58 protein-coding genes, 1 tRNA gene and 3 pseudogenes (2 of these 62 running past the window's edge) are annotated in these 54,071 nt (G+C 67.4%); 19 read left to right on the top strand and 43 right to left on the bottom strand.

Going from position 1 to position 54,071, the window contains the following annotated elements; translation table 11 throughout:
• The 23 genes from MARPU_RS17515 to MARPU_RS05685 all read right to left on the bottom strand — a co-directional run.
• On the bottom strand, positions 1-252 hold the 5' portion of the coding sequence (locus MARPU_RS17515; protein ID WP_005220750.1) for a hypothetical protein. 132 nt of this gene lie to the left of the window's left edge; only the first 252 of its 384 coding nucleotides appear in the window; the start codon lies at positions 250-252; its stop codon lies beyond the left edge, outside the window.
• Positions 253-356: 104 nt separating this feature from the next.
• Entirely contained in the window at positions 357-3,941 is a 3,585-nt protein-coding gene (locus tag MARPU_RS17955; RefSeq protein ID WP_005220748.1) for a formylglycine-generating enzyme family protein, read from the bottom strand.
• On the bottom strand, positions 3,941-4,891 hold the full coding sequence (locus MARPU_RS05785; RefSeq protein WP_005220746.1) for an AAA family ATPase: 951 nt from the start codon (positions 4,889-4,891) through the stop codon (positions 3,941-3,943). Before MARPU_RS05785 ends, MARPU_RS17955 begins: the two co-directional genes overlap by 1 nt.
• On the bottom strand, positions 4,888-6,477 hold the full coding sequence (locus tag MARPU_RS05780; RefSeq protein WP_005220744.1) for a trypsin-like serine peptidase: 1,590 nt from the start codon (positions 6,475-6,477) through the stop codon (positions 4,888-4,890). Before MARPU_RS05780 ends, MARPU_RS05785 begins: the two co-directional genes overlap by 4 nt.
• 24 nt (positions 6,478-6,501) lie before the next feature.
• Positions 6,502-6,843: a trypco2 family protein gene (locus MARPU_RS05775; RefSeq protein WP_005220742.1), complete on the bottom strand. Its 342-nt coding sequence runs from the start codon at positions 6,841-6,843 to the stop codon at positions 6,502-6,504.
• A gap of 390 nt (positions 6,844-7,233) precedes the next feature.
• A complete protein-coding gene (darG, locus tag MARPU_RS05770; RefSeq protein ID WP_005220741.1) occupies positions 7,234-8,295 on the bottom strand; it encodes a type II toxin-antitoxin system antitoxin DNA ADP-ribosyl glycohydrolase DarG in 1,062 nt (353 codons plus the stop codon).
• Between the two features lie 672 nt (positions 8,296-8,967).
• Positions 8,968-9,195 carry a hypothetical protein gene (locus tag MARPU_RS05765; RefSeq protein ID WP_005220733.1) on the bottom strand — a complete coding sequence of 76 codons (228 nt, stop codon included), beginning with the start codon at positions 9,193-9,195 and terminating at the stop codon, positions 8,968-8,970.
• Positions 9,192-11,354, bottom strand: a complete 2,163-nt coding sequence (locus tag MARPU_RS16565; RefSeq protein ID WP_005220732.1) for a hypothetical protein — start codon at positions 11,352-11,354, stop codon at positions 9,192-9,194. Before MARPU_RS16565 ends, MARPU_RS05765 begins: the two co-directional genes overlap by 4 nt.
• A gap of 3 nt (positions 11,355-11,357) precedes the next feature.
• Positions 11,358-11,798 (bottom strand): hypothetical protein, encoded by a 441-nt coding sequence (locus MARPU_RS05755; RefSeq protein ID WP_005220730.1) that lies wholly within the window; start codon positions 11,796-11,798, stop codon positions 11,358-11,360.
• On the bottom strand, positions 11,798-13,225 hold the full coding sequence (locus MARPU_RS17510) for a WD40 repeat domain-containing protein (RefSeq protein ID WP_005220728.1): 1,428 nt from the start codon (positions 13,223-13,225) through the stop codon (positions 11,798-11,800). The genes MARPU_RS05755 and MARPU_RS17510 overlap by 1 nt, the downstream gene beginning before the upstream one ends.
• A gap of 8 nt (positions 13,226-13,233) precedes the next feature.
• On the bottom strand, positions 13,234-16,581 hold the full coding sequence (locus MARPU_RS05745) for an RHS repeat domain-containing protein (protein WP_025275142.1): 3,348 nt from the start codon (positions 16,579-16,581) through the stop codon (positions 13,234-13,236).
• An 18-nt stretch (positions 16,582-16,599) separates the two neighbouring features.
• Positions 16,600-20,211 carry a phage tail tape measure protein gene (locus tag MARPU_RS05740; RefSeq protein WP_005220716.1) on the bottom strand — a complete coding sequence of 1,204 codons (3,612 nt, stop codon included), beginning with the start codon at positions 20,209-20,211 and terminating at the stop codon, positions 16,600-16,602.
• Complete coding sequence (locus MARPU_RS16560) at positions 20,212-20,640, bottom strand: hypothetical protein (protein WP_005220715.1); 429 nt, start codon at positions 20,638-20,640, stop codon at positions 20,212-20,214.
• A gap of 19 nt (positions 20,641-20,659) precedes the next feature.
• Positions 20,660-21,415, bottom strand: a complete 756-nt coding sequence (locus MARPU_RS05730; protein WP_005220714.1) for a phage tail tube protein — start codon at positions 21,413-21,415, stop codon at positions 20,660-20,662.
• 31 nt (positions 21,416-21,446) lie between these two features.
• Positions 21,447-21,785, bottom strand: a complete 339-nt coding sequence (locus tag MARPU_RS05725) for a hypothetical protein (RefSeq protein ID WP_005220713.1) — start codon at positions 21,783-21,785, stop codon at positions 21,447-21,449.
• Positions 21,782-22,171 (bottom strand): M15 family metallopeptidase, encoded by a 390-nt coding sequence (locus MARPU_RS05720; protein ID WP_005220711.1) that lies wholly within the window; start codon positions 22,169-22,171, stop codon positions 21,782-21,784. The genes MARPU_RS05725 and MARPU_RS05720 overlap by 4 nt, the downstream gene beginning before the upstream one ends.
• Complete coding sequence (locus MARPU_RS05715) at positions 22,171-22,404, bottom strand: hypothetical protein (protein WP_005220710.1); 234 nt, start codon at positions 22,402-22,404, stop codon at positions 22,171-22,173. Before MARPU_RS05715 ends, MARPU_RS05720 begins: the two co-directional genes overlap by 1 nt.
• Positions 22,385-22,579 (bottom strand): anaerobic ribonucleoside-triphosphate reductase, encoded by a 195-nt coding sequence (gene nrdD / locus MARPU_RS05710; RefSeq protein ID WP_051415192.1) that lies wholly within the window; start codon positions 22,577-22,579, stop codon positions 22,385-22,387. The genes MARPU_RS05715 and nrdD overlap by 20 nt, the downstream gene beginning before the upstream one ends.
• A 68-nt stretch (positions 22,580-22,647) precedes the next feature.
• A complete protein-coding gene (locus tag MARPU_RS05705; protein WP_005220707.1) occupies positions 22,648-23,073 on the bottom strand; it encodes a hypothetical protein in 426 nt (141 codons plus the stop codon).
• A complete protein-coding gene (locus tag MARPU_RS05700) occupies positions 23,066-23,368 on the bottom strand; it encodes a head-tail joining protein (protein WP_005220706.1) in 303 nt (100 codons plus the stop codon). The genes MARPU_RS05705 and MARPU_RS05700 overlap by 8 nt, the downstream gene beginning before the upstream one ends.
• 7 nt (positions 23,369-23,375) lie before the next feature.
• Positions 23,376-24,326, bottom strand: coding sequence for a major capsid protein (locus MARPU_RS16555; RefSeq protein WP_005220705.1), 951 nt, complete (start codon positions 24,324-24,326; stop codon positions 23,376-23,378).
• Between the two features lie 5 nt (positions 24,327-24,331).
• Positions 24,332-24,706 carry a head decoration protein gene (locus MARPU_RS05690; RefSeq protein ID WP_005220704.1) on the bottom strand — a complete coding sequence of 125 codons (375 nt, stop codon included), beginning with the start codon at positions 24,704-24,706 and terminating at the stop codon, positions 24,332-24,334.
• A 3-nt stretch (positions 24,707-24,709) separates the two neighbouring features.
• Positions 24,710-25,786: a head maturation protease, ClpP-related gene (locus MARPU_RS05685; RefSeq protein WP_005220702.1), complete on the bottom strand. Its 1,077-nt coding sequence runs from the start codon at positions 25,784-25,786 to the stop codon at positions 24,710-24,712.
• Between the two features lie 1,151 nt (positions 25,787-26,937).
• Between MARPU_RS05685 and MARPU_RS17865 the strand changes: the two genes are divergently transcribed.
• The 5 genes from MARPU_RS17865 (at position 26,938) to MARPU_RS16550 (ending at position 30,347) form a co-directional block, all read left to right on the top strand.
• Positions 26,938-27,603, top strand: a complete 666-nt coding sequence (locus MARPU_RS17865; RefSeq protein ID WP_198015498.1) for a superinfection immunity protein — start codon at positions 26,938-26,940, stop codon at positions 27,601-27,603.
• Between the two features lie 10 nt (positions 27,604-27,613).
• Positions 27,614-28,048, top strand: a complete 435-nt coding sequence (locus MARPU_RS05670) for a DUF4124 domain-containing protein (RefSeq protein ID WP_005220691.1) — start codon at positions 27,614-27,616, stop codon at positions 28,046-28,048.
• A 171-nt stretch (positions 28,049-28,219) separates the two neighbouring features.
• Positions 28,220-28,507: a hypothetical protein gene (locus tag MARPU_RS05665; protein WP_005220689.1), complete on the top strand. Its 288-nt coding sequence runs from the start codon at positions 28,220-28,222 to the stop codon at positions 28,505-28,507.
• A 28-nt stretch (positions 28,508-28,535) separates the two neighbouring features.
• On the top strand, positions 28,536-29,021 hold the full coding sequence (locus MARPU_RS17505; RefSeq protein ID WP_322786272.1) for a KilA-N domain-containing protein: 486 nt from the start codon (positions 28,536-28,538) through the stop codon (positions 29,019-29,021).
• Positions 29,022-29,270: 249 nt separating this feature from the next.
• Positions 29,271-30,347, top strand: coding sequence for an ORF6N domain-containing protein (locus tag MARPU_RS16550; RefSeq protein ID WP_005220688.1), 1,077 nt, complete (start codon positions 29,271-29,273; stop codon positions 30,345-30,347).
• Between the two features lie 48 nt (positions 30,348-30,395).
• Here the strand turns inward: MARPU_RS16550 and MARPU_RS05650 are convergent, their stop codons facing one another.
• The 14 genes from MARPU_RS05650 to MARPU_RS05580 form a co-directional block, all read right to left on the bottom strand.
• Positions 30,396-31,277 (bottom strand): hypothetical protein, encoded by an 882-nt coding sequence (locus MARPU_RS05650; RefSeq protein ID WP_198015496.1) that lies wholly within the window; start codon positions 31,275-31,277, stop codon positions 30,396-30,398.
• Between the two features lie 84 nt (positions 31,278-31,361).
• Positions 31,362-32,021, bottom strand: coding sequence for a helix-turn-helix domain-containing protein (locus MARPU_RS05645; RefSeq protein ID WP_005220671.1), 660 nt, complete (start codon positions 32,019-32,021; stop codon positions 31,362-31,364).
• A 17-nt stretch (positions 32,022-32,038) separates the two neighbouring features.
• A complete protein-coding gene (locus MARPU_RS05640; protein ID WP_232229503.1) occupies positions 32,039-32,839 on the bottom strand; it encodes a TIGR04255 family protein in 801 nt (266 codons plus the stop codon).
• A 249-nt stretch (positions 32,840-33,088) separates the two neighbouring features.
• Positions 33,089-34,471 carry a phage portal protein gene (locus MARPU_RS05635; RefSeq protein ID WP_005220666.1) on the bottom strand — a complete coding sequence of 461 codons (1,383 nt, stop codon included), beginning with the start codon at positions 34,469-34,471 and terminating at the stop codon, positions 33,089-33,091.
• Positions 34,464-34,673 (bottom strand): phage head-tail joining protein, encoded by a 210-nt coding sequence (locus MARPU_RS05630; RefSeq protein ID WP_005220664.1) that lies wholly within the window; start codon positions 34,671-34,673, stop codon positions 34,464-34,466. The genes MARPU_RS05635 and MARPU_RS05630 overlap by 8 nt, the downstream gene beginning before the upstream one ends.
• Before the next feature lie 76 nt (positions 34,674-34,749).
• Positions 34,750-35,010, bottom strand: a complete 261-nt coding sequence (locus MARPU_RS05625; protein WP_005220662.1) for a hypothetical protein — start codon at positions 35,008-35,010, stop codon at positions 34,750-34,752.
• A 3-nt stretch (positions 35,011-35,013) separates the two neighbouring features.
• Positions 35,014-37,038 (bottom strand): phage terminase large subunit family protein, encoded by a 2,025-nt coding sequence (locus MARPU_RS05620; protein WP_005220660.1) that lies wholly within the window; start codon positions 37,036-37,038, stop codon positions 35,014-35,016.
• Positions 37,028-37,573, bottom strand: coding sequence for a DUF1441 family protein (locus MARPU_RS16545; protein ID WP_005220658.1), 546 nt, complete (start codon positions 37,571-37,573; stop codon positions 37,028-37,030). Before MARPU_RS16545 ends, MARPU_RS05620 begins: the two co-directional genes overlap by 11 nt.
• A 51-nt stretch (positions 37,574-37,624) precedes the next feature.
• A complete protein-coding gene (locus tag MARPU_RS05610; protein ID WP_156929235.1) occupies positions 37,625-38,365 on the bottom strand; it encodes a hypothetical protein in 741 nt (246 codons plus the stop codon).
• 22 nt (positions 38,366-38,387) lie between these two features.
• Positions 38,388-38,750: a RusA family crossover junction endodeoxyribonuclease gene (locus MARPU_RS17040; protein ID WP_005220655.1), complete on the bottom strand. Its 363-nt coding sequence runs from the start codon at positions 38,748-38,750 to the stop codon at positions 38,388-38,390.
• A gap of 212 nt (positions 38,751-38,962) precedes the next feature.
• Complete coding sequence (gene ssb / locus MARPU_RS05600) at positions 38,963-39,442, bottom strand: single-stranded DNA-binding protein (RefSeq protein WP_005220651.1); 480 nt, start codon at positions 39,440-39,442, stop codon at positions 38,963-38,965.
• On the bottom strand, positions 39,442-40,263 hold the full coding sequence (locus tag MARPU_RS05595; protein WP_005220650.1) for a hypothetical protein: 822 nt from the start codon (positions 40,261-40,263) through the stop codon (positions 39,442-39,444). Before MARPU_RS05595 ends, ssb begins: the two co-directional genes overlap by 1 nt.
• Positions 40,253-41,221 (bottom strand): hypothetical protein, encoded by a 969-nt coding sequence (locus MARPU_RS17500; RefSeq protein WP_005220648.1) that lies wholly within the window; start codon positions 41,219-41,221, stop codon positions 40,253-40,255. The genes MARPU_RS05595 and MARPU_RS17500 overlap by 11 nt, the downstream gene beginning before the upstream one ends.
• A gap of 192 nt (positions 41,222-41,413) precedes the next feature.
• Entirely contained in the window at positions 41,414-41,911 is a 498-nt protein-coding gene (locus tag MARPU_RS05580; protein ID WP_005220645.1) for a phage regulatory CII family protein, read from the bottom strand.
• 141 nt (positions 41,912-42,052) lie between these two features.
• On the opposite strand from MARPU_RS05580, the gene MARPU_RS05575 reads away from it, so the two are divergent.
• The gene (locus tag MARPU_RS05575; protein WP_005220643.1) at positions 42,053-42,247 is read left to right on the top strand and encodes a hypothetical protein; all 195 of its coding nucleotides are present in this window, start codon (positions 42,053-42,055) and stop codon (positions 42,245-42,247) included.
• Here MARPU_RS05575 and MARPU_RS05570 read toward each other — a convergent pair.
• Positions 42,220-42,429, bottom strand: coding sequence for a hypothetical protein (locus tag MARPU_RS05570; RefSeq protein ID WP_005220641.1), 210 nt, complete (start codon positions 42,427-42,429; stop codon positions 42,220-42,222). The genes MARPU_RS05575 and MARPU_RS05570 overlap by 28 nt on opposite strands.
• Positions 42,430-42,904: 475 nt before the next feature.
• Here MARPU_RS05570 and MARPU_RS17035 point away from each other — a divergent pair, with 475 nt between their 5' ends.
• The 13 genes and pseudogenes from MARPU_RS17035 (at position 42,905) to MARPU_RS05505 (ending at position 50,433) form a co-directional block, all read left to right on the top strand.
• A complete protein-coding gene (locus MARPU_RS17035; protein ID WP_005220635.1) occupies positions 42,905-43,342 on the top strand; it encodes a helix-turn-helix domain-containing protein in 438 nt (145 codons plus the stop codon).
• A 126-nt stretch (positions 43,343-43,468) separates the two neighbouring features.
• Complete coding sequence (locus tag MARPU_RS05555; RefSeq protein WP_005220633.1) at positions 43,469-43,882, top strand: hypothetical protein; 414 nt, start codon at positions 43,469-43,471, stop codon at positions 43,880-43,882.
• Positions 43,879-44,283 carry an ArsR/SmtB family transcription factor gene (locus MARPU_RS05550; RefSeq protein WP_005220631.1) on the top strand — a complete coding sequence of 135 codons (405 nt, stop codon included), beginning with the start codon at positions 43,879-43,881 and terminating at the stop codon, positions 44,281-44,283. Before MARPU_RS05555 ends, MARPU_RS05550 begins: the two co-directional genes overlap by 4 nt.
• A gap of 2 nt (positions 44,284-44,285) precedes the next feature.
• Positions 44,286-44,555, top strand: coding sequence for a hypothetical protein (locus MARPU_RS05545; protein ID WP_005220629.1), 270 nt, complete (start codon positions 44,286-44,288; stop codon positions 44,553-44,555).
• A 94-nt stretch (positions 44,556-44,649) separates the two neighbouring features.
• On the top strand, positions 44,650-44,856 hold the full coding sequence (locus MARPU_RS05540) for a hypothetical protein (protein WP_005220627.1): 207 nt from the start codon (positions 44,650-44,652) through the stop codon (positions 44,854-44,856).
• Between the two features lies 1 nt (position 44,857).
• Positions 44,858-45,187 (top strand): hypothetical protein, encoded by a 330-nt coding sequence (locus MARPU_RS05535; RefSeq protein WP_005220625.1) that lies wholly within the window; start codon positions 44,858-44,860, stop codon positions 45,185-45,187.
• Positions 45,188-45,292: 105 nt separating this feature from the next.
• Complete coding sequence (locus MARPU_RS05530; protein ID WP_005220624.1) at positions 45,293-46,129, top strand: PD-(D/E)XK nuclease-like domain-containing protein; 837 nt, start codon at positions 45,293-45,295, stop codon at positions 46,127-46,129.
• A gap of 12 nt (positions 46,130-46,141) precedes the next feature.
• Entirely contained in the window at positions 46,142-47,491 is a 1,350-nt protein-coding gene (recT, locus tag MARPU_RS17030) for a recombination protein RecT (RefSeq protein WP_005220619.1), read from the top strand.
• Between the two features lie 45 nt (positions 47,492-47,536).
• Positions 47,537-48,364: pseudogene (locus MARPU_RS05520) on the top strand (recombination-associated protein RdgC); the annotation flags it as partial.
• Positions 48,365-48,439: 75 nt separating this feature from the next.
• Positions 48,440-48,691, top strand: a pseudogene (locus MARPU_RS18145) (DNA translocase FtsK); the annotation flags it as partial.
• Entirely contained in the window at positions 48,688-48,948 is a 261-nt protein-coding gene (locus MARPU_RS05515; RefSeq protein WP_005220614.1) for a hypothetical protein, read from the top strand. The pseudogene MARPU_RS18145 and the gene MARPU_RS05515, both read left to right, overlap by 4 nt.
• A 205-nt stretch (positions 48,949-49,153) precedes the next feature.
• Positions 49,154-49,297, top strand: a pseudogene (locus tag MARPU_RS18140) (helix-turn-helix domain-containing protein); the annotation flags it as partial.
• Between the two features lie 56 nt (positions 49,298-49,353).
• Positions 49,354-50,433, top strand: coding sequence for a tyrosine-type recombinase/integrase (locus MARPU_RS05505; protein ID WP_005220612.1), 1,080 nt, complete (start codon positions 49,354-49,356; stop codon positions 50,431-50,433).
• A gap of 34 nt (positions 50,434-50,467) precedes the next feature.
• Here MARPU_RS05505 and MARPU_RS05500 read toward each other — a convergent pair.
• From MARPU_RS05500 to pheS, 5 genes are all read right to left on the bottom strand, one after another.
• A tRNA-Pro gene (locus MARPU_RS05500) sits at positions 50,468-50,544 on the bottom strand.
• A gap of 38 nt (positions 50,545-50,582) precedes the next feature.
• Positions 50,583-50,957 (bottom strand): MerR family transcriptional regulator, encoded by a 375-nt coding sequence (locus MARPU_RS05495; protein WP_005220610.1) that lies wholly within the window; start codon positions 50,955-50,957, stop codon positions 50,583-50,585.
• Entirely contained in the window at positions 50,938-51,237 is a 300-nt protein-coding gene (gene ihfA, locus MARPU_RS05490; RefSeq protein ID WP_005220608.1) for an integration host factor subunit alpha, read from the bottom strand. Before ihfA ends, MARPU_RS05495 begins: the two co-directional genes overlap by 20 nt.
• Positions 51,238-51,241: 4 nt before the next feature.
• A complete protein-coding gene (pheT, locus tag MARPU_RS05485) occupies positions 51,242-53,620 on the bottom strand; it encodes a phenylalanine--tRNA ligase subunit beta (protein WP_005220606.1) in 2,379 nt (792 codons plus the stop codon).
• Positions 53,621-53,789: 169 nt separating this feature from the next.
• A protein-coding gene (pheS, locus tag MARPU_RS05480) for a phenylalanine--tRNA ligase subunit alpha (RefSeq protein WP_005220604.1) crosses the window boundary here: on the bottom strand, positions 53,790-54,071 show its final stretch. The gene runs 750 nt beyond the window's last position; 282 of the gene's 1,032 nt are visible here — the last part of the coding sequence; its start codon lies off the right edge, out of view; the stop codon is at positions 53,790-53,792.

Raw genomic sequence — 54,071 nt, 5'->3', positions numbered from 1 at the left:
CGTCAACCGAGGTCGGTGCCGGGGCTCACGCAAGACCCCGCAATCATCAACCTTGCCGCACCGTGTGGTCGGTGGTCGACCGCCCTCGCCGGCCGGTTCGTAGGCAATGCAGAGGGCCCAGGCGCTCGCGCCGCCGTCCTCGATCAGATGACGCTCGACGGACAGGATCCGCTGGGCGGCCAGAAAGCGGTTCAACGCCTCGACGGTCGCCTCACCCCCGTGGATCGGGATGGTGAAGAAGCGCAGTTGCATACAAAAGGTCTCCGGTTAGCGAGCGGGCGCGCACGCCGGGCGGCTGTTGTCGGAACAGGCTATCCCTGGCCATCGCGTTCCGCTCTTCCTAATCCTCGCCTGGCTCACAAGACCTGAACTCGGGCGCACCGGAAGCCAAGGTCGTCGTCGCGGAGGACGGACTCGAACCTGTTGCGGTAGGCGGAACGACAGCCCCGCGCAAGGTTGACCCAGGAGCCCCCGCGGATCACCCGCAACGCGCCGGATTCAGCGGACTCCCAAGCCGAACCGTCGAGTGGCGCGCCCTCGTAGGAGTCATGCCAGGCATCCTGCGTCCATTCCCAAACGTTGCCGAACATGTCGTACAGCCCCCAGGGATTGGGGAGCTTCCCTTTGACCTGACGCGTACCAGCCCGCTCATGGGGGTATTGCTTCTGCTTACCCGACCACCACGCGCCGCTCGTCGTGTCCTCACCGTCAGCCAGATCATAATTCACCCCACTGTTGCCGCCGTACCAGCCGATCGGGTCCAGGTCGGGGGCATCCATGTCGCCCCGGATCTCGATCGGCCCGGAGTAGAGTGCCGTCTGCGTCCCCGCCCGACAGGCATACTCCCATTGCGCCTCGCTCGGCAAGATGAAGCCCGGAATGCGCTCGTTCAGCGCCGGTAAAAACTGCTGCTGGATGTCGTCCCAAGTCACCTGCTCCACCGGCCGTGCCGGGTCCTGAAAGCGACTCGGATTCTCCAAACCCAGGGCGATCCACAGCGCCTGAGTACAGGGCGTGTCGAACAGCCAGAAGCCCTGACCGACGGTAACTACATGTTGTGGCCCCTCAGAGTCCCGACGCCCCGGTTCGTCCTCCGGCGAGCCCATCAGGAAGCGACCGGGCGGAATCCAGCGCAGACGCTGGATGAAGGGCTCCGACACGTTCTCGGGAACTGCTTGCGGTGCTTTCTTGCGAAACCACCGTCGCCGCTGCTTCTCTTTCTTGGTTACAGGTTCGATATGGATCTCGGCCCAGAGACCAAAGCGATCGCGCCCCATGGCCTTGGCCCAGTCGGGCATTGCACAGCGCTGCAAGCGCAGGACCTCGCGATCGGAGCGGATCTCCAGCCCTGGCGCGTCCGGCAGTTCAACCGAGGCCGAGGCGGTGGTGTCGAGTCGCAACAATTGCGGTTTGACGTGCCCCTGCCCGGCTGCGCGAGACGGAGCCGTCTCGCCCCGGCCTGATCCGCTCCGCGGGCCGGGGCGCGCCAGCTCCACTCGCTCCGCCTCCGGCGTGCCTGACTCACGGACCTGAACTCGGGCGCACCGGAAGCCAAGGTTGAAGTTGCGGTTGACGGGCACGAACCAGTAGCGGTGGGCGGAACGACAGTAGCGCGCAACGTCGAGCCAGGAGCCCCCGCGGATCACCCGCCCCGCGCCGGACTCGGCGGACTCCCAGGCCGAGCCGTCAATGGGCGCCCCTTTGTAAGTATCGTGCCAAGCATCCTGAACCCATTCCCAGACATTGCCGTGCATCTGGTAGAGCCCCCAGCCATTTGGAGGCAATGCCTTGACCGGGACGGTCTCCTGACGATCCAGCCCTTTCGCCCCTCCAGCGTAGGGATAATTGCCGTCGTAGTTGACCTGCTCCGGGGTGATGGTCTCGCCGAAGCTGAAAGCCGTATCGCTCCCCACCCGACAGGCATATTCCCATTGCGCCTCGCTCGGCAGGCTCAACGCCAGTCCCGGCAGGCGCGCATTGATCGTCTCGACAAGGCCTTGAACGTCATCCCAGCTCACCTGCTCCACCGGACGATCCAGACCTTTGAAAAAGCTCGGATTCTCACCCGTCACCGCCTCCCACAGGGCTTGGGTACAGGCGGTCTCGAACAGCCAGAAGCCCTCCTGAATCGTCACCTCATGCCGAGGTCCTTCGTCGCTATCTCGCCCCGGCTCATCGTCGGGCGACCCCATCCAAAAGCACCCCGGCTCGATCCAGCGCATGCGCTGGGTGACCGGCTGACCGTCCTTATCCTCGATCGCGAATTCGACCCAGGCACCGTAGGCGTCCCAGCCCCAGTCGGTGGCCCAGGGCGGTGCCTTGCCCGACTCCCAGAACGCATCTTCGACCACCCGCACCTGAATGTTTTGGTCGCGGGTATGGAGCCGCGCAAGCGGGCTTGCGCCGGGGGGCATTCCCGAGTGGACACGATCACCAAGTTGGCACAGATCGAGGGGCAAGGGCTGTTCGGACGGAGGGGGCAAGGGCTGACGATCTGTATCGGCCAAGGCGCAGGCCAGTCCCCAACATGCGTCCTTGGTGAAAGGGTTCTCCTTGACCGACGCGTCGAGTCGTTCGAAGAAACCGCTGAGCCAGTCCCATGCACGAGGGCTGAGGGACATTGCCCCCGATGAGGATGCCCGGTCGGCCAGGTACTGGAGCAGCTCACGGGCATGGTTTCGTTCCTCGTCGCTGATCGCGTGCGGGGCTCTTTCCGCGACGTTGAGCACGGTTTCCAGCCAGACCTCGTAGGGCAGATGACGCATGGCATCCCGTGCCGTGTCCACGAGTCTACCGAGACAGGTGGAGTCGTCCCCTTCCCCGAGCTTGGCGCGCCAGGCTTCGGCATCCGCGTCCGGCAATGCGGCCGCGATCATCGCGGCCCCCTTGCCGCTGGCCTCTTGCCAGACCCAGGCCTCCAACCGCGCCGGAAAGTGCTCAACGTCGCCTAGACCGAGACGCAGCTCACGCAGCAAGCCTGGCTCGATGCGCGAGGCGATGGACATGCGGGCAAGGAGTCGCTCGCCACGCGTTTGTAGGGCCTCGGTCGCGAGCATGGATGGGGCCGGATGCTCCCAGCAAAGTCGCTGGAAATGAGGGGATGCCACTTTTTCAGCGTCGGCCGGAGCGCAGGGCAGCAGGACCAGGGCGGACACGCCGAGCAGTTCCAGCTCATCGCCGAAGTCGCGCCAGAAGCGGGCGGCGCGCCCGCCATCGCGGGCAAGACAGCCGAGATCCCCCAACACCAGAACCTGGTCGCCCGGCTGGGGGGCGATGGGCGTGACCTCACCGTCCGGCCAATGGACCTGGGGCCGATCACAGTGCTCGCTATAGAGAGCCGTGCGAAAGCCGGCGGTCGGAAAGAGCCGCTGCAGATGGGTCTGAACCATGGCCTGATCGCGCACGTAAGGCGCCAGATGATCGCAGCGGTCCTCGATGACATAAAGGCTCGGTCCCCAGCCGGCGCGATGGCGACGCGGCAGCCGGCGCAGCCACTCACCGCGCCCCATGCAGTGGACGATACGGTCCAGGTCATAGGCCCGCGATGGGCGGGTTGCAGTCAAGACACGGCGCAACCTGGGCACCAGCTGGGCGAAGTCAGTCAGATAGCGATAGGGGGAAGGGTCAGCCGCCGGCCTGCTGGGCAGCGCTGGCGCACTGAGGCGCGGCTGGTCGCCCGGCAACAAGATTTCGTCCGACGCCAGGTGAAAGGGCACCCAAAAGGTAGCGGGACGCAGGGGCGCGCGGGCGGGCGCCGGCGGCTCCGTGCCAACCTCGGCGTGATCGGTAGCACTCTCCGAGGCGTCGCCGGCCTTCTTCTTCGGCTTCGGTTCCGGTTCGTCATAACCCAAGGCATGCAGCGCGGCAGGCGTAAGAGGCTCACAGCCTTCGGCGCACAAGGCGCGCAGCAGATCGCCGCGGCTGACCAAACCTTGAGCCATCAAACGGCCTCGGTCTTGCGCAGGAGGTAAGGCTCGATGCGGTTGAGCAGCTCCTCGGCGCTGGGGCCGCTGGCGGTCACGGTCAGCTGTTCTTCGACCGCACGCAAGAGATCCAGGTATTCGGCCTGACCCGGACGCGGCAGCTTGGTGCTGGCCTTACGATCCTTGATGAGCAGATCCGCGGCCTGTCCCAGCACCTCGGGCGACAGTTTGGAATGGGCCTGACCACGCTCCACCAAGCGCTTGCGCAGCTCGGTGTCGTCCTTGGGCAGCGCCATGCGCATGACTACGCAGCGACGCACGAAGGCGTCCGGTAGACCACGCTCGCGGTTGGATGTGATGACGATGAACGGCGCGATACCATCGGCGCGAACCGGATTGTCCAAGCCCTCTGGCTGGAAGCTGCCGTCGCCCAATACCTCGAGGAGACCGTTGGGCACGTCGATCTCGGCCTTGTCGATCTCGTCAATCAGGACGACGACACCCTGCTCGTGATTGCCGCCATCGAGCTGCGGGGGCGCGACGGCCTTGGGTCGCTTCTCGGCAGAGCCCCAGTTCAGCCCCCACCAGAGAGGACCCGGGATCAGATAATTGGCGGGGGCCAACTTTTTCTCACAGGTCGAGGCATCCCAATCGCAAACGGAAGCCAGTTGGGCGTCTGCCAGACGGGCCACCGCATCGAACTGCCAGAGCAGGTCTCGTGACTCGGTCTTGGCGTCCACGGTGCAGCGCACGTAGGCACGTCCGAGCGCCTTGGCCGCGGCCCTGGCGAGCTGAGTCTTACCCACCCCCGGCTCGCCGGTGAGCAACAGGGGACGGTTGCAAGCCAGCGCGGTGTTGATGGCGTCCAGATGCGACTGTTCGAACAGATGCGTAAAGGATCGACCTCCAACCTGTTCCAGGGTGATGGGCGGATGTGGAAGGCGCCGGATGAATCGACTAAGGGTCATGAGTTCCCCTCGGAATCGTCTTGGGACAGGGCTTTCTGGCAGCGCATGATGACGCTATGGAGCGCCGCCAGGTATCCGGTTCGCGCCTGGTCTTTCGTCCGCTCTAGGTCGACCACCAGGAGTTCAGGTGCCCAACGGCCCAAGGCGCGCAAGACGTTGGCCTCCTCACAATGCCAGGTCGCCGGGACACGAACGTAGTAGCTCCGGCTCTTGCCCTCCTGATACAGCAGGTCGGAGAGAAAGTGCCCGCACTCGTCGTCATCGACCGGTAGGTCGGACGAGGTGATACCGGTATCGGCGTGTGGACCGGTCACATGCTTCTTGACCTGAGCCTTGGCATCCTCAGCTCTGAACCACTCCATGCCTGGAACATTCTTGACGGCGTAGGCGTCTTTCGCGTCTTGTTGCGCCCGGCGTCCGTCCGGGTCAAGGCCGGTGTTGTGCTCGGGCGTGAGATCCAAGGGAGAACGCAGATGGTTGCCGGCCACGCACAACTGGGGGGCATTGTCCGATGCCTCGGCGAGCTTAGACTCGAGATCCAGTAACATCGGTGGAGATGCGGCGACTGACACCGGCGAGCCGTCATAGGTTTTTGCCGCGCCAACTAGCGGCGGTACCGCGCCCTGATCAGCCGCCAACAGGCGCAGACAAACCAGTGCCAAGTATTCCACTGACTGGATGCCAGCTCTATCCTGCGTCGGCTGCATCTGGTCGAGCGCCAATCCTAAGGCGCGAGCAATCTCACGCTGAGGCAAACTGAAGAGAGTATCAGCTAGAGCATCAGCACCGAGGATCTCGGTTCCCGGGGCAAGATGACTGCGACAGCAGTCCGCGAGGTGCTTGCGCAGCCCGTCATGGGCATCCAGCTGATCGATGACATAGGAGCGCAGCCCTTTCCAGCAGGCATCTTTGCCAGGGCAGACGAGAAAGTCTTCGACCTCTCTCAGTCGTCCCATTTGCGGCTCGTCGCCGTCTGCCAGCAACGCGGGGGCGATGAACGAGAGGGTCAGGCCTTTACCGCTCTCCCCCGTATTCACCCTCCGGACAATTCCGACCAGCCGATTGGCGGAGAACACAGCGGAGCCGCTGAACCCGCCCCAGTACTTGTCCTGCTGTAACTGGACGTTGAGTCCATCAAGATCGGCGGTGAGGGCATCCGAGCGACCAAGGATGCCTTGCGGGGCTTTGCGTCTGGGGCAATGCGCTTCGTCCTGCAGCCCAGCGAGATAGCCACAGCAGTCACATCTGGCCCTCGCTGCGGGTCGTCTCTGGTCGATCAGGTACCAGGGGCTGACCAGATCGCTCGCGCGTGGTTCGCAGCGGATCAGGGCGATGTCGTGTTCTTTGTTGTACCAGAGGATATCGGTCCTGGTGATGCTCTGTTCCGGCTCGATGGGATGCCCCCGCGAATCCCGCCAGACGATCTCAAAGGTCTGCGAATTCAGATCCCGATCCGCATCGAAGAGGACGTGGTACGCCGTCAGGACCCAGTGTGGGGCCAAGGCGTAGCCGGAGCCGAAACAGAACTCTCCTCCCCCGGCTGGAACACGGATCTCGACGCAGTGTTCCGTGCGTAAACCGACCATCCCTGAAGTCCTCTCGTATCGGCCTCAACCAGAGAGCCTTCCGCTGATCTTGGCCGGGACGGTCGATGGCTCACCGGTAGCCGGGTCCTCGACCTCCTGCACGGCCTTGAGCTTGAGCTTGAGCGTTTGTGTCGCAACCGACGTGTCCTTGCCCTTCAAGTTCGCATTCAGGACCCAGAACTTGATCCCGGTGCCGCCGCCCCTTTCTTGAGTCGTCGCCAGCTGAAGCTCCAGCTCGATGTCGTCGACCATGAACTTGAGATCCTTGCGTTCCCCTTCGGCCTTGGCATCGATCAACTCTTGCCGAAGCTGGCTCAGCATTGCCTTAAGCGGGATTCGTTCGATCTCGTCGGTCGTGTCGCTCATACCTGACTTCTCGGAATATCAAGGGACGCGATCGATGATATCAGGATACGGATGATGCGCCACCGCCCTCTGTGTACGGCCCCATCAAACGGCCGAGGCGCTGACACAGCAGCGAGCGTGGGACAGATCGTCTCGGCGCTCTCGCTCGTCGATACCTTATCCGCGCAACAGACAAGCACGGGGAGGAAGGAAGAAAGGGAAAATCATGGCCGGCTTCCTTTGCTCTCGCCCACCATCCGGAGCGATGCATCAGCGTCACCGAACGGGCCAGAGCACAAGCAAGTGGCGAGAGGCACGCTGCATTGTCGCGTTTCCCCTCCGGGCCAAGGACGGCCCAGCATGTTCATGCGCCGAAGCGACTGAACACCGGGCGACTCGCAAGCCGCGGTTTCAACTCGCGAGCCGATCGAGGGCGAGGCGGATCAAGCGATCATCGAAGAGGCGGCGCTTGCGTTCACCTGCATCCTTGCCGCCGGGCCAAGTAGCCAGAGCAGCGATCACGCCCTGAACCGACGGCTCACAGCCCTCGCGGCTCAGAAGCCAGTCGACCGTTGCCAAAAGCTCCATTCCAAGCGGCGACTGAAAGCCATCGATCAAGGCGACGGTCTCATCGAACGCCTCGCGATAGGGTGCCATCTCGGGACCGGCAAGATAGGTGCTCAGGTATTCCTTCCGGGCCTCCTCGAACCAGATCACGTCGAGGGGGCCGGCATCGGCCAAGCGCTTGTCGCAGTGCAGATAGCTGCCATCGAGGCCATCGAGCAGGTGGTGCAGCCGATGGGCATAGGGTCCGTAACGGTTGGCCTCGAAACGCAGGTCGAGCGGGTTATCCAGCTCATGACGCTCGATCGCACGCTCCAGCAGCCAGGCCAGCTTCTGGATCTCCAGAAGCGAGCACTCGAAACCGAGGATCCAATAACGCCGGACCAGCTCCGCAATCATCGCGCGGGCAGGGGTGAGCGCCTGGACCCCTGTGCGTTTGGCGACGTTCTGGTACTTGGCCGTCGGCTCGAACACGACGACGCGAACGGATTCGAGATCCCCGAGTGCGCGCTCGATGCAGGGTCTCACCGCTGACCAATCCAGCTTGCCGTTGCCAGCGCCCAGGGGCGGCACGGCGATCGACCGCACCTGGTTGTCCTCGATGAACTCTCGCAACTCGCGGAGGCCGGACTCGATCCATTCCATCTTGCTCGGATGGCGCCAGTGCTGCTTGGTCGCAAAATTCACGATCCAGAGCGGCCCCAACAGATCGCTCTGCCTGGTGACGAACAGGGAGCCGGGCTCGAAAGCTCCAGCCTTGCAGTAGGCCATGTAAGCCCGGTTGTTCTCGGGATACTTCTCCTTGAACATCAAGGCGATACCCTTACCCATCACGCCGACGGTGTTGACCGTGTTCACGATCGCATCGACGTCCGCATCCAGCAGGTTACCTTGGGTGAATTCGATCATCAGAAGTACCAGTTCGGGCGGCAGATCACTTTCAGATCCAGCCCCAGTGCGCTCACATCCGCGGCCACGCAATCCGTCAGCGCCTCCGCGTGACAGACGACCCTGAGGTTCGACTGTCTTGTCATTTGTTCAGCGCCCAGCCAGAGCCAGCATCAGGTGGTCAGACAGCTCCGATGGATGTCCCCACACAAAGGTTTGAATTCACCTCTTTTGTGAAGATTTACGCCGCTACTGCAATCGGCGCGGCATCTGTCCGATGATCCCTCAGCGCAAGGGCGTGTGTAAGCCGTTTGCTTGCCCTCAGACGCTCAACAAGCCCGGCAGCCAGAGCCGTCATCAGACCATCGCATGAAAGCCCCGCCTTGAGGGGCCAAAAACCGAGGAAATCTCATTTCTACAGACACAAAAAAAGCGGCCCTGCCAAAGCAGAGCCGCTTTTTTCGATGTTGGTCGGGGCGAGAGGATTTGAACCTCCGACCACCTGAACCCCATTCAGAAAACGGGCAGCAAGGATTTTATAAATCAACAGGTTACGCGCTCGCGCTGTGCGATTTCCTGCCCTGCCCTGCGGTGGTCGGTTCTGCTCCGCGTCACGCCCGCACAGTTTACGGCACACGCCACATAAGCGCCAACTGACGCGGTGGCTGCCGCGCAGCGCAGCGATACCTTCCCCTACACCTCAATCTCCACCGTCTGCAACACCGGCGCCGGACCCTGGATCACCCCATCCTTGATGTAGACCGGATCGCCGATGCTGCCGCGCCCCCGTACCTGGGTCTGCTCGCCGCTGAGCAGGGTGACGGTGCAGCCGTCGCTGCTGGTGGCGGTGATGGTGCCGACGTCGGTGGGCGGCTCGGGGAGGAGTTGAAGGAGGCGGCGGTAGGCGTTCCAGGTGTTCATGTCGGGTGGCTCTCGATGCGGATGGATTGCCACACCTCGGGCAGGCGGCAGTCGAGTTCGACCGCGCGCGAGAGCCCGAGGCGGGTGGTGCCGCCCTCGGTGTAGGCGATGAGCTGGCCGGGGTGGATGATGCCGGTCTCGGGGTGGACCGGGGCGCGCAGGGTGATGTGGGCCTGGCGGCCGGTGTCGGCGAGCAGGCGCAGGCCGCGCTGGCGGGTCATGACGACATCGGTGGCGAGCGCGTCGACGCAGGTCGGGGCCTGGGTGTCGCCGGCGCGCCCGGCGCGGCGCACGCGGTCGCGCCGACCGCCCTCGCCGCCGGTGATCCACACCGCGTCGTAGTCCGGGCGCGCGATCCACTCGATGCGCTCGGTGTGGCAGGCGTCCTCGGGCAGCGCGATGTCGGGGGTGGTCTCGGCCCAGGCCCAGGGCGGGCGCGGATACCAGGGCAGCAGGCGCAGCACCGGCTCGGTGTCGTGGCCCTGGACATAGCCGCCGCCGGCCTCGGCGATGCGCGCGGCGGCCTCGATGAAGGTGCCGTTGTGGCTCCAGGCGCCGGCCGGGACGGTCCAGTCCTCCAGTTGCCAGTCGAGCGTCCAGCCGATCGGCACCCCGTTGTCGGTGAGCGCCGCGTCGAGCAGTTGGCGGGCGCTGCGCGACTCGGTGTTGGTGCGCGCGCGCGGCGCGGCACTCGGCGCGCCGAGCACGGCGGCGCGACCACGCCCGCCGAGGTCGAGCCAGTTGGAGCCGAAGCTCCGCGCGCGGGCGATGCTGTCGAGGCGTAGCCGGATCGGGTGGGCGTTGACGGTAGCGATCAGCTCGACGGCGGGCGCCTCGGGCTCGGCCTGGAGCCGCGCGAGCGCCGCGCCCGGCACCCGCGCCGACCAGCTCCACGCCCAGGCGTCGGCCTCGAGCGCAAGGCGCAGCGACTCGGCGGGGATCTCGGTGCCGTCGAGCAGGGTCAGGGTGACGGTGTTCCTCACGAGATAGAGCCTCCGGATGGGGACGATGCGGGTTGCGGTCGGCGGCTCGGGCACCCAGGGTGGGCGCGGTCGCCAGTCGCAGCAGCCGGGTAGCTCGACGGCAGCGCCGAGCGACGGGGTCGCGCTACAGGACACCCGGGTGCGCAGCAGTACCGCCGGCATGTAGCACGGCGTCCAGCGCCCGGGGAGCGGCCACAGCGCCGCGGTGTGCGGGGTGCCGAGCAGAGTCTCGAGCGGTTGCGCGACGTGGTGCCCGGCATCGAGGCGGAGATCGATCGGGCGCGCGTCCTGTTGATCGAACTGCAGTCGGTCACGGGTGCGCTCTCGATCGCGGTGCCCCGCTCGGGCGGCGGCCCGGATCGAGGCGGCCTCGGTGCACACCGCCCGGGTCGCGCGCCGCAACCGGCGGGTGTCGGCATGGAGCGTAGTGCGCGCGGCGCGGATCGGGCGCGCCTCGGCATGCGGGACCTGGGCGACCCGGCGCAGCCGTCGGGTCTCGGTGTGGCGCAGCCCGAGCGCCGGCCCCGGACGTGCCCGCGCCTGCCGGTGGCCGAGCGCTGCGGCGTGGCGGGTCGCGCGCATCTCGGTGCCGATGAGCCGCCAACCACGGGCGATGGCGCGCTGATCGCGCGCCGGGGCCTCGGCGCTGGGGCCGGTAGCGGCGGGGAGGGCCAGATCCAGCTCGACGACGAGCGCGGCCCCGAGCGTCAGCCCCGCCGTCGGCGCGGGCAAGGCGGCGACGAGGGTCGCATCTTGGATGACCCGCGCCCGGAGCGCGGCGGTGATCGACAGACCGGCGCTCGGCGCGGGCAGCGCGGCCTGGAGCACGGCCTCGACATCGCTTGGGTCGAGGACCGGGCGGCAGATCGGGTCGAGCACGGTGGCGGCCAGGGGTGGCGCCTCGCCCCCGACCAGACAGACCACCGCCGCGACACGGGTCGTCGCCAGCGACGGCGGCGCGAGGCCGCAGCACAGCCGGATCGGCCGCCACAGCGCGGGTGCCGGGCCGGTCGCCGCCGAGCTCGGGCGCACGCAGCCGGGTAGCCGGGTCGCATCGAGCGCCGCCAACGCCTGCGCGGGGAGCACCATCCGCGCAGGCAGCACGGTCGCCCCCAACTCGGGTCGGGGCTGGTCGCAGCGCACCGAGACCGGCAGCCCCAGCGACGGCCCGGTCACCCCCTACCCCTGAAAGACGGCGGCGGTGACCCGCGCGTAGGCACCGCGATAGAGCATCGGGCTGTCGAGTTGCACCTCGCCGCCGTCACCGGTGGCGCTCACCGTGCAGTCGGCCCACCAATCGCCATTGCCATCGAGGATCCGCGCCCAGGCCGCGGCGGTGCCGGTCGCGGGGTCGGCGCCGGTGATCGGTGCCTCGAGCGGGGTGTCGAGGCGGAGCTGATGGGTCTCGGGGTCGACCGCGCCGATGCCCGTCGCCAGCGGGATCTCGACCAGGGCGGTAGCCTCGGACGGAGTCTCGCCAGGGGCGCCGGGGAGCGGCGCGCTGTAGAGCACGAGCCGCGCCCCGACCGCGCCGCCGGCAAGCAGGGCCAGCCCGGCCTCGAGCACCGGTAGGCGGGCGGCAGCCTCGCGCGCAACCTGGTGCTGGGTGCCGAGATCCATCAGCCTTCCTCCTCCGGCGCGGCGATGGTGTAGGGGCCGTGACAGACTGGCTGGCAGCCGGCGCTGCGGTAGGTGATGTCGTAGGTGCCCGGCGGCACCTCGGCCGACCAGTCGCCGCTGGGCGCAGGCACCACGTCGATGACGTGCCCGTGACTGCCCCAGGCGCGCACGATCACATCGTCGGCGGCGCTGCCGTCGATGGCCTTGGTGGCGTTGCCGTTGATCGTAGTCAGCGCCCCAGCGTAGGGCATGTAGACCTCCAGCGGCGCGAGCGCGCCGGTAGTCTCGTCGAGGGTGATGCGCAGCAGGCGATCGTCGGTCGCCCCAGGGCGGGTGTCGGGGATCAGCAGGTGGTAGTCGCCGGGGGCGAAGCCGCGCACCGTGAACGCCCCCGAGACCGGGTCCGGGGTGACGACCTGCGAGCGCGCCCAAGCCGGGCGGCGCAATAGCTGCACCGGGAGACTCAGGGGGTTGCCGTCGTGGTCGTAGAGGATGCCGTGACGGGTCGGGCGGTTGATGTCGGGGAGCCAGGCGACGGTGAGTCCCGTGCTCGATACCGCCGGCGTGCCGGGGACTACCGACCAGTCGGTGGTGTCGATGACGGTGAGATAGGGTGAACCGGCATGCGCGACTGCCAGATAGGCGCCATCGGGACTCCAGGCGCAGTCGTACCCCGTGCTCGATACCGCCGGCGTGCCGGGGACTACCGACCAGTCGGTGGTGTCGATAATAGTCAGGCAAAACGTGGGGGCGTGCCCAACAGCCAGATACGCCCCGTCCGGCGACCAGGACACGCCCCGATGCGCACTTGCCGCCGCAGGGACGCCGGAAACCCGCGTCCATTCGGGAGCATTCAGCACGACCAGATACGGCGCTGAACGCAATCCCAATGCCAGATAAGCCCCATCCGGCGAAAACTCGCAGCTGTAACCATCCCCTGGCAGGCTGGGCGTTCCGGGGACGACCGACCAGTCGGTGGTGTCGATGACGGCAAAATTCGGCTCGCCCCAGTCACCAACAACAGCCAGATACGCCCCGTCCGGCGACCAAGCACAATCCCAAACGCGCTTATCCGGCAGGCTGGGCGTTCCGGGGACGACCGACCAGTCAGATGTATCGATCACCGCCAGGCGATCGCCACCGTAATATCCAACAGCCAGATAGGCGCCATCGGGACTCCAGGACACACCGTAAACGTAACTTGGGACTTGAACGTCAGTCGTAACTGACCAGTCTGAGGTGCGAATAATGACGAGCCACGGAGGGGCGCTCACACCAACAGCCAGATGCGCCCCATCCGGCGAAAACGCCACCGCATTGACATCCCCACCCGAGGCAAACCGCGTCGTCGCCACATCGAACGCTGGCCCCTCCAGGGTCCGCAGGGTGTCGTCGCTCGAGCCGACGGCCAGGAAGTAGTCAGTCATCCCTCACCTCAGGGTCGATCGATGTTGCCAAGCGCATGGATCTCGCAGCCATCGGCGGCGGCGGGGTCGGCGGGCTCGTCGGATTGCTGGATCGAGCGCGCGACCCAGAACTCGGCGATGGCGCCGACGGTGTCGATGCGCACCACGTTGCCGGTGCTCCAGCCGCCGCCGTTGGCCGCGGCGGGGATGGTCATGTAGGGGGCGCCGGTGCTGTAGGCGCCGCCGCCGAGGTCGATCCGGGTGCGCGGGTTGATCGGGGCGATGTCGGCGCCGCCGGGGGCGTAGACGCCCTGCCAGACGAGCCCGCGGTTCTCGCTGATCAGCTCCCATTGGTCGCTGGCCGCGTCGGCGCAGCGCAGCACCCAGCGGTCGGTGTCGCAGCCCTCGTTGGTGACCTGGATGGGGTGGTCGATCAGGTTGAGGGTGGCGGTGGCGGCGCTGCCGCTAGGGGCGTCCGACCACGCCCCGCTCCAGCTCGCCTGATCCCAGGTCGCCGAGACCCGGGCGCGGCGATCACCGATGATCAGGCAGCCGGCGACGATGGTCTCCCCGGCCGGGTAGTCGTGGGTGAGCGGGCGCGAGAGCGCGAGCCAGCCGCTGATCTGGGCATCGGTGACCTGGCGCAGGTCGCCGACGGTGTGGCGCACGGTGAGCGGCAGGGTGAGGCCAGCGAGGTCGGGGAACATGATCTGCCCGGCGGCGCGGTCGAGCTGGTAGCGATCACCGCTGACCACCGCGCCCGTGGCGTCGGTCACCCGCACCCAGGCGAGCCGGGTGCGACCGAGCGCGGTGGCGACCCCGGCGCTGGGGCTGAGGGCGGTCTCGGCGGCGTGGAGGATCATCACCAGATCGCCGGGGCGGTAGATCGGCACCCGACCATCGGCGGGCAGCCGGGTGCCGTCGATACCGAGGATGTCGGCGTCCAGCGGCAGGTAGCTGTAGGCGACGGCGTTGTAGCGCAGGGTGGTGGGGTCGACCCGTCGAGGCACCCAGACCTGCGACCCGGGATGCTCCGGGTCATCCGCCATCGCCCCGAACGCCATCGCCGCCGTACCGAACTCGTAGTTGACTGACCCCGAGACGGCATCACCCACGAGGTTGCCATCGGCATCGGCGCTCGCCGTGAGCCGCGCCCCGTCCTCGGCCGTGACCGTGATGCTCAGGGCCTCGGGCTTGAGCGGGGCGACCCGGGTGCGGAAGCTGGCCTCGGTCGCGACCCAGAAGCCATAGCGTGTCAGACAGGCGGTCACCGTGGGCGGTGCGTTGGCCCCATCCGACCACCAGGTCAGCGAGGCGATGCCGGTGTCGTAGTCGAGCGTGCCGAGCCGAAGACCGTCGCCGTCGTAGAGCACCCCCGTGCCGCGATCCTCGTAGCGCGTGCCGCCCAGCGACAGGCGAACCGAGCCGGGTACGATCCGGCTGGTGTGGAGATGCGTCAGGTCGAGATCCAGCCCCCCGTCGAGGAGGTCGAGCACAATGGGGTCAGCGACGAGGTCGGACGAGGGTGCGCCGGTGGCGGCTACACCCAGGACCTCGTTCGTCGTGGAAGGGAGGGCAGACTGCCTCCACGTATACCAGTAGCCTGCCCTAGCGATGCTCCCGTCAGGATTGAGCACCGCTGGCGCCCAGTGCTGGTAATTGACCTCGATCGGGATGTTGAGCGTCGCCAGACCCGCCGCGTAGTCGATCGTCCCCACCGGCAGGCCCGTCACGGGCTCTGCGGGATCGCCCACCGCTTGCCCGGTGGCGACGACGAGCCCCCCCTCCCCGTCGTCATTGATCGTCACTGCGGCGCTAACAGGGTAGTTGTAATAGGCTGCGATACTCACGCCCTCGGGGGCGACGGAGCCGCCAAAGTCGAGCGTGTAGTTTGCCCCCAGCGCGGCCTCGACGCGTCGTTCCGCGGGTTGCTCCGGGTCGTCGGGGTCGGCGTAGGCATGGTCGAAGCGGATGCTGGTCTCCCGATCCGGGAGCTGGGTGAACCACAGCGAGCCCGCCCCGCTGGTCAGGTTGAGCACGCCGCTGACCCCGACGCCGCTGATCGTCCCGTGGCCGTCCTCGGTGGCGGTGAGCGGGCTCCCGCCCCGCGTGAAGGTCACGACCAGTGAACCCGGGATATAGGGGACCTGCTCCAGCGCGAAATCGAGCCGCGCGCCGCGCGCGTCGGTATCCTGCGTCGCCCCGGCGCGAATGCTGTAGTGAACGGGGCTCGCCCAGGTGTACAGGATCTGCGAGCCCGCGTCCGGCAGTGCGCCGAGCGTGACCGCACTCACCCCGGTGGTGGCATCGATGGTCCCGGAGCCGAACGTGCTGTCCGATCCGCGAATGATGCCCGTGCCGTCATCGGTCAACTCGTACCAGTGCCCCTGGGCCATATAGGCGATGTTGAGCGCCCCCCGTTGTGGTACCGGGGAGAGGGTCTCGACCCAGTTCAGGCGGCGGTTCTCGGGGGTGACGGCGAGCGCTCGGGTGTGCGGGGCCTGGGAGACCTCGACCCGGTGTCCGCCCCCGGCGTCGATCTCGGTGACGAGCTGGTCCGCCATGACCTGGTTGACCAGCGGCGTCTCGGTCTGGCTGGCCGGGACGAGCTGGCTGTAGAGGCTCGCCGCGCGCACCCGCAGATCCCCCGATTGGGCGGGCTCGGCCAGCCGCTGGGCGCCGCTGTAGCGCGCGGCATCGGCCACCGTGGTGTCGCGCAGCCGCGCGCCCTGGTCGTAGTCGTAGAGGTCGTCGCGGCGCGGGGTGTGGCCGGCGAAGTCGTGGCGCAGCGCGTCCTTGAGGGTCAGGGTGACGACCCAGCGGACGAAGTCGCCGGAGCTGTCGGTGAGGGTGGTCTCGACGGTCTCGACGTCGGTTACCCGCAGGTACTGCTCGACGGCATTGGCCTCCCCCTCGTGCTGCACGAGCACCAGGGTCTTGCCGATCGGCGGCAGCGTGGTGTCGACGCGCTGGATGATGCGGATGGCGCGCATCCCGGCGATGTGGTCGTCGTAGAGCACGCCCGGCCACATCGGCCCCTTGTAGAGATAGGCCTGGACGCGGTCGGCGGCCTGGGCGCGGGTATCGAAGGGGTCGGCGGTGCGAAACAGGGTGTAGCCGACGGCGGGATCGCGCGGCAGCGCGGTGAGGGCGAGCTTGGCGCCGCCGTAGAGGCTGGTGTCGAGGCTGCGCACCGCCAGCGCGAGCTTCCTCAGGTTGAAGCGGCCGTAGGCGCGGTCGAGATCGGAGATGTCCTCGAAGACGTTGTTGAGCGCGCCATCGACGATCTCGCGCCCGGTGGCAGCACCGCCGCCCTCGGGGACGTCGTCCATCACCTGGCTCTCGACGAAGACGATGTTCTCTTCTTGGATGGGCATGTCGGTTGGGCTCGCGGGTCAGATCGCCACAGCGGCGGCGGACTCAAGGGATGACAGGATGGATTCGAGCGCATCGGCGCTGGCCTCATCGGCCACGGTGATGGTGCGACTCGACTGGCCGTTGACACTGACGCGCACGTCGATCGCACGGCTCGCGCTCGCCGTGCTTGTGCTCCCCGTCGCACCCGAGGTCGTGCCGGCGGTGCTCGCCGTCCCGGTGCTCGCGCGCGCCGCGGACTCGGCCTCGAGGTTGGCCAGGGTCTCCTCGTGGCGCTGTCGCTCGGCGGCAATCTGCGCGGCCAGGGCGTCCTCGAGCGCCTGGTCCTGGGCGCGCACCGCCTCGAGCAGCCGCGCCTCGAGCGTGGCGATGCTGTCCTCATGGGCGCGATCGGCATCGCTCAGCGCGGCGCGGCGCGCGGCCTCTTCGGCCTCGGCCTCGGCCGCCTCGATCGCGGCCTGGGCCTCGGCCTCGGCGGCACGCTCGCGCTCGACGGCCTGGATCTGCTCGAGCATGTCGAGCTGGTCCTCGAGCGCGCGGATCGCCTCGGTATTGCCATCGCGCTTGGCCTCGGCGAGCGCCATCTCGATCTCGAGGCGTTGCGCCTCCTGCTCGAGGAGCAACGCCTCGAGCTGCTGGCCGTTGAGCTCGGCCCACTCGGCCTGCAGGTCGCGCAGGCCGGCCTGGGCGTCCTCGGTGAAGTCGGCCATCTTGCGCCGCGCATCGTCGAGCGCCGCGCGCAACGGCTCCAGCTCCTCCTCGCCGAGGCGCTGGTTGGCATCGATCAGGCGGTCGAGCTTATCGGCATACTCGCTCAGGCCGATCGAGCCGGCGTCGAGCGCATCGGTGAGCCCGGCGAACTCGGCCTGCAGCCGCTCGCCGCGCTGCGCCAGACGTTCGGCGGCGATCTCGGCCTCGATGACCTCCTGCTTGAGCTGGGTGATCGCGAGCACCACGGCATCGGTGTCGCGCAGCACGTTGAAGGCCATGTCGACGCGCTCGGCAAGCGCATCAGCCGTGGCGCCGGTCGCTTCCAGCTCGGCCTCGAGCTGGGCGATGCGCGCCGAGGCCTCGTCCACCGCGCCGTCGCCGACGAAGTCGCTCGCCTCCAGCGCCTGGATCGCACGGATCTTGTTGTCCCAGCGATCGAGGCCGCTGACGATCTCCTCGACGGCATCAGCCGCCGCCGAGGAGTAGCCGCGCAGATCGGCGATGGCGTTGCGGATCTGCTCGCGACTGTTCAGAAAGGCGATGTTGAGGTCGTTGCTCGACCCGACGACCTTCTTGATGCCTTCGTCGGCATCCTTGGCGCTATTGCCGAGGTCGCGCTGACTGTCGGAGAGGTTGCGGGTGGTGTCGGTGGTTGTGCGGTTGATGCCCTCCAGTGACAGATAGGCATCACGCAACCCAAGCGCGGTCGCTTGCGCAAGCAGCATCGACTCGACTTCGCGTTGCCGCGCCTCGTCGGAATCCGCCGCCGCAGTGCGCGCTGCCTCTGCCCAGGCTAAGAAGGCGCGCTCGATGTCTTCCGCAGAGGCATTGGCGGAGTTGGCGATCGTCTCGAAATTGGCGCGCGCGTTGGTGGCGGCCTGGTCGAGCGCACGCTGGGACACGATCCCCAGCTGATCGAACGCCGCCTCGATCCGGGCGGCGGCCCCCTCGGTCACCCCGGCGCTCTCCCCGGCCTCTTCCCCGATCCGGCGGATCGAGCGCAGAACCTTGTCGGCCCCCTGGGTGTCGCCCGCCTCGATCAGCCGGTCATACTCCTGACGCAGCTGCGCGATCTCGTCGCGGCTCTCGCCCGCCGATCTGGCGGTGCGATCGCCGCTCGCCTCAACCTGTTCGGCGGCCGCACCAGCCGACACGCCCAAGCCATCAAGCTCCGCGCGCGCCTCGACGACGCGCTGGCCCAGCTCGATGAGCGAAAGACCGGCCTCGCCGTTGCCGGCGCGCGCCTCGGCCAGTGCCGCGTTGTAGGTTTTGATGGCCGCGGCGAGCCGTTCCTGCTCGGCCGTCAGCTCCGCCGGTGGTGCCGCATCACGCTGCGCCTCGCCCAGCTCGCGCGTTGACTTCTCGGCATCGCGTTGCGCCTCGAACAGGCGGCGCATGGTTTCGCGCAGCGATTCACCTTTTTGCGCGGTCCGGTCGAGCGCGGCGCCGGCGTTTTCGAAAGCGCCATCAGCGGCATTGTCCAGCGACTCGGACACGGAGGCGATCTCGGCCGAGACCTCTTCGAGCTTTCGACGAAACGGCCCGAAGGTCAGCTTCGACTGAGCCTTGACGATCTTGCTGAGCCCCTCAACGATGAAGGCTGACGCCTTCCCCACCACGCCGGCCAGGCCCCAGAATGCGGTCTGCAACGTGGAGATGCCGGTCCCGATCGACTGGAAGACGAACAGCAGGGTATCGGTGGTGCGCGAGGCGCTGTTCGCGAACGTCTCGAGGCTGCTCTTGGCCCCGCTGAGCGCGGTATCGATGCGCTGCGCGAAACCCTCCCAGTCGACCGCGGCGACGAAGGCCTTGGCTTGGGCGACCAACGTTTCGAAGGTCTGTAGCAGGGTCGCCTTCAGTTGCTCGAGGCGCGCGCTCTGCGTGAATCGCCCCAGGCTCTCGGCCAATCCTTCGACCTCGCGGCGAATCGGCTCGAGCAGTGGGTCGACCAACGAGATGCGCAACGCATCCCAGGCAGAGCGCAGCGCCTGAAGCGCACCATTCAGATTGCTGCCCATGGTCGCGGCGGCCTGCTGCGCGGCGCCACCGGCGGCATTGAGCTGGTTTGCGTAGGCCGCGATACCGGCGCTCCCCTCGGTCAAGAGCGCGCGCACGCCGGGCCCGGCCTCGATGCCGAAGGCGCGCACGGCGCGCTCGCCGGCGGCGCCGGCGGCCGCGATGCCGTCGATCGCCTCGCCGAGGTCACCGGAGGTCACGCCGAGCGCGGCCAGTTCCTGGCGGGCCTTGCTCGCAGGATCGCCGAGCTGACCGAGGATGTTGCGCAGCATGGTGCCGGCTTGCTCGCCACGGATACCGCTCTGCGCGAGCACGTCGAGCGTGGCGGCCGTCTCTTCGATGGAGAGCCCAGCGCTGCGCGCTTCGCCACCGGCATAGCGCAACGCCTCGCCAAGCTGGGTCGCAGTCGTGTTCGAGAGGCTCGCCGCGCGCACCAGCACATCGGTGGCGCGCGCGCTGTCCTCGAACGAGAGCCCCATGATGCTGACCGCATCGGTGATCAGCCCGGCGGCGGTGGCCAGATCGACGCTCTCGACCCGCGCGAGCGCGAGCACGCTGGGCAGGGTGGCAATGGCATCACTGGCGGCAAGACCGGACGCGCCCAGGATGTTGAGGCCCTCGGCGGCCTCGGTCGCGGTAAAGGTCGTGGTGGAGCCGGCCTCCATGGCCGCGTCGCGCAGCCGCTGCATCTCCTCGGCGGTGGCGCCGGTGCGCGCCTGGATGGCATCGAGCGCTGACTCGAAGTCGGCGGCGTCGCCGATCGCGGTGGTGAAGGCGCGCACACCGATGAAGCCGCTGACGGCGGCGGTGAGCGCGGTCCACTTGTTGGCGATCTTGCCGATGACCGCCGAGGCCTGGTCCTTGGCGTTGATGAGGATGCGAACAGCGAGGCTGTGATCGGCCATTCAGGGCTCCTGGATCTCGCCGACGATCGTCAGGCGGATCTCGTCGATGTAGTAGCGCGTCATCGGTCCCGGGTCGGCGGGGCCGGAATCGCGCACGATCGGGACGGGGGCGGCGGTGATCGGCCCATCCTCGCCGGGACGGGCAATGACTGGGATGGCGCGACCATCGTGCAGGGTGAGGATGAGCGCGGTCTCGGGCGTGGCGGCATCGAGGGCCGCGGCGATGGCCGTCAGCTCGGCGCGGCTGCACCACGCCCATTGCCGCCCACCACTCAGGGTGAGTGGGCGCCCATCTTGGCGCGTGGCGCTCTGCACCAACAGCGCACCGGTGAGGCCATAGCTGGTCGAGCGCACGGTCGGCGACCAACTGAACTCGTCCGACCAGCGCAGACCATCCGGGAGCGCGAGCGCGCCGAGCTGGATTGCCATGCCCTCCCCCTCACCCCGATCAGGCGCTCAGCGCCTGCCATTCCCAGGGCGAGGCCTTGCCGGTCGGCGCAATCAGCGACCCGGCGAGGCTGCCCGCGAAGTACCCACCCGCCACCGGGTCGACCGCGCCGCCCGGCGCGAGCGCGGCGCGCCAGATGTTGAGGCGGCCGGTCTTGCCGGTGACCATGTCGGTGGCGCTACCGATGAGGTGGACATAGGCGCTCTTGGCCTGGCCGGCGGCGAAGGCGGTCCAGCTCTCGGCGCGCGCGGTATAGCTGAGCTTCATGCCGGTGCCGACGGCGTCGGCATGGAGGGCCTTGATCATCCCGTTGGTGGTATCGATCTCGTACTTCGAGGGCTCGACCGCGACATCGGCCCCGGTCTTGAGGCTGATCGACTGTTCGCTGTCGATGTACCCGTGGGCCAGCGGCACCCAGACCCCCAGGGCGGTATCGACCGACTCGTCGGTGATGGTGCTCTGCGCCTGCTCCCCGGGGCTGACATCGGCGCCCAGCACCAGGCCGAGCATGACGTCGGTCATGGTGTTGAACTCCAGCGTCGCGGTCGCCGAATCAGTCGGCTTCTGCTGGCTGTCGAGCGCGGCGCCGTAGTTGCCGGTCATGTTGGAGATCAGCTCTTCCTTCTCCTGCGTGGGCGCGGTGAGTTCAATCTTGGTGAAGTTGAGCGGATCGCTGTACTGGGTCGGCCAGGTCAGGCCGTCCCACAGACCGGCCTTGACTTCGCAGCGCAGATAGATGGCGCGGGGTGCGGTCATGGGGTATTCCTCGTGGTGGATGCGGTGAGGGTCAGTTCGTGATGACGACGTTCCACAGCAGCACTCCCAGGGTGCCGAGAGTGCTGATGGTCGCCGTCACCGAGCCGGCGAACTGGCGGCGACGGTCGCGCGCCTCGTCGGTCATGTGCCGTTGCAAAGCGAGCTGGACCTGATGCACGCCGTCGCGCGTGGCTCCAAGCTCCTCGCGCATACCCTCGATAAGGTCGGTGAAGATCCGCACCGACTCGCGGGTGATGGCATGGTCCTGAGTGAGTGACGCCAGCCCCTCACGCAGATCACGGGTCTCGGTCTCGACGCGCTCGACGCGCAACTGCAGCTCGGTGAGCTGCTGATCGAGCGTGAGGCTCATGGGTAGCTCCGCCGATCCAGCTCGAAGTGAGGGCCGTCGCGAAACCGCGGCCAGTCCCCGCCCCAGCGGATCGCCACCCCCAGCTCGGCGGCGGCGGCCTTGAAGGCGGCGGCGATGCGCGGATAGAGCGGCCAGTCCCAGCGCACGCCGCCATCGACCCAGGCGGCGACATCGAGCGCGTGCCCGGTGAGGTGACGCGAGCGCATGGTGCGCGAGGCCCCGGCGGCGACCAGCGAGCGCTGACGCGCCTCGGTGCGTCGCCCCTCGGTGACGACGAAGTCGACCTCGGTCAGCTCCAGCGCGCGCCGCGCCACCCGCACCAGGTCGTCATGGACACCGGCGAGGGCGTGCTCGGAGCGCTTGGAGAAGCGGAATCCGCTGGCCATCAGCGCAGCCGCAGCGGCACGCTTGCGCGCACCCGCCCCCAGATCGCCATGCCAGCGCCGGCGATGCTCGCCAGGGTGACCAGGGCATCGGTGAGCGCCGCAGTGTCCAGCGTGATCCCGGCGACACTCGCAATCTGGGCGAGCACTACCACCAGGGCGCCGATCACGGCGCGGGACTGCCACCACGGCTTGGCGAGGACCTCGGGCAGCTCGTCATGCTTTGCGTCGGACATGGGATGCCTCCTTGAAGTAGCGGCGCTGCGCATGCTCGGCGCGTTTGCCGCCGTTGAAGTGCGAGATTGGACGGTGGTAGCCCATGACCCGGGTCCAGACCTCGCAGCGCGTGCGCTCCTCGGTGCGGAACGCCGGTCGATAGGCGGCGCAACCGGCGCAGTCGTGCGGAACCAGCCTGCCGATCTGGCAGCGCCCGTGCTCGGCGAGGGTCGGCGGGCAATGGGCACACGGAATATCGGGGATCACGTCAGCACCTCCTGATAGCCGTACTGGGCCTCGAGCTGCACCTCGGCGATTTGGCCGCCACTCTCCGGCGGGGCGAAGATGACATCGCCAAGCGTCAGGTCGGGCACGCCCGCCGCCCACAACGCGCGCCGAATGGCGCTGACGAGCACTTCGAGCTCGGCGTCCCAGTCGTCCGTGGCGGTCACATGGCCGACGATGACAACACTGCGGCGCCAGGTCTGGACCGGGAGCAGGCGATCGCGGTCGGCGGCAGTCGCCGGCGCCTCGCTGCGGCTGTGCACCGTCAGCACCGGCAGTGGCTCGTCCTCACTGACGCGCAGCGCGCAGCGGCCGGTGCGCACGTCTTGCACCCCGGGGATGAGGCGAAGCGCCGAGGCGATGGCGGCCAGTGGCGCGCGTGCGGGGTGAGTCTGCTCACTCATCGGGTCGCACCGCCAGCGTCCAGGTAAAGCCATCGCCCGCGAGCACGCGATCGACCACCCAGCGCTCGGCGTTGACCTCGAGGGGATCACCCGGCGCCGGCTTTACCGCCAGTGCGGCGGCATCGACAACGGCGCGATGGCGCACCTCGTGGACCATCTCCCACTCCCCCGCCTCGCCGTCGACCTGCTCGACGACCAGCCGCGCGGGACTGCCCGCGTAGCTCCCGGGGGCACCGAGGGCATCGAGGATGTCGGCGACGCCGTCACGAAAGGACTCGATGAGCGCTGGATTCATGGCGACCTCATGCCGTCAGCTTGAGCGTCTGGATCGCCTCCGGGCGCGTGCACACCATCACCGGATGGGTCTGCATCTTGAGCCGCCAGCCCTTGTCGTCCGGGATCGGGAAGGCGCGCAGGTAGTAGGGCTCGCTGGCCAGCCCCTCGCCGACCGACTCATTGGTGTCGTCCGGCGCGAAGGCCTGCACCAACAGCCCGGGCACGCCGCGCGGCACGATCTTGCAGCGCCCGTCGGCGATCTTGATGCCACCCTGCGGGCGGTAGCGGTGCCAGGCGATGTCGCCGTAGACGAAGCTGTTGGCCGTCTGACCGCGCAGCTCCGCGGCGGCGGCGTAGCCGAGATAGGTCTCCTTGATGGTCTTGGACTCGATCAGCCCGAGCCAGAACGCATCCGAGCAATAGGCATCGATGCCGGTATAGGTGAGCCCGTCGAGCGCCGCCTCCAGCGGCTGCACGACCGAGGTGTGCAGTGCCGAGCGGATAGCGCTGTCGTTGGCGCCGAAGGCCACCACGGCATCGCCCGGCGCGGTGCCGAAGGCGTTGCTCGGCGCGTTGACGCAGCTCACGCGCAGCCACTCGTGCTGGATGTCGGCCCAGTTGCGGAGCTTCTCCGCTGCGCGGTCGCGCCGATGCGCCATCACCTCGGCCCCCATCGAGCCGGGACGGCGCGCGTTGAGCACGCTGTCGGCGAGCACCGGGATCTCGCGCGAGTAGGTCTTGGTCTCGAAGGGCACGACTCGCGCCTTGCCCAGCGCCATGGGATCGGAGGGCGCGCCACGAGGCACGGGGTCGGAGGGCGAGACCGCGTCCTTCGCCAGCTCCTCGATGGGGATCGAGGTCGAGTAGACGTCCTCGAGCGTCTCGAAGTGCTCGGCGAGCTGGCCGGGGATGTATTGAGCCTGCGCGAGCGAGAGCAGCAGTTGCTCGCGGGTGAAGTAGTCGCGATAGAGATCCATCGGCATCAACTCCGAACGAGGATGGGGCCGTTGGCGGCGGCGAGCGCGGTCACGGCAGCGGCCATCGCCGTGGCATCGACATCGGCGTGCCAGTTGAGCGCGTCGCGAACGAGCACGGCGCTGCGCACGATGGCGGTCACGTCGACATCGGCGTCGGTGGCATCGACCGGATAGAGCGAGACGGCGGCGGCGGCCTCCGAGCCATCGGTGGCAGCATCGTCATAGGGGATGAACTTGCCGCTGGCGGTGACACGGCCGAGCACGGTGTTGGCCTCGACCACGCCGGTGCCGGCCGGGATGGTGACGGTCTCGCGCGAGTAGCCGGCGGGCATCTCGTAGAGCACGCATTCGAGGGGGCGGGACGGTTCGTTGAAGATCATGGCTCACTCCTGACCGGACGGGCGCCCGGCGACCTGGGCGCGCAGCCGCTGCCGCGCGGCGTCGACCTCGGCGGCGTGTTGCGCGCTCGGCGCGGTGGCGCTGGTGGCCTGGCGCATCTCGGGGCCGCCGGCCTCGACCCAGGCGTTGACGATGCGCGCGTTGCACTCGGCGAGGGTGACGCCCTCGGCGATGAGGTCGGCGGCCAGGTCGGGCATGCCAACCTGAGCGCAACGCGCCTGGATGGCGCCGACGCGCTCGCGCTCGGCGGCCAGCGCGGCCTGGATGCGTGCCTCGACATCGGGCGCGAGGGGTGCCGGCGGCGCCTCGCCGGTCGCGGTGGGCGCCGAGGCGGGATCGGACGTGGCGGCAGGGTCGTGCGCGGCCGGCTCGGCCGCCGACGGGGATGGCTTGGACATGGCGGGTTCCTGTGGAGGGGCGGTTGGCGCGGCGGCGCGCGGCAGCAGCGCGGCGATGCGATCGAGCGAGTCGGCATCGGCGCGCTCGCGCAGCGTGCGGGTCATGCGGTCGAAGGCGCCGCGGGCGAGCGCGAGCGCCTCGTGCTTGGTCTCGGCGCCCTCGCCGGCGGGAATGAGCGCATCGGCATAGCCGGCGGCCACGATCTCGTCACCGAAGAGCCAGGTCTCCTCGTCCATGTCGGCGCGCGCGCTGCGCCCGGTGGCGTCAAGCCGAGGCTGATAGGCGCGACCGAGCACGCCGGCGAGGGATTCGAGGATGCCGGAGGTCTTGCGCAGCTCGCGGTGATCACCCCAGGCAATGGTCCAGGGGTTGTGCACCATCCAGGTCGCGTTGTCCTCGACCTGGATGCGATCGGCCGCGCACGCGATATAGGTCGCCATCGACGCGGCCAGCCCCGCCACCTCGACGGTGACGTGGTGACCGGCGCGACGGTGGTCACGGATGGCGTTATGGATCGCCACGCCCTCGGCCACATCGCCGCCGGGCGAGTGCAGCCGGAGGATGACGTCGGCGACCTCGGCCAGCGCCTGGCGCACATCGTCGGCCAGGATGTCCCAGCCGACGACGCCGTCGAGATCGATGTGGGGGGTGGTATCGGGCATCTGTCCATCCGTCAGGGGTTTACGGACAGACTAGGAAGCGGCAGGTGTCAAAAATACCGAAAAATGGCGCGGTGGCGGTGCTGCGATGTAGTCTTATTGGAGACGGTCCGAGCCTGCCCCAGACAGCGGCGCTCGGCTTGAAGCAGCGGAAAGGGGTTCGCGCATGCAAGAAAGGATGCTGTTTCGGGTGTATCGCTGGCCTGCCGCCATCTTGCTTTCGGCGCTCGCGGCGTACTGGCTTTTCGGGGTATTCATCCCGCCCCTGCTCGCTCAATCACCATACATCTCATCCCTTGCTGGCATGTCGCAGCGCTTGGCGCTGCTCGCCATCGGTGTCGGGACGATCACGACTACGATATACGCCCTTCTACAGAGCATCAGGCTGTGGAGGTGGTGGCGCGGCAAGGGAGACGCCTGCACGAACTGCGGTGGCATGGTCGAGGTCAGAACCAAGAAAGATAGGATCTACACCCAGTGTCTGGCTTGCGGGGTGCGCAAGTAATGATGAACTCATCGCTAAGGACCGACCAAAGGCTGGCTCCAGGATCTCTCGCAATCTGGCTGATCGCTGGGCTCGCGGCCTGGATTTTGAGTGCATGCAGCACAGCAAGCGCTGCTTGCTACGATCTTTACAATGCCAAAGGCGATATCATTTACTCTGACGTCACTCCGCCATACTCGATGGCTATTCCGCGTAGCACCGAAGCTCAAGCATCTCTCGACCGAGGGGAGCGCTTGATCATCCGCCAGTCCGGTCGCTGTCCAGCGCGCGTTGAGGTTGAGCGATCAACCCCGCCGCCAGACGCCACCCGCTATATCAAGCAGCAGGATCCGCTCAAGAACCTATCAGAGAACATCAACTTACTAATCTTGATCGGCCAAAACCTCCCTCGCCATGACCCCGTCTTATGCGGCAAGCGAATGCGCAAGCTACTCATAGAGGCGGATCGATGGAGGCGATATGCAGACAGCCTCAGCGACTATCGCGCGCGCGACCTCAAATCAGCCGCTAGCTATCTCAGGATGTGCGTCACCTGCACCGATAGAGCCTTATGGCATTGCGATCAGGCACGACAGGCCAGAAACAAGTTCATTGACCGGTACGGTCAATAGCAAGCGCCTGAATTTGGCATCCCAAAGGGGCTGGCCTTATGCAGCCTTTTGGTCACGGCGCTGACTCACTGCCACTGCTGCATGAACTCGACAGGGAAGAGCTTGATGTTGCTGGCGGTGTAGGGCGATACTTCGGGGCGATCAATCCAAGGAGTCGCAAGGGAGGGGCCATGGGCGGCATAACTGATATGGAGTGGCGGCACTGCCGGAAGTGCGGCTACCAGACGATGACGAGCAAGGATGCGGCGGCTTGGGTCTGCCAGAGTTGCGGGGCAGAGAACACGGGGCGGCCGGCGTTCAACCCGCAGGCGGTCGCCCCATCGCGCCGAGCAGCTCGAAGCCCTCGCAGGCCACAAGTCGCCCATCAAAGACCCGCCCATGGCGCGCTCGTTGTCGCCATACTTTCCGTGGTCGCTGCCGTCGCGATTTTCGCCGCGCAAATCTTCGAGGCGTTGCCGCTGAAGGAGATCGTCAGCGTGGTGGTCATCCTATCCCTGATGCTGCTTGGTCTCGCCTTCTATTTCCTGCCAGGGTTGGTCGCAAGGGGACGTCGCCACAGCAAGACCGAAGCGATCTTCGTGCTCAACCTGCTCCTTGGCTGGACCTTCCTCGGCTGGGTCGGGGCGCTGGTCTGGGCCTTCACCGAGCACAATCACCCTGACGACTCGGCCGCCGGCCAGCCCTCAGCGGCAAGCGGCGGCTGAGGAGGTGGTGATGCGCTGGATGGTAGTGGCCGCGACCGCAGCAGCGGCGGTATGGTGCGGGGCGGGGCTGGCGGGCGTCTACAAGTGCACGAACCCCGAGACCGGGGCGGTAACGTTTTCTCAAACCCCGTGCCCCGGCGAATCCGAGCGGATCGAGGTCCGGTCCGCCTCAGCTCCTGACCAGTCTCGACCCACCATTGAGGCGCTCGCCGAGATCTGCGTCAAAGAGGGTAGCTTCAAGGACCCCGCGAGCGTCGAGCTCGTCGAGATCGGCACCATGGGGGCAGAGGTCATCACCTACGCCAGCCACAGGATCGTTGCCCACAGGCTGCCGATCAAGGTAAACGCGCGCAACGGCTACGGCGGATATGTTGGTGCAGAGTGGTATCACTGCTATCTCAGTCGAGCGACCAGTAAGGTCTTTATGGTTGTGAGCGCGGAGTAGCAGGGGCACGCCACTCAGCCGCGCTCACGCAGCACCTCGGGGGACTCCGAAACGATGCGCAGCAGGTGCTGCGCGACCCCGGGGTGGGGCGATAGCCCCAACCGCCCAGCCATTGACCCCCGCAGCGCCGCACCCCATCCTATGGGCAACCCTCAGCGGCAGCCACCACGCATGACGACCATCACCTTCGACACCCATCAGTTCATCCGCACCATCAAGGATGCCGGCATCCCGGAGAATCAGGCCGAGGCCATCGCGCAAGCCTTCAAGGAGGCACAGACCGCGCAGCGTCCCGTGACGCCGGAGCACCTGGACTACCGGCTGCGCGAACTGGAGCTGAAGATGGACGTGCGCATCGCCGAGGCCAGGGCCGACCTCACCCGCTGGATCATCGGCGCCGGGCTGCTCCAGACCACCGTCATCATCGGGGTGCTGCTCAAGGTCGCCGGGCTGGTCTGACGGCGCAGCCGCTTGACGCCCTCCCGCCATCGCTGTTGGTGATATCGAGATCCACCAAGACAACGAGACCCGTTACAGCCTCAACGACCTGCACAAGGCTGCCGGCGGCGAGCAGCGCCACCGCCCGAAGCACTGGCTTGAAAGTCAGCAGACTCAGGAGCTGATCGACGAACTCGCTAAGTCGTTGAATTCAGCCAAAGCAGGAATTCCTGCTTTGGAGCAAAATCAACCAGTTAAGACAATCCGTGGCGGTAACAACCCCGTCGTCTTCAATGGCCAGCGCGTGTTGCCCCTCCCTCAGATTGACCAAGTTCATGGCCGCCCATCCGGGGCCGCCCGCAAGCGCTTTAACGACAAAAAAGCTAGGCTGATCGAAGACCAGGATTACTTTGTTGTCGGTGCGTCCGAAATTCGGACGCACAGTCCTGGCGCGGTCTCAGAGGCAAGAAAGAGCGATATGACCGTCGTCACAGAGCCCGGCCACCTGAACCCCAGCCTGTTTTTTGCCGCTTGACACCCTCCCGCAGACTCTCCTATGCTTTCCGCCAGAGGCGTGAGAACCTCTTCTGTGCGGACACCGCACCCGTCAGACATGCGGTATTTTTGTTTGTGCGCCCGCGCCAGATTTCGCTGGCCGGGAGTGTGCAGCCATACAAGACCGGTTCGTCCGGAAAAGCTGCGCGCGGTCTCACAGAGCCGTCTCACCCTCCTGGCCGCCCTTCGGGGCTTCCCGTTACGTGAGAGTAAATCTGTGGAGGTCGTCATGACCAACCCCATCGTCTCCATCAACTCTGTTGAGATTCACCCGATCGTCATCCGCGATCAGCGCGTGTTGACGTTCACCCAGGTCGACGAGGTTCACGGCCGCCCTAAAGGGACTGCGCGCCGCAACTTCACCGAGAACAAATCGCGCCTGATCGAAGGGCAAGATTGGTTCAGTGTCAGCCCGGACGAAATTCGTACTACCAGCCCCGGCGCGATTTCTGACGCGCATCGGAGCAAGCTGACCGTCGTCACCGAGTCCGGCTACCTGCTGCTGGTCAAGAGCTTCACCGACGATTTGGCGTGGCAGATCCAGCGCGAACTGGTCAACGCCTACTTCCGCGTGAACCCCGAGCGCACCGTGGGTGAGCGGTATGAAACCATCATCCCCTCCGAGCAGCAAACCCTCTCCGAACTCGCTCAACGCAAGGTCGCCCACCTCGCGCCCGCACTCCAAGGCAAGGGCCTGGCCGAGATCTGGTCGCGGCTGCACAACAAGTTCCGCATCGCCAAGTACAGCCAGCTGCCACGGACCCAGCTCGCCGACGCCATCGTGTACATGGCCAGCATGGAACTGCGCGGCGTCCCCAACGCCGATCACGCGCCCCGGCACCCCGCTTCCGAGCCGCTGACCAACAACGACATGGCCAACCTGCGGCGGGTGATCTGGCTCATCAGCCATCGCTTCCACTACGAGCAGGCGTGGACCCAGGGCGTGTGGTACGCGCTGCGCGATGCGACCGGGGTGCGCTCGCCCAACCGCTTCACGGTGGACAACCTCCCGGTGCTCACCCAGGAGATGCGGCGCATCCTGCAGGCCGTCGAACCGCTGGTCCAGATGCGCAACGAGGCCGAGTTGGAGGTGCTGCGCCGCGTGGTGCGCCGGCGCGAACAGGCCGAGCCGCTGATCGAGGACTGGCGCGCACGCCTGATGCGATCGGCCAAGGAGGATCACGGCGAGATCGCACACACGCTCTCGGGCTGGATGGAGCGCGACCTCGAAGAGCTGGCGGCGCGCGCCCAGGCCGGACGGGACTATCCCGAGGTCGATGAACCGACCGGGCAGCGCCGGCACTGAGGCCAGACCGGCGCCAGGGAAGGCGCCGCGCGATACGCGGGGCTGTGGTCAGATGGGGCTGTGGTGTAGGCCTGGGAGGCGCGTGAGAAGAGAGCCAATGAAGAGGTGACGCGCTTGGGTCCTTGCCTTCCCTCGCGCGGGGGCGGCGCCATCCGGCAGGAAGTTCTCTTGCTCGTCATCACACAGGCTGAGGTATTCAAGCCGCCATTGATCCACGCGCCGAATGTCGGCGAGCGTCATGTGTGTATCCGGGACCGCCTCACAGGCATCGAGCGCGATCTCATCAGCATCTTCGGGAAGCCCGTATGCCTCGGTGAAAAGCTCTTGAAGACCTTGCGCAACGCGCTCGGCGGCCTCGCGCGCTGCTGACGCGCCATTCTCAGCGTCATATGCAACCGTGATGGATAGCGCGTAGGGCTCACCATCAGGAACCTCGACGCCGCGCTGCTCACCCAGATCGAAGAACAGCCCTACCAGGTGCTCGGCATGGGGCTTGAGGATTCCAGCGATCCGGCGCTTCACTTCCTTTCCGCGAATGCGCTTGCCAAGCCGACTCTCGAAGGCGTTGGGAAAGGCTGGCCGGCCATAGCGTGCCGCCAGCCATTGCTTCAGGGTGCGCTTCGACATCTCCGAAAGCGAGGCATCTGCAAAGCGAGTTGCATGCTCTCTGAATGCCTCTTTATGAACGAGCTGTCTCTTCGCGTGCTGCAGCTCGAGCACTATCGAGCCTCCACCCAGCCTGTCGTACACAAGATGGAGTTTTCGAGGATTCTTGGCGTGGGAAAGCTGCGGGTCCGGCGTCCCGTCGGCGCGATCAACCACTTTGGCCAGGATCACCTCAATGTATGGCTCATGCGGGTGAGGGATGTCACAGTCGTGAGAGATGACGACAGCGAAGCACTCGCCCTCCGGCTCTAAGGCTTCGTTCAACCTGAGTCGGGCCAGTGCTTCGCTTGCGAGAAGGTCTCCCTGTCGCCATGACGTTCCCCGGTCCACCATTCTACGATCTCCGAATCACCGCTCGACAGCTCCAGGGATGGAGTGACTGGAACGCCAGTCCTCTGATGGCTTGGCCTTGCTCCTGGCCAACCCCGATCTTTCGTATGACGCATCCATGGCTTTTGCTTCTGAGATCAGCGACCGGGCATGCTCCAGGGTGGCCTCGTTTGTTGCAACGAGATCCAAGAGCGACCGCCCCTCAAAAGCCTTCATCTTCAGCATTGCCGGCGCCCGCTTGATGTCTGCCTCACGAAAAGCATCCGCCACCTGGCTAAGCGCCTGTATTCTTTCAAGGTTGCCGGCTTCTGGCATTGATTCGCCCTTCAGCCACTTATAGATCGACTGCCTAGACACAGCAAAAGCCCCGGCAAGATCGGCGATCGCCGGGTTGAGCGTCTCGCGGATGTTGGTCAGATGATCTAAAGGGCTGCGAACGTCGGGGCAAGATGCCTCCTCTTCGCCATCCACCTCGACATCCACAGAAGAGATAGAGGTTCTCGTTTCTCCTAGCCTGCACCAGGCTACAGCACGAGATATATCTAACGCACCGCCAGTGCCGCTGACAAACGGTGACACTCCGGTCAGGCTGGCCGCCACCACCAACACAGCTGCTACTGGACGAGTGGGCGCAACCGACCACGGGATCGCGGTTCCCGGTGATGTTGCGGTGTACATGTTGACCTCCCCCAGGGCTACGCCCATGTCTCACGCGCATGATCCGTAGTCGCTTTCATGAACACGGACTTGACAGAGGCATGTAAAGAGTGCAGCTGTGCCTCAAGCTCATCTGGATTGATTGGCATGCGACCGCTGCAAAAATGATCGGTATCGAGCACGCCGTGGTCGCATGGTTCCGTCATAGCGAAGCGAGCGTTCGGTGTCAGCCCGTTCTGTGATAGATCGGGGGGGAAGCCAAGCGGTGCATTCGCGCGATACACCCTCACGACCAAGGTTCCACTAGTCACAAGCGGGCCAACCTTGGTCGAGAACACGGATTCGCTCATTGCGTGCTGGCAGGGCGCATCAAACTTCACCCCATGAACACCATCGGCAAAATACTGCTCGACTTGCTCCCCGCTTCTTGGCAGCACGGCATCCAGGTAGCGCAGGCCCAGGCGCCCCACGTGGTCAAGGCTGACCTCTTCATGAACCGCGCTTAACCCACGCAACAGCTCAGGGATGAAGGTCTCGTGCGTGTCGTAGTTCGTCGTCTGGAACGTGATACTCGAAGGCAAAAGAACAAAGCCTGCGGTTCGGTCTTGATTGGCCAAGAGCCAGGATGTCGTTTGCTGAATCTTCGGCTCGGGTTGTTGCGCCTGCCCCGGCCTCGGCACGACCAAGTGAGTAACCTCCTGCGGCTCGAACAGGGGGTAACCTTCACGACGCAGCCGATCCTGTATCTGGTTGACGTACTTGGCCATTGCGGCCACCGGATTGAAGTGCGCCTGCGCTAGCGCATAGTACACCGGCGCATTCGACATTCGCTCGCTCACAGGTCGCTCCACTGCCACGGTTGACACTTTGGTTTACAGTTTACATGATGGTTGACAGCCTCGCCAGAAAGAGGATCAACGACCCCACGCGGAGAAACTGCAGGAGGTTGCCCTCGCCGGTCGGCGCGAACCGGCGAGTTCAGCTTGGCAGGCGGCGCCAAGTGGATGTTCCCGATAGGCAAGTAGGTGCCTGAAGCCTGCTCCTGCGTCAGGACCAGGGCCTATCGTCCGCCCAGCTCACGCCGACCATCACCCCACCCTTCCTTCCCTCGCATCCGAATCAAACCGCACGCCCAGCCGATCGAGCACGTCGAGGTAGGCGGCTTGGTCGCGGGCGAGGGTTTCGGGGTCGTAGCCGGCCTGGCGGATGGCTTCGGGCAGGGAGATCAGGCCGGCCCGGATGGCGGTGCGCAGCGCGGGGATTTCGCGGGAGGGGTCGACGAGGGTGCGGGCCGGCGCGGACCAGCGGGGCTCACCGGCGGGCGCGAGGCCGTCGAGCGCGAGGGCGGCGGCGAACCAGCGCGCGATCGGGTCCCAGGCCTGGGGGGCGAGCAGTTGCCAGCGCCAGACGTCGATGGCGCGCGCGAATTCCTGCTGCCCCATGCGCGCGCTGCTGAAGTTGACCTCGGAGAGGTCGCCGGTGAGCACCTCGAAGGGGATGCCGTAGTCGGCAGCGATGGCGCGCAGGGTCTGGTTGGTGAAGCGCTCGTCGTCCTCGGGTTGCGGCGGGCTGGCGAAGCTGACGTCCTTGCCGGCGGGCAGTAGCTCGATGGCGCCGGGCTCGAGGCGGTCGAGCAGTTCGTAGTCGTCGAGCGGCGCGGCGTCGGCGGGCAGCTCGGTGTCGCGCACGAAGGCGACATAGCAGGCGGCCAGCCGCTGGCGTTCGAGCTGGGCGTCTTGGTAGTCGTCGAGCATGCGGGCGCGCAGCATGGCGCCGGTGCCCCAGGGCACGCCGCGCACCTGGCCGGGGCGGTCGAGCCGGTAGACGTGGAGGAACGCCTCGGCGCCGTAGCGCTTGCTCTGCCCCGGCACGCCGCGGACGGCATCGCCGGGGTGCTCGGGGTAGAGCCAGTAGGCGACGCGGCGGCCGAGTCGGTCGAACTCGACGCCCTGCCGGATGATGCCGCCGTTGGCGAGTTCTTCGTGCTTGGCGGTGTCGAGGAAGTCGGGTTCGAGCACCTGGATCTGCAGTGGGAGCGGCAGGCCGTCCCGGGGACGGCGCGGGCGGCGCCGGATCAGGCATTCGCCGGACTCGACGACGGTGCGCAGGATGAGCGCCTGGAGCCCGTAGCCGTTGTGATGACCGTCGGCGTCGATCGCAGTCGATTCGAACCACGCGCTCCAACGTTGCTGGACTTCTGGCGTCGACCATTGGGCGCGCACGCCGTGGCCGATGGTGTTGTGCACGATGGCGGCGATCGCCTTGCGCACCCAGGGGTTGTTGCGCGCGAGGTCACGGTGACGGTCGCGCAACTTGTGCAGGTCGGCGCGGATCTCGCGGTTCGGGCCGGTCGCGCGGGTATGCCAGCCGCTGGTGCGGCGCGTGAGCTTGGCGGCCTCGTAATGGGCTTGGGCGGGGGTGCGCAGCGGTCGGCCGGCGGTGTCGACGATGACGGGTGGGCGCTTAGCCACGGTGGTGCTCCAGGTAGCAGCGCAGCGCCCGCCCGGGCCGCAGTCCGGCAGCCGCGGCGACATCGGCGCGCGCCTGCCGGATGGCGTGCATCAGGTCGGGCAGGGTCTGGTACTGGATGACCTTGTCGCCCAGTTGGACGCGCAGTCGGCCGGAAGCGGCGGCGGCCTCGAGGGTGGCGAGTTGGTCGGAGGTGAAGGCCATTGGCGATCCTCTCGGGTTGTGTCGTGTCGAGCCTAGGCGCGCGGCGGCGCCAAAAATACCGGAAGCTGCACGCCGGTCAGCGCAACCACTGCGAGCGCCGGCGACGGATGGTGGATGGTGATACGCCGATGCGTCGCGCGGCCTCGTGGATGTCGCGACCGGCGGCGAGCTCGCGGCGGATGGCGTCGTCCCGCGCCACGCGGTCGATGGCGCAGACGTAGACCTCAGCGCCACCGACCCGCTGGCGAATGCGGGCGATGACGCCGCGCACCAGGGTGGGATCGGCGCCGGCGGCGATGAGCTCGTCGGCGGTTTCGTGGAGGACGTCACGGGACATGGGCTACCACCATTGCGAGGCGCGGCGCCGGACGCCCGGGCGGTGAGTGGCCTTGAGGGCGCGGCGCTGGTCGGCGGTGACGACCTCGGTGTTGTCGGTCCAGGCCTCGGCCCAGGCCGGGGGGCGTGCCCAGTCGATGCGGTCGCCACCGCAATGGAGCCATAGCGCCTCGGCGTAGCAGAGCAGGTCCCAGGTCTCGTTGCGGCGGTTGCCGATCTGTCGCCAGCCGTCGGGGGTGCGCTGCTCCGCGGTGAGCTCGTCGCGCTGGGCGCGGCTGAGCCAGGACGGCAGGTGGATGTAGCCCGGCCCCGGGACGTCGCGCGCGAGATCGGCCGAGACGCGGTCCTTGATGCGATCGGCGTTGAGGATAAGCACCGGCACGTCGCCGCGACTGCCGGACTTGCGATCGTGCCGTTTGCTGGTGTCGGGCAGGGTCTCGCGCACCAGTTGGGCGCTCCTCGAGCCGTCGCCACGCACGAGGCGGGCGCGGTGCGCGAGCCCGGCGCGACGCAGCTCGCGCCACCAGGCGTAGGCGCGCGCGGTCGAGTCGGCGCCCTTGGCGCGGTTGGCGTAGCCGCCGAGATCGACCCCGGTGCGGTAGACGCGCAGTTCGCGGTCGTCGGGTAGTCGGTAGGTGGCGTTGATGACGCGATCGGTGAGCTCACTCCAGTGCTCTTGCATGACGGCGGGCTGCAGGGGCTCGCCGGCAGCGGTCTTGCGGATGGCGTAGCGGTCGACGATCCAGCGCTCGCCGCCGATACCGAAGCCGATCACGCAGACCTCAAAGCGGTTGCCCTGGACGTCGACAGCGGCCAGCAGGAGGCGCACGCCGTCCGGCACGCGATAGCGCTCGGCCTCCTCGATGCGGGCGGCCAGGGACTCGGCGCCTCGGGACTCGGCCATGGCGCGCGGCATGTAGGGCATGCCTTGGTCGGTGTTGGTGGTCTGGCGCAGCGCGGTCTCATCGCCGCTCGCCTCGAGTTCGCGCTGGGCGAGCAGCGCGTTGGTGACGAGCGACTCCCACTGCTGGAATGCCGCGGCGCAGCCGAGCACCCAATAGGAGGCAATCGCAGCGGTGCGCGGCGAGCCGTCGAGTTCGCCCTCGCGAAACCAGTGTCCGGCAATGTTGAGTCGGCGCTTGTCGTGCGGCAGGTAGCGCGTCCCGCAGTGCGGACAGCAGATGTGTGCCGTCGCGGCGGAGGCCTCGATGGTTTCAGCCTCGTCGTAGAGCGGCATGGCGGGGGGCTCGAAGCGCGCGCCGCAGCCATCAAGGCACGGCCAGTACCAGCGGCGCCGGTCACCGCGGTTGTAGAGCGGCAGGATGCCGCCCTTGACCGGCGGCGCGGCGTGCGGGCCGTCCGGTGTCCACTGGTTGGTGACGAGTTCGCGCTTGGGGCTGGACTCGACCAGCGTCATGCCTGCCGACATCGCCACCTGGGTGCGCTTGCGGGCCAGGCCGAAGGGCTCGCCCTCGCCGCCGATGTCGTCGGGGAACGAGTCGTAGTCGGTCATCGCCACATAGCGCAGGTCGCGCTGCGCGAGCTGCGAGCTGGTCGGCCAGCCGAGGTTGAGGATCATCCCGTTGCGGTAGGCGATCATCTCGATGGTGGTGTCGTGCTTGCGCGGGCTGAGGCGCTCGCGTAGTCGCGGGCTGTTGCGGTGTAGTCGCTCGATGCGACGCTTGCGGTAGTCGTAGGCCAGGGTTTGGGTCGGGAAGTAGAGGCCCATATCGCCGGGGTCGGCCGTCACGCAGTGCGCGAGCCAGCCGTCGAGAAGGGCCTGGGTCTTACCGGTACGCGCCGGCGAGACGAAGACCACGGCCTCGTGCCGGCGGCTTTTGAGCAGGTCCATCGGCTCGGCCATGTAGGGTGTGAGCTGCGCATCCCAGGGGCCGGAGTAACCACCCGGGGTCTCGATGCGCACGACCTCGGCGGCGCAGGTCGAGACGGCCACGCGCCGCGGCGGGCGGATGATGTCGGCGACATCGCGGCTGATGCCCTGGGCGCTGGCGTAGCGATCAACTGGCATCGGGGACAATCCTCCGGTAGAGGTCCTCGCGCAGGCGATCGACCACACCTTGAGCACGCTCGATGGCGGCGCCGTCGATACCGGCGTCACGCTCCAGGATGTCGGGGAGCGATTCGAGCCCCATGGCCACGCCCTGGAGCACGGCCGACAGGGTGCGCTCGAACTCGGCGGCGGGGAGCAGTTCGCCGCACTCCTGTAGGTGCTTTGTTCGCTCCCTGGCCCCTTTGTACCAGTCGAGCCGATCTTTCGGGGCCATCTTCTCCGGGTCATCGCCATCTTCTGGCGCGTCGCCACCGAACCGCCATCGCGCCACCTCGAGCAGGTCGATGCGCCACTGCCGGCCTCGACCACCGCGCTCAACCACCGGGCAGCCGCGACGCAACCACGCATCCACGGTCGGCACAGACACTTCGAAGAACTCGGCCACCTGCGCCTTGTTCGCCAACCGCCCCGCCGGCAGCGCCGCTAGATCATTGATGACCGACACCAGAAACAACCCCAAGCAACCGAAAAACGCGCGAATGTCGAGCTGCAACGAACCCGCGGGCGAAGGGGCCCGGGAAGGACCCGGGGCGAGGACTGACGATCACGATCCCCTCCTCGTTCGCTGTCGAGCCAGCTCGCGCGTCAACTCGCGGTCGAACGCAGCGGGAAACGCATCATCGACTGTCTTGCGCGCCACCCGCACCCAGTTGAGCTGCGGCCGATACTCCGCGCCGCGGACGAAATAGAGCATCGGATGAATGCCCGAGCCATCGCGCTTGTAGATGCCGGGTCGAATCCCCCGCGCCTGCGGTGAGCCAACCTCGACGGCGAAGAAGGTGGCGCGTGCACGAGGCCTGGTCGAGGAGCGGTTGAGCCTGCGAGCTCGACCGGTGTAGGCGCGCAGAAACGAGAGGATGCGCGCATACTCGCTCGGCTTCGGGTTCCCGTAGGCATTGAGCGGCATCGCTGGCCCGGGCACCACCCGCCAGCCGGCGGGCATGATCCCCATTCGGCTCAACCGCGATTCCGTGCCCTTCTCGGCGCGACGACCTCCGATGACATGCGGGCGCACCGTCTCGGACCAGCGCATCAGCGCGTCCCGCTTCGCGTCGACATGACCGACTTGCGCACTGGGCTGCTGTGCCCGCCCCTTCTGGACGTAGACTGATCGCAGCACATAGGGCGTCGGCCGATCGAAGACCTGGCGCATCTCATCCTGCTCAGCCGCGCGCACCTTGAAGGCGGCATCGTTCACCGACCGCGAGAGCATGTACGGCAACTGCCGCTCGAGCCCCTTGATCGCGGCCTGGACCGCTTTCAGCCCCGAGGTCTTGATATCCATCATTTGCCCAACCTCGTTCGCATCAGCGCACCTCGATTCGCACTGTCAGGCCGCCACCCGGCAGCCCCTCGCCAACCTCCGCGCCAATCCGCACCACCTGCCGGTCGTTGTCGTAGGCGGTGCCCTGCAGCGCATCGAGCGTCGGCTTGATGATGTTGTCGAGATCGAGGCGTTGCCGGCTCGGGCGCCCCTTGGCGGTGAGCCGCGGATGCAGCACCAGCGCCACCGCGACATCGCTACTGGTCGATCTGACCCCAGCGGCCTGGGCTCGCCATGCAGCCTCGCGCTGCCAGCGCTCCGCGTCCGCCGACGGCACGACTCGCCCACGGACGTGGCGCCACATCCGGTTGGCGCTGGGCGGGTAAGGGAGTAGCACCTCAATCATCCTCGGCGTCCCGCCGCTCAGCCTCATCACTACCCGGCTCATAGCACCCCGCCGGGCAGGCGGAGAGCCGCCGAGCGGGCCAGCCGTAGATCCCGCGCTCGCAGCGTTCGGGACGATAGTGAGTGCAGCTCCAGCAGGTGAGCGGCGGGGCGTCCTCGTGTCCGCTGGTTCGATCAAATGTGTTCTGATAACTCATTTGGCGGACGGGGCGCTCAGAACGGGATGTCATCGTCATAGTCCGCACCAGAGGGCGTAGGGTGATTGCTGGGAGCCGGAGCGCCGCCGCCATGGCTTCGCCCGGCCTGGGTGCTCTGACGGCCTCCTGCGCCCGCCTGCCCGTCCCCAGACCCGTCGAGCATCTGCATGGTCCCGCTGATGTCGACCACCACCTCGGTGGTGTAGCGATCCTGGCCGTCCTTGCCCTGAAATTTACGGGTGCGCAGCCTGCCCTCGATATAGACCTTCGAGCCCTTGCGCAGATACTGCTTGGCGACCTCGGCGACCTTGCCGAAGATGGCCACGTTGTGCCATTCGGTGCGCTCGCGGGTCTCGCCGGTGGCGCGGTCCCGCCAGCTCTCGCTGGTGGCGATCCGCAGGTTGGCCACAGCGTCGCCGCTGGGCATGTGGCGGATCTCGGGGTTGGCCCCAAGGTTGCCGACCAGGATCACCTTGTTGATGCCTCTCTGGGCCATCAGCCCGCCTCCTTCGCGTGTTGGTTCCGGTGCGCCTCGAGAGCGGCAAGCGCCGCGCGCTTGCGCGCGGCGATCGTCTCCGTCCGGCTCGGCCCCTCCGGCTCGGCGCGGCGCCCGGCGCTGGTGATCGCCTCCCGAAGCTCGGCCAGGCGGCGGCGCGTCTTGGCCTCGTCGCCGCCAGGGAATGGCACGACCGTCGAGCTACCGGTGAGCAGGCCTGCAACCGCGGCAGCCGGCCCCTCGGGCTCTGGCGGCGGCAGGTGCGGCGCGGCCTGCTCCTGCGTGATGAGTTTGCGCTCGACGGCCGCCTGCGCCGCCCTGGCTCGCAGCTCAGGGTCCCAGCCGAGCGAGAGCCGCCATACGGTCGGGCGCCCCTCGGCGCGCTGCGAGGTGATCGCACGGTCATAGGCGGCCCGGAACGCCATTCGCGCGCCGATCTTGTCGCCGGTCGCCCACACGCCCGATGCGGCAGCCGCCGCAGTCAGCACCTCCTCGGTCGCGCATACCGATGCGCTCTCGTCGAACACCTCGAGCGCGAGCGTCCAGGCCTCGTCGGCGCTCAGCGCACCGCCGCCGATCGCCTCCGCCGCAGCGAGCAGGTCGGCAGGCTTCGGGAAGAAGCGCCCGCGCACCGGATCTCGGCGATGAGCGCGCACCAGCTGCTCGAACGCCTCGATCGGCAGATGGCCGAGATCCTCCCAGTAGAGCCGGACCAGCCCGGGGGAGATCTGGCGCTCATAGAGCTCGCCGAGGTCGTTCATGATCGCCAGGAACTGGCGCTTCGTTTCGGCCACGCTTGGCCGCGTGCTGCTATCCGACATGGCTGAATACCCCCTCGATGACCTGCTCGTCGCCTTCGTTGATCCATGCGGCCAGCTCGTCGTTGCCGCTGTGCCGCTGCTCGACCTGCTTCTGGAACCCCTCGACCTTGACCGCGTTCCGGCAGATCAGCTCGATGTCGTCGTAGCGCTTGCGGCTCGGGTTCTGCCCGCAGTGCCAGGGCGAGGCGCGACAGCCGTCAACGGCGCGCTTCAGATCCTCCGTGCTGTAGCCGTCCTTCAGTCGTGCGGCGATCGTCCGCCGCCGCTTCGAGTCGAGCTTGGCGCGCGGGTGGTCCAGCGCGGCGCGCCAGTAGTCGAAGACCTCTCGCACCGCGTCGGCCTTGTCGGGCAATCGGCGTGTGGCGATCGGCGTGGGCGGAGTGGGTGCGTGGCTCGTGGAGTCCGTGCGCGGCTTGGCTGGCTGGTCGGGTTCGCGAGCAGCGAACTCGACAGGTTCGTAAGAACCTCCTGTATCCGGTAAACCGGATACCGGATGTGTGCCCCTCTTCCTCGTCTCCGGGTCTGCCTCACGTCTGCCCTGCATCTCTGGCGAGGCCGCGTCGTTGTTGGGTTTCGGTGTGCCCTGGTTGCTCTGCCCCACGTCTGCCCCACGTCTGCCCCACTTCTCGGAGGCAGACGAATCCACGTCGGCGAGGGGAAGCCGAAAAATGAGCTGTCGATCAGCGGGGATGCGCTCGATCAACCCCGCGCGCTCCAGCAGCTCCAGGGCGTGACGCACCGCCTTCGGTGAGGGATCACCAGCCTCACGCCGCCCCTGTCCGTGCTCGACGTGCAGCGTCTCGGCGAGCCCTCGCAGCGAGATCCCGCGCCGCTGCCCGACGATGCCGCTGGCGTAGTCCATGTGTGGGCGCAGCGCGCGCAGGTAGATCAGCTGGGCGCTCCACGGCAGGCCATGGAGCGCGTCGTCCTCGGACTCATTCCACGCTGTGCGTCGCACTGGACACCCCCCGCGCCTCGCGCGCAAACCGCTCGCCAGAGGCCAGCATCCGCCGCTCCAGGCGCCGCATCGCAACAGCCTCAGCCCAGTCGCCCCGATGCTCCAGCGCTCGCCATCGCGCCCCGGCATGTCGCGCCACGGCGCGGGCATGCTCGGCGAGGCGCAGTAGCTCGGCGTTGATTGTCCGGTCCATCACGCGCCTCCCACGGCGCGCAGCGCCCGTCGCTCCTCGGCCTGAGTCTCGGCCTCGGCCAGGGCATCGAGCCGCGAGAGCAGCTCCAGGTTGGCGCGGATCGCCACCGAGGCACGTTCGCGAATCCGGCGCGCCTCCTCGCGGGTGATGCGCCGATCCTCGAACGCCCGATGCAGCTCGGCATCGACTTCACCCCGAGCGGCGCCCAGGGCGGTGATGCACGAGATCAGCTCGGCGTCAGAGCAGTCCCGGTACGCTCCCAGCGAGACGGCGCCGTAGCCGAACTCGGCGCACAGCGCGTGCAGCGGGCCGTGGTCGCTGGTCACCCGCATGGCGGCGCGCAGCGTGTTGATGCCGAGCTGGTTGCGGTCCTGGAAGGTCGCCTGATTGAAGAACACGCCGGGGCGTCGGTCGATGGCCTTCGCGAGCCCGACATAGCCGCCGGGCTTGTAGCTGGCAGCCATCTCGGAGATGGCGGTTTCAACGGGGTCGTGCATGGGACTGACTCCTTGGATCACGTGGAAGCGATCGCCTGCCTGGCGCACCATCAGCCGAAAGAGCGCCCGGCGCGGAAAAGGCGGAGATCCCCATGCTAGGCTCGTGGTTACCACACACACTTGCGTTCACAGGAGACCTCCATGGAAATCACAATCGAGCAACGGATTGCGCTGATGCAGCTGGCCAAGGACATCGCGAGCCGGGAAGATCCACAGAACTTCATGAAGCGGCACTCGGTGGAGTGGCGGGACAACGCCCCGCCAACCCAAGTCGAGATGACCCTGTCGGCTTACCACCAACTCTTGGCTCAGGTCTTGGACAGCCCGCCCAAGTAGTCCTTCATCATCCCGATCGCCATAACGCCTCCGTACTCCGCCTGGATCGCAATCCAGGCGGAGTCCAGCGGTCTTGCGCCCCGCTTTTCACCCTCGCGCAGCAGGGCGGCGATCTCAGACGCCAGGGTCAGGGTCTCTTTGGATTCCTGGTCGGGGCGCATCAGGGAGGTGCGTTCGTTCATGCCGGGTCTCCTGGTGGGGTTGTATCGCGATCGTCGTCGCGCGAGCCCTCGGGACAAGCCAAAGCCTTCAGGATCGCCACCAAGGCGGAGCGCAAGCTGTCGGGCGGCGGCGCCTCGTCAAGCGCCCTGGGCGCGACAGAGACCTCCCTGGTCGGAGTTGAGTCGTTGTTGGGCATGCCGGGTCTCCTTGGTGGGTTAGGCGGCGGCGCGGGGCGTCTGGGTAGGGTCGCCCAGGCTGCGGAACACTTCCGGGCGCGCGAGCCGTAGGTAGTCCAAGCGGTACTCAGGGATGCCGTTCTTGCGCCACCCAGAGACGGACGGCGGGCGCACCTTGCAGAGCTTGGCCGTGGCAGCGGTACCGCCGAGAGCATCGATCACAGTGTTTGCGTCCATAGCGATGATGTTAGGCATAACTAATCACGCGGTCAAGGATCGCTTAAGCCCACCTATTTTTCAAGGTGTTAGGCTTCCCTACATGAAAACGACTTGGAATGACCGCCTCCGAGACGCCCTAGCTGCGCGCGAAAAGTCGCCGGCAGAGCTCTCACGCGCCGTCGGCGTCAAGCCGCCAACGGTGCACGGCTGGTTGCATGGCGGCATCAAGAACCTGAAGGGCGAGAACCTTGTTCGGGTGTGCAGCTATCTGCACATACGCCAGGAGTGGCTGCTATATGGACGCGGAGAGATGGAAGAGCAGCCCCGACACGAGCAACCACCAGCAACCCCCGCGAACGACCCGGGAGACGATCCGCGACTATCGGAACTGCCGGCGAAATACCAAGCGATCATCAGGCTGCTGGAGGGCTTCCCGCAAAGCGAGGTCGACCAGCTCGTGCATGATCTTGGTGAGAAAAAATCGTACTACGACCGGCTCTTGAAGGAGCTTCTGGAGAACCGTAGGGCAGCCGGTTGATTGCTCGCTAATCCATCGAAGTTAGGCGTGATTCGTTCCGCCTAACTTTTTTCTTGACCTGATTATTAGGCATGACTAACATCTGTCTCGAAGCCGCACCTAATGCAGCAACCGAGGGAGACCACCATGCACCCCGACGACAACCCCTACGCCGAGCACGACCACAGGTCCGACCTGCTCGCCAAGATCAGCACCGAAGAAGAGTTGCTGCGTCAATGGCCCAACGCTGACGGCCCGCACTACCCGGTCGGCATCGACCACGCCATCTACAACATCGGCCACGGCGTCTACGCAGCCATCTGCGGCGTCTGCGGGCATGTGTCCGAGTACAGCTGGCAGGCTGGCTGCGGGCGCTGCCCGCGCTGCGAGGCCGAGTTGACCGAGTCCATGGACGGCGTCGAGCTGCTGGCTGAGCGAGTCGATCGACTCACCGACGCCGACCTCACGGCGCTATCCCGCAGCGTTGAGGTGCTGCGCGACCGGCTGCGCGCCGAGGTGCATCAGCGGGTCGAGCGGCTGGACCGGAGGGCCGCAGCATGAGCATCCATCCAGCCCACGACGCACCCTGGCGCCCGCTGCGCCCACGCCTGCCGGACGCGAGCAGTGGCTGGCGTCCGCCCCACACGGCGCGCATCACCTGCCTACCCGTGCGCCCGCAGCCCGAGGCCACCGGCCCGGCATCGCTCACGCTGGCCGATCGACTGCTCGGGCGGCTGGCCGACGGATCCGCGATGAGCGTCACCGAGCTCGCGAACGCCGCCGACACGACGACCGCTCGCGCCAAGCACGCGCTCCGTGCGCTGCGCGAGGCCGGGCGGATCGAGATCGTCGGTAACAGCCCTGCTCGCGAGCGCCGGTATCGGCGCACTGACTCCGTGGCGCGCCGCGCCGAATTCCGCGGGCCGATCGCCCCGATCGCCCCGAAGACCCCGTGGAGGTAGCCATGCCCAAGATCACGATCCATGTCGCAGACCAGCGCTCCGCCGCCGAAATCGCCGCGTGGCTGCGCGAGGTCTGCGCCGACGTCCGCCAGGACGGCGCAGGCGGCATCGTCGCCATCGACCGGGCGCTGAGCGACGCCGAGCGCGCCGCGCTCCCGCCGCTGCCGCGCACTCGGGCGCAGGCCGCCGGTGACAACGTCCTGCCGCTGCGCCGCCCGGTGCGTCGCTGGCCGCCGTCGCGCCCGGGGCGACCGGGAGGGGATGCGGCATGAGTCGCCCGCAGCTGATCTCCACTTGGGCGCTTCTGCTCGGCGGCTCGATCGCACTGCAGGTAGCTATCGCCATCGCAGCATGGAGGCTCACGTCATGAGCACCCGCAACGACACTCGCGTCGCCCTCGCGCTCTGCGCATTGGCGGCTCGCTGCGGCTGCCGCGTCATCGCAGCCACGGCGCACGCAGGGCGGCCCACGGTGCGCGTCGATCGCGCGCCTGATCCGCGGCGGCTGCGGCTGCGCGAAACCAACGACCATGCCGCCCGCGTCTCTGGCGTGCGGCTCACGTGGAGGGCCTGAGATGGCTATCGACGATCTCCGGCGGATGATCGCCGGGCACAACGCCGACGATGACGTCGAGGCGTGTCTCGACCGGGCTGGCTGCAGCGAGGCCGGCGATGAGTTCGCGCGGTCGAGCTGGCCGATCCCTGCGCTGCGCGACGAGATCGTCTCGGCGCTCGACATCGCCATCGGCCTGCACCGCGCCCGCCAGGTCGCACCCGCCGGCGCCCTCGACGAGGACTGCGTCTATCACTGCGCTGCCGCACTGCAGGGCGTGACCGAGCTGTGCGCTCGACTACTGGCTGATATCCCTGATGGGGTGGAGCGGGAGGCACGTGATGCGGCCTGATCTGATGGAGCTGCTCGCCCGGGCTGATCGGGCGTTGGGTATTGGCGTCGCCGCGACGCTGGTGGGCGCACTGCTGCTGGTCGCGTTAGCGGCGGGAGGTGGGGCGTGAGTGCTGTAGCTGTGGCGGCGGATTACGCCAGCGTCGATGGGTATCCGCTGGGCGTGCATCACGGCATCCCATTCGAAACCTATCTGCGACTGCCTGCGATCTCCTCGCACGGCCTGATGCTCATCGAGCGCAGCCCGATGCACTACCGGCACGCGATCGAGTCGCCGCACAAACCGACCCAGGCTCAGGCGCTCGGCACCCTGGTGCATGCGCTCACGCTGACGCCAGACCTTGAGGAGTACACCGTTGCGCCGGTCGTCGATCGGCGCACGAAGGCAGGCAAGGCGGAGTGGGCAGAGTTCCAGGCTGACGCCGAGGCGCGAGGACTGCTGGTGGTGACCGCCGACCAGATGACGCGAGCGCAGGCGATGCGCGACGCCGTCATAGCCCAGCCGTTCGCCCGCGCCCTGCTCGCCGATGGTGACCCCGAGGTGACGATGCTGTGGGAGCGCGACGGCGTCTCCTGCAAGGCGCGTGCTGATTGGGTCTGCGGCGGCCATCAGGTGATCGTCGACCTCAAGACCGCCGCCGACGCCAGTGAGCAAGGCTTCCGTCGTGCGGTCGGGCAGTGGCGCTACCACATGCAGGCGGCGCACTACATCGACGCGGCCCGCGCCACCGGCCTCGGCGAGCGGACTTTCGTGTTCATCGTCGTCGAGAGCGAGCCGCCGCACGGCGTCGCGCTCTACCAGCTCGGCGAGCGTGAGCTGCACGCCGGGGGCGTCCGCATCCGCCGCGCGATGGATGCATACCGAGAGTGCGTCGACACCGGGAGCTGGCCCGGCTATCCGACCGAGATTTCACCCATTGAACTGGCGCCCTGGGCGCTGTGAGGAGGACCTGACATGCTGCCTGCCCAGAAGCAGAACTACACCACCATCGCACAGATGATGGAGAGGAACCGCGACAGCATCGCGGCGGCGCTGCCCAAGCACTTGACCGCCGAGCGTCTGAGCCGTGTCGCGCTCGGCGAACTGCGCACGAATCCAAGGCTGCTGGATTGCAACCCGACCAGCCTCATGAGCGCGATCGTCAAGGCGAGCCAGCTCGGCCTGGAAGTCGGCTCGGCTATGGGGCACGCCTACCTCGTCCCCTACAAGACTGAATGCACGCTGATCATCGGTTATCGCGGCATGATCGCGCTCGCGCGTCGCTCCGGCGAGATCCAGTCGATCACCGCGCGCGTGGTCTATGCCCGCGACACCTTCGAGCTGGAGTACGGCCTTGAGGAGAAGTTGCGCCACATTCCCAGTACCGACGAAGACCCCGGCCAGGTAACGCACGTCTACGCCGTCGCCAAGCTGCGTGACGGCGGCATCCAATACGAAGTCATGACGCGCGCTGAAGTCGAGGCGGTCCGTAAGCGGTCGCGGGCCGGAGGCAACGGCCCCTGGGTGACCGATTGGAGCGAGATGGCACGCAAGACCGTCATGCGCCGCCTCTTCAAGTACCTGCCGATGTCGATCGAGATGGCAGATGCGATGACTGCCGAGGCAGATGAGGATCGGCTGCCGGAGCGCGCTGTGGCCGCTACGGTGGTTGACCTTAACACTCATCTCGCGGCCAGCGTCGAGCGCGAGAGCCCCATCGCAGGCGGCCAGCAGCCGTCGGTTACGCCGGAGGGGGGTAACCTCAAGCCGACCACCGGTCACCACTCCAGCACCGGCCCCAGCACCAGCGCTGACGCGGCCTCAGCGCAAAGCAATGCCGCGCTGAGCACCACCTCAGAGCAGGCACCGGAGGAGGTCGACGGCAGCCTCGGCGACGGAGACGACGCCGTCGACGCCCGCGGCATCCCCTGGGATGAGCGCATCCACTCGTCGAGCCGGGCTCGCACGGCCGACGGGTCGTGGCGGCGCAAGCGCGGCGTCGACCCGATGACTGTCGAGCGGATCGAGCGGGAGCTGATGGATGAGGAGGGCGACCCGACCGCCAATCCGCCGTCGGACGAGAGCGGCCAGGACCAGGGCCAGGACCAATCTGCCGCGCCGCCGCTCACCATCGACCGCATCCTGACCGGTATCGCGTCCGCCAAGGATGTGGACGCGATCGACGAGTGGCTCGACCTGTCGCGCACGATCCCGATCGGTCCCAGTCATCGCGCCGAGATTGAGCGCGCCGAGCACGAGCGGCGCAACTACCTGGACGACCACCTACTGGACGACAGCCTAGAGACGCGAGCCGTTCGCTTCTGACGCATTTGCCAGCATGCCCGGCGCCAAGCCGGGCAAGGAGATCGCATGTTCAAGAACGCCAGACTCTATCGTCTCGAGCAACCCGTCCGCATCGACGGTCAGGAGCTGGAGACCCAGCTCGCCGGACGTCGGTTCCGACCCTGCGGTCCGCTGGAGACCGCGACCATGGGCTGGAGCGCGCCGCTCGGCGAGGACGGCGGTGCACTGGTCCACCCCCTCGAGGGCTGTCTGCTGATCTGCGCGCGCAAGCAGGAGCGTCTGCTGCCGACGGCGGCGGTAAAGGAGGCACTGGAGGAGCGTATCGGTGAGATCGAGGCCGGCGAGTCGCGCGAGGTCGGGCGCACCGAGCGGCGTCGGCTGCGCGAGCAGATCGTCGACGAGATGCTGCCGCGCGCCTTCACCCGCTCGCGCCGCACCCTCGCCTACCTCGACACCAAGAGTGGCTGGATGGTGATCGACGCGGCCACCGAGAAGCAGGCCGAGGATGTCGTCTCGCTGCTGCGCGAGACCCTGGGCGGCCTGTCGGCACGACCGCCAGCACCGACGAGCGAGCACCCCGCCGAGGTGCTCTCGCGCTGGCTGCTCGACGACACCGCCCCGGCCTACTTCACCGTCGGCGACGCCTGCGAGCTGCGCGACCCCAGCGACGAGGCCGACGTGGTGCGGATCAGCGGTGGCGACCCCACCAGCGACGAGGCGCTCGCCCACCTGCGCACCGGCAAGCGCGCGGTCAAGCTTGCGCTGACCTGGGACGAGCGCTTCAGCTTCACCCTCGCCGACGACCTGTCTCTGAGGCGGCTGCGCATGACCGAGGGGCTGCTCGATACCCTCGACGACGAGATCGAGGACCCGGCGGTGCGCTTCGAGACCGAGTTCGCGCTGTTCGCGCTGCAGCTGCGCAACCTGCTCGCGCGGCTCGAGACGGTGTTCGGTCTCGGCAGGGTGCGGGGCAGCGACGCCGAGGCCGCCGACCCGCTGCTCGACGAGGCGGTGCAGATCGTCACCGAGACCCGCCACGCCTCCATCTCCGGGGTGCAGCGCCGGCTCAAGATCGGCTACAACCGCGCCGCGCGCCTGATCGAGGAGATGGAGTGCAGTGGCATCGTCGGCCCAGCCGAGACCAATGGCAATCGCGAGGTCTTGGCGCTGGAGGTCGCGCGGCGGCACGGAAGGGCGACTGAGCGAGGTGGACTGCGATGAGCTGGGGCAAAGACGGTCCTGTCGTGCCAGACGACGCCCCAGCCATCCGCGAGATCGAGGCTGCGATGGACTGCCTCGTCCACGCCGGCGTCCACATAACGCGCGCGCAGCTCGCCATGGGCGAGGATCTAGGGGGGAACGGGAAGCTGAAATCGATCTGGCTCCAGAGAGCCAGCGCAGTCGAGGCGCTGCGAGGAGTGCGTCTGGAGTATCAGTACGGGCCGAGGCGCGACGCGCAAATGGAGATGGCGGTATGAGTACACCACACCCCGAAACCGCTCGCCGTCGCGCCCGCGACCTGGTCGAGCACGGCGCAAGCATCAGCGCTGCAGCCGATGCGGTCGACGCCGATCGCCATACTGTCGCGCGCTGGATCGGCCGGCGGCGGGCGCGGCGGCCCGGGGTGCGGTCGGTAACTGTGCGAGCGGGGCGGCATGAGTGGCGCAGCCTGGAGTGGTCGCGATGAGGACGCTCGACCTGCACGAGGCCGCAGAGTTCCTGCGGATGCACCCAGAGACGCTGCGCCGGCGCGCTGTCGCTGGCGAGATCCCGAGCGCGAAGCCGGGGAAGCACTGGGTCTTCATCGACGATGATCTGGCCGACTGGCTGCGCGGTCACTATGCTGACCGTGCAGCGCGAGCGGCGGAGCCGAGGAGTGAGAGATGCTCTACCGCAGGAAGAACAGCCGATACTGGTGGTGTCGATTCACGGCGGGCGGCAAAGAGATACGCCAGTCTACTGGCACCGCGGACAAGAAAGCAGCAGAGGAGTACGAAGCGAAACTGAAAGGCGAGCACTGGCGTCGCGCTCGCATGGGCGAGAAGCCACGCCGGAGCTGGGAAGAGGCGGTGGTGCGATGGATCGAGGAGACATCACACAAGGCCAGCCACGAGGATGATCTCTACCACCTGCGCTGGATCGATCCGCATTTCGCAGGGCTGATGCTTGACGAGATCACCCGCTCCAAGCTGCGCGCGTTGGCGGCGGCGCGCAGCGCGACAAACGTCAGCAACGCCACGATCAACCGGATGCTGTCGGTCGCGCACGCGATCTTGCGGCGCGCCGAGCGCAATTGGGAGTGGATCGATCACGCGCCTACCATCCCCCTCTTGCCGGAGCCGCAGAAGCGCATACGGTGGTTGACCAGGGATGAGGCAGATCGATTGATCGCGGAGCTGCCGGAGCATTTAGCGGACATGGCGCGCTTCTCGCTATCGACCGGATTGCGTGAGTCCAATGTGACGGGGCTCGAGTGGAGCCAAGTTGACCTGGCACGCCGAGTCGCCTGGATTCACGCCGATCAGGCCAAGGCTCGGCGCGCCATCGGCATCCCTCTCAACACCGACGCCGTACTGGTATTGCGCCGGTGGCAAGGGCGACACCCCCGCCGAGTCTTTGTCTTTCGCCGGACGGACCCGGCGGACGGCGAGATCAAGTGGATGCCGGTCGCCAAGGCGGGAGGGGGAGCGTGGAGAAAAGCGTTGAGGCGCGCCGGGATCGAGAACTTCAGGTGGCATGACTTGCGTCACACGTGGGCGAGCTGGCACGTGCAGGGCGGTACCCCGCTGCACGTTCTGCAGGAGCTCGGCGGCTGGAGCGATCTGGGGATGGTGCAGAAATACGCCCACCTCGCCCCCGAACATCTGGCGGAATATGCCGCCAAGATCGAAACCCCTGTGCGAGCAGTTTCGCACACTATCCGGCACACCGACGGTGCAGGCAAGAAAAAAGCGGCTACGTAAATCTACGTAGCCGCTTGATTCTGATGCTTTATTTTGGTCGGGGCGAGAGGATTTGAACCTCCGACCACCTGAACCCCATTCAGGTGCGCTACCAGGCTGCGCTACGCCCCGTGAAGAGACCATCATATTATCGGGCTAGTGGTCTCTTGTCAACGCCTCAGGACCTGAAGGATCTCTTCGAGTTCCAGACGCATCTGCCGGAGCAGTTGGTGCGTCTGGTTGAGGTCGTTGCGTGCGCCCTCGCCGCTGAGCTGCTGACGGGCGCCACCGATGGTGAAACCCTGGTCGTAGAGCAGGTTGCGGATCTGGCGCACCATCAGCACGTCGTGGCGCTGATAGTAGCGGCGGTTGCCGCGCCGTTTCACCGGTTTGAGCTGGGGGAACTCCTGCTCCCAGTAGCGCAGCACGTGCGGCTTGACGCCGCACAGCTCGCTGACCTCACCGATGGTGAAATAGCGCTTGCCGGGGATGGGCGGGAGTTCGCCCTCCCCCTGGCTGCCGACGCTACCTTTCGTTTCCGGCATAGGCTTCCACCCGCGATTTGAGCTTTTGGCCTGGACGGAAGGTGACGACGCGACGCGCGGTGATCGGGATCTCTTCCCCGGTCTTGGGGTTGCGGCCGGGGCGCTCCTTCTTCTCGCGCAGATCGAAATTGCCGAACCCGGACAGCTTGACCTGTTCGCCGCGCTCGAGCGCGGTGCGGATCTCCTCGAAGAACATCTCGACGATGTCCTTGGCCTCGCGCTTGTTGAGCCCCAATTCGTCGAACAGATGTTCAGCCATGTCGGCTTTGGTCAAAGCCATACCGTCAATCCCTCAATCGTGCGTCAAGTTCGGACGTCAACCGGGCCAGGATGCGGCCCACCGCGTCGTCGATCACTTCTTCGGTAAGTGTCTGAGAAGAAGCCTGTAAAATCAATCCCAAAGCCAGACTTTTTCGTCCTTTCTCGATGTTGTCGCCGGCGTAGACGTCGAACAGCACCAGGTCGCGCAGCAGCTCGGAGCCGGCGGCGCGGGCGCAGGCGGCGACGGCGGCGAAGTCGACCTCGGCATCGACCACGATGGCGAGATCGCGGCGGATGCTGGGGAAGCGCGAGATCGGACTGAAGCGCGGCGCGACGCCGAGATCCAGCGGGGCCAGTTCCAGCTCGAAGAGGAAGGCGTTGCCGTCGAGGTCGAGTTCGGCGGCGAGCGCCGGGTGGAGCATGCCGATCCAGCCGATCGGCGCGCCGTCGCAGTCGATGCGCGCGCTCTGCCCCGGGTGCAGCGCCGGGTGGACGGCGGCGACGAAGGCGAAGCGCTCGGGCGCGCCGGTGAGCGCGAGCAGCGCCTCGACGTCGGCCTTGAGGTCGAAGAAGTCGGCCGCGCGCTCACCCTGCCCCCACTGCTCGGGCGCCACCGCGCCGAGACTGAGGCCACCGATGGCCTCGCGCTGGGCCAGCCCCTCGGACTCGGGGATGAAGCGCAGCCCGCTCTCGAAGATACGCACCCGCGCCTGCTGGCGCGCCTGGTTGTGGCGGGCGCACTGCAGCAGACCTGGCCACAGGCTGGTGCGCATGCAGGAGAGTTCGCTGCTGATCGGGTTGGCGAGTTTCAGCGGCTCGCGCTCGGGGTCGATGCGCGCCTGCAGCTCGGGGGCGACGAAGCTGTAGGTGATGACCTCGTGATAGCCTCGATCGACCAGCGCGAGTCGCGCGCGATCGGCCTCGAAGGCGCCCTCGGGCACCGGGCGCATGGCGCTGCTGGTGGTGGCCTGGCGCACCGGGATGTTGTCGTAGCCGTAGATACGCCCGATGTCGGCGATCAGGTCGACCTCGTGGAGCAGGTCGAAACGCGCGCTCGGCGGGGTGACGCGCCAGCCGCCCTCAACCGTCTCGAGCGTCATGCCGAGACGCTCGAGGATGTCGACGATGGTCTCGCGCTCCAGCTCGACGCCGAGCACCTGCCCCACCCGCGCCTCGCGCAGGGTGAGCGCGGCGCGTTGCGGCAGCGCCGACTCGGCCACCGCCTCGACCACCGGGCCGGGGGTGCCGCCGGCGATCGCCAACAGCAGCGCGGTGGCGCGCTCGATCGCCTGGCGCTGCAGCTCGGGGTCGACGCCGCGCTCGAAGCGGTGCGAGGAGTCGGTGTGCAGGCCGTAGCTGCGCGCCTTGCCGCTGACGGCCAGCGGCGAGAAGAAGGCGCTCTCGAGGAGCACGTCGCGGGTCTCCGCGCCGACGCCGGAGCCGGCCCCGCCCATGATGCCGGCGACGGCCAGCGGACGGCTGGCGTCGGCGATCACCAGGGTGTCGGCGCGCAGCTCGATCTCGCTGTCGTCGAGCAGCACGAGGCGCTCGCCGGGGGCGGCCATGCGCACCTGGATCTCGCCCTCGACACGAGCGAGATCGAAGCCGTGCAACGGCTGGCCGAGTTCGAGCAGCACGTAGTTGGTGACATCGACCACCGGGGAGATGGCGCGCACGCCGCTGCGGCGCAGCCGCTCCTGCATCCACATCGGCGTGGCGGCGCTGGTGTCGATGCCGCGCACCACGCGGCAGAGATAGCGCGGGCAGGCCTCCTCGGCGAGCAGGCGGACCTCGACGCGATCGTCGCAGACGGGCGCGACCGGGGCGAAATCGGGGCGGGTGAGCGCGGTGCGGTTGATCACCCCGACCTCGCGGGCGAGCCCAGCGATGCTCAGACAGTCGCCGCGGTCCGGGGTCAGGTCGACCTCAATGCAGTGGTCGTCGAGCCCCAGCCAGGCGCGGAAGTCGGTGCCGATGGGCGCGTCCTCGGGCAGCGGCAGGATGCCCTCGGAGGACTCGGCGAGGCCGAGTTCGCTCGCCGAGCAGATCATGCCGAAGGACTGCACGCCGCGCAGCTTGGCCTTCTTGATCTTGAAGTCACCCGGCAGCCGCGCGCCGATGGTGGCCACCGGCACGCGCATGCCGACGGCGACGTTGGCCGCACCGCAGATGATCTGCAGCGGCGCGTCGCCACCGACATCGACGGTGCAGACGCGCAGCTTCTGGGCGTCCGGGTGCTGTTCGAGCGCCTGCACCAGACCGACCACGACGCCGCTGAAGGCGGCCGCGGCGGGCTCCACCGCGTCCACTTCCAGTCCTGCCATGCTGAGCTGATCGGCCAGAGTCTGAGTATCGACCGGCGGGTTGACCCACTCCCGCAGCCATGCCTCGCTGAATCGCATGTCCCGCTTTCCTGTGCTTCGGTCCCGGCACGCGTCGGTGCCGGGGCCTCGATGAAGATGTTGGCGAAAGGCCGAGCGGCTCGGCGCTTTCCGTGGCACCCGCGGGTGCCGTCCCGAGCGGAGCGCGCCGCGCGCCTGGGCTCAGGCGCACGGCGCGCTCCAGCGCGCCTCAGGCGAACTGTCGCAGGAAGCGCAGATCGTTGTCGAAGAAGAGTCGGAGGTCGTCGATGCCGTAGCGCAGCATCGCCAGCCGCTCCACGCCCATGCCGAAGGCGTAGCCCTGGTGGCGGTCGGGGTCGATGCCGACGTGGCGGAACACCTCGGGGTAGACCATGCCGCAGCCCAAGACCTCGAGCCAACCGGTGTGCTTGCACACCCGGCAGCCGTCGCCGCCGCACATCACGCACTGGATGTCGACCTCGGCGGAGGGCTCGGTGAAGGGGAAGTAGGA

This window comes from Marichromatium purpuratum 984, assembly GCF_000224005.2.
Lineage (GTDB): Bacteria > Pseudomonadota > Gammaproteobacteria > Chromatiales > Chromatiaceae > Marichromatium > Marichromatium purpuratum.
Note: the sequence above shows the minus strand (reverse complement) of the source record. Positions and strands in the feature narration are given on the sequence as shown.

Excerpts from the sequence above, each read along its gene's own strand:
- MARPU_RS05665 (WP_005220689.1), top strand. The coding sequence starts at position 28,220 with ATGACGACCATCACCTTCGACACCCATCAGTTCATCCGCACCATCAAG.
- MARPU_RS17510 (WP_005220728.1), bottom strand. The coding sequence starts at position 13,225 with ATGACTGACTACTTCCTGGCCGTCGGCTCGAGCGACGACACCCTGCGG.
- MARPU_RS05575 (WP_005220643.1), top strand. The coding sequence starts at position 42,053 with ATGGAAATCACAATCGAGCAACGGATTGCGCTGATGCAGCTGGCCAAG.
- MARPU_RS17035 (WP_005220635.1), top strand. The coding sequence starts at position 42,905 with ATGAAAACGACTTGGAATGACCGCCTCCGAGACGCCCTAGCTGCGCGC.
- MARPU_RS17040 (WP_005220655.1), bottom strand. The coding sequence starts at position 38,750 with ATGATTGAGGTGCTACTCCCTTACCCGCCCAGCGCCAACCGGATGTGG.
- MARPU_RS05765 (WP_005220733.1), bottom strand. The coding sequence starts at position 9,195 with ATGAACACCTGGAACGCCTACCGCCGCCTCCTTCAACTCCTCCCCGAG.
- MARPU_RS05690 (WP_005220704.1), bottom strand. The coding sequence starts at position 24,706 with ATGATCTTCAACGAACCGTCCCGCCCCCTCGAATGCGTGCTCTACGAG.
- ssb (WP_005220651.1), bottom strand. The coding sequence starts at position 39,442 with ATGGCCCAGAGAGGCATCAACAAGGTGATCCTGGTCGGCAACCTTGGG.
- MARPU_RS05610 (WP_156929235.1), bottom strand. The coding sequence starts at position 38,365 with ATGGATATCAAGACCTCGGGGCTGAAAGCGGTCCAGGCCGCGATCAAG.
- MARPU_RS05730 (WP_005220714.1), bottom strand. The coding sequence starts at position 21,415 with ATGACCGCACCCCGCGCCATCTATCTGCGCTGCGAAGTCAAGGCCGGT.
- MARPU_RS05595 (WP_005220650.1), bottom strand. The coding sequence starts at position 40,263 with ATGTCGGATAGCAGCACGCGGCCAAGCGTGGCCGAAACGAAGCGCCAG.
- MARPU_RS05625 (WP_005220662.1), bottom strand. The coding sequence starts at position 35,010 with ATGTCCCGTGACGTCCTCCACGAAACCGCCGACGAGCTCATCGCCGCC.
- MARPU_RS05515 (WP_005220614.1), top strand. The coding sequence starts at position 48,688 with ATGAGCTGGGGCAAAGACGGTCCTGTCGTGCCAGACGACGCCCCAGCC.
- MARPU_RS05740 (WP_005220716.1), bottom strand. The coding sequence starts at position 20,211 with ATGGCCGATCACAGCCTCGCTGTTCGCATCCTCATCAACGCCAAGGAC.
- MARPU_RS05570 (WP_005220641.1), bottom strand. The coding sequence starts at position 42,429 with ATGAACGAACGCACCTCCCTGATGCGCCCCGACCAGGAATCCAAAGAG.
- MARPU_RS05580 (WP_005220645.1), bottom strand. The coding sequence starts at position 41,911 with ATGCACGACCCCGTTGAAACCGCCATCTCCGAGATGGCTGCCAGCTAC.
- MARPU_RS05535 (WP_005220625.1), top strand. The coding sequence starts at position 44,858 with ATGGCTATCGACGATCTCCGGCGGATGATCGCCGGGCACAACGCCGAC.
- MARPU_RS16560 (WP_005220715.1), bottom strand. The coding sequence starts at position 20,640 with ATGGCAATCCAGCTCGGCGCGCTCGCGCTCCCGGATGGTCTGCGCTGG.
- MARPU_RS16555 (WP_005220705.1), bottom strand. The coding sequence starts at position 24,326 with ATGGATCTCTATCGCGACTACTTCACCCGCGAGCAACTGCTGCTCTCG.
- MARPU_RS05670 (WP_005220691.1), top strand. The coding sequence starts at position 27,614 with ATGCGCTGGATGGTAGTGGCCGCGACCGCAGCAGCGGCGGTATGGTGC.
- ihfA (WP_005220608.1), bottom strand. The coding sequence starts at position 51,237 with ATGGCTTTGACCAAAGCCGACATGGCTGAACATCTGTTCGACGAATTG.
- MARPU_RS05745 (WP_025275142.1), bottom strand. The coding sequence starts at position 16,581 with ATGCCCATCCAAGAAGAGAACATCGTCTTCGTCGAGAGCCAGGTGATG.
- MARPU_RS05780 (WP_005220744.1), bottom strand. The coding sequence starts at position 6,477 with ATGGTCGGTTTACGCACGGAACACTGCGTCGAGATCCGTGTTCCAGCC.
- MARPU_RS05755 (WP_005220730.1), bottom strand. The coding sequence starts at position 11,798 with ATGGATCTCGGCACCCAGCACCAGGTTGCGCGCGAGGCTGCCGCCCGC.
- pheT (WP_005220606.1), bottom strand. The coding sequence starts at position 53,620 with ATGCGATTCAGCGAGGCATGGCTGCGGGAGTGGGTCAACCCGCCGGTC.
- MARPU_RS05555 (WP_005220633.1), top strand. The coding sequence starts at position 43,469 with ATGCACCCCGACGACAACCCCTACGCCGAGCACGACCACAGGTCCGAC.
- MARPU_RS05620 (WP_005220660.1), bottom strand. The coding sequence starts at position 37,038 with ATGCCAGTTGATCGCTACGCCAGCGCCCAGGGCATCAGCCGCGATGTC.
- darG (WP_005220741.1), bottom strand. The coding sequence starts at position 8,295 with ATGATCGAATTCACCCAAGGTAACCTGCTGGATGCGGACGTCGATGCG.
- MARPU_RS05550 (WP_005220631.1), top strand. The coding sequence starts at position 43,879 with ATGAGCATCCATCCAGCCCACGACGCACCCTGGCGCCCGCTGCGCCCA.
- recT (WP_005220619.1), top strand. The coding sequence starts at position 46,142 with ATGCTGCCTGCCCAGAAGCAGAACTACACCACCATCGCACAGATGATG.
- MARPU_RS05645 (WP_005220671.1), bottom strand. The coding sequence starts at position 32,021 with ATGTACACCGCAACATCACCGGGAACCGCGATCCCGTGGTCGGTTGCG.
- MARPU_RS05785 (WP_005220746.1), bottom strand. The coding sequence starts at position 4,891 with ATGACCCTTAGTCGATTCATCCGGCGCCTTCCACATCCGCCCATCACC.
- MARPU_RS05540 (WP_005220627.1), top strand. The coding sequence starts at position 44,650 with ATGAGCACCCGCAACGACACTCGCGTCGCCCTCGCGCTCTGCGCATTG.
- MARPU_RS17955 (WP_005220748.1), bottom strand. The coding sequence starts at position 3,941 with ATGGCTCAAGGTTTGGTCAGCCGCGGCGATCTGCTGCGCGCCTTGTGC.
- MARPU_RS17865 (WP_198015498.1), top strand. The coding sequence starts at position 26,938 with ATGCAGCCTTTTGGTCACGGCGCTGACTCACTGCCACTGCTGCATGAA.
- MARPU_RS05700 (WP_005220706.1), bottom strand. The coding sequence starts at position 23,368 with ATGAATCCAGCGCTCATCGAGTCCTTTCGTGACGGCGTCGCCGACATC.
- MARPU_RS05715 (WP_005220710.1), bottom strand. The coding sequence starts at position 22,404 with ATGTCCGACGCAAAGCATGACGAGCTGCCCGAGGTCCTCGCCAAGCCG.
- MARPU_RS05775 (WP_005220742.1), bottom strand. The coding sequence starts at position 6,843 with ATGAGCGACACGACCGACGAGATCGAACGAATCCCGCTTAAGGCAATG.
- MARPU_RS05545 (WP_005220629.1), top strand. The coding sequence starts at position 44,286 with ATGCCCAAGATCACGATCCATGTCGCAGACCAGCGCTCCGCCGCCGAA.
- MARPU_RS05705 (WP_005220707.1), bottom strand. The coding sequence starts at position 23,073 with ATGAGTGAGCAGACTCACCCCGCACGCGCGCCACTGGCCGCCATCGCC.
- MARPU_RS05495 (WP_005220610.1), bottom strand. The coding sequence starts at position 50,957 with ATGCCGGAAACGAAAGGTAGCGTCGGCAGCCAGGGGGAGGGCGAACTC.
- MARPU_RS05720 (WP_005220711.1), bottom strand. The coding sequence starts at position 22,171 with ATGGCCAGCGGATTCCGCTTCTCCAAGCGCTCCGAGCACGCCCTCGCC.
- MARPU_RS05630 (WP_005220664.1), bottom strand. The coding sequence starts at position 34,673 with ATGGCCTTCACCTCCGACCAACTCGCCACCCTCGAGGCCGCCGCCGCT.
- MARPU_RS05505 (WP_005220612.1), top strand. The coding sequence starts at position 49,354 with ATGCTCTACCGCAGGAAGAACAGCCGATACTGGTGGTGTCGATTCACG.
- MARPU_RS05725 (WP_005220713.1), bottom strand. The coding sequence starts at position 21,785 with ATGAGCCTCACGCTCGATCAGCAGCTCACCGAGCTGCAGTTGCGCGTC.
- MARPU_RS05685 (WP_005220702.1), bottom strand. The coding sequence starts at position 25,786 with ATGCCCGATACCACCCCCCACATCGATCTCGACGGCGTCGTCGGCTGG.
- MARPU_RS16550 (WP_005220688.1), top strand. The coding sequence starts at position 29,271 with ATGACCAACCCCATCGTCTCCATCAACTCTGTTGAGATTCACCCGATC.